This window comes from Bradyrhizobium sp. 26S5 (genome assembly GCF_036923295.1).
GTDB classification, from domain to species: domain Bacteria; phylum Pseudomonadota; class Alphaproteobacteria; order Rhizobiales; family Xanthobacteraceae; genus Bradyrhizobium; species Bradyrhizobium septentrionale.
Genome location: NZ_CP145948.1, coordinates 3,891,235 through 3,947,132 on the forward strand (window position 1 = coordinate 3,891,235; position 55,898 = coordinate 3,947,132).

Annotated in this window: 55 protein-coding genes and 1 pseudogene (2 of these 56 only partly in view); 34 read left to right on the forward strand and 22 right to left on the reverse strand. The window is 65.0% G+C overall.

Going from position 1 to position 55,898, the window contains the following annotated elements:
• A protein-coding gene (gene kynU, locus V5279_RS17795; RefSeq protein WP_338699496.1) for a kynureninase crosses the window boundary here: on the reverse strand, positions 1-188 show its 5' end (the start). Its footprint begins 1,006 nt before the window's first position; only the first 188 of its 1,194 coding nucleotides appear in the window; it begins with the start codon at positions 186-188; the stop codon falls past the left edge of the window.
• Positions 189-365: 177 nt separating this feature from the next.
• Here kynU and V5279_RS17800 point away from each other — a divergent pair, with 177 nt between their 5' ends.
• Positions 366-1,199 (forward strand): alpha/beta hydrolase, encoded by an 834-nt coding sequence (locus V5279_RS17800; protein ID WP_166294635.1) that lies wholly within the window; start codon positions 366-368, stop codon positions 1,197-1,199.
• A 217-nt stretch (positions 1,200-1,416) separates the two neighbouring features.
• On the opposite strand, the gene V5279_RS17805 is transcribed toward V5279_RS17800, so the two are convergent.
• The 5 genes from V5279_RS17805 to V5279_RS17825 form a co-directional block, all read right to left on the reverse strand.
• Positions 1,417-3,018, reverse strand: a complete 1,602-nt coding sequence (locus tag V5279_RS17805) for a TRAP transporter large permease (RefSeq protein WP_166294637.1) — start codon at positions 3,016-3,018, stop codon at positions 1,417-1,419.
• Positions 3,015-3,554, reverse strand: a complete 540-nt coding sequence (locus V5279_RS17810; protein ID WP_338699500.1) for a TRAP transporter small permease subunit — start codon at positions 3,552-3,554, stop codon at positions 3,015-3,017. Before V5279_RS17810 ends, V5279_RS17805 begins: the two co-directional genes overlap by 4 nt.
• Positions 3,555-3,871: 317 nt before the next feature.
• Positions 3,872-4,906, reverse strand: coding sequence for a GTP 3',8-cyclase MoaA (moaA, locus tag V5279_RS17815; protein WP_338699502.1), 1,035 nt, complete (start codon positions 4,904-4,906; stop codon positions 3,872-3,874).
• A 274-nt stretch (positions 4,907-5,180) separates the two neighbouring features.
• Positions 5,181-5,666, reverse strand: a complete 486-nt coding sequence (locus V5279_RS17820) for a hypothetical protein (protein ID WP_338699504.1) — start codon at positions 5,664-5,666, stop codon at positions 5,181-5,183.
• A gap of 160 nt (positions 5,667-5,826) precedes the next feature.
• Positions 5,827-6,507 carry an HAD hydrolase-like protein gene (locus V5279_RS17825; RefSeq protein ID WP_166294642.1) on the reverse strand — a complete coding sequence of 227 codons (681 nt, stop codon included), beginning with the start codon at positions 6,505-6,507 and terminating at the stop codon, positions 5,827-5,829.
• A 139-nt stretch (positions 6,508-6,646) separates the two neighbouring features.
• On the opposite strand from V5279_RS17825, the gene V5279_RS17830 reads away from it, so the two are divergent.
• The 6 genes from V5279_RS17830 to V5279_RS17855 all read left to right on the forward strand — a co-directional run bounded on the left by V5279_RS17830 (position 6,647) and on the right by V5279_RS17855 (position 11,880).
• A complete protein-coding gene (locus V5279_RS17830; protein ID WP_338699507.1) occupies positions 6,647-7,417 on the forward strand; it encodes an SDR family NAD(P)-dependent oxidoreductase in 771 nt (256 codons plus the stop codon).
• A 108-nt stretch (positions 7,418-7,525) separates the two neighbouring features.
• Positions 7,526-8,224 (forward strand): ribose-5-phosphate isomerase RpiA, encoded by a 699-nt coding sequence (gene rpiA / locus V5279_RS17835; RefSeq protein ID WP_338699509.1) that lies wholly within the window; start codon positions 7,526-7,528, stop codon positions 8,222-8,224.
• 23 nt (positions 8,225-8,247) lie between these two features.
• Entirely contained in the window at positions 8,248-8,778 is a 531-nt protein-coding gene (locus tag V5279_RS17840; RefSeq protein ID WP_338699511.1) for a DUF2059 domain-containing protein, read from the forward strand.
• A gap of 173 nt (positions 8,779-8,951) precedes the next feature.
• On the forward strand, positions 8,952-10,337 hold the full coding sequence (gene gor, locus V5279_RS17845) for a glutathione-disulfide reductase (protein ID WP_338699513.1): 1,386 nt from the start codon (positions 8,952-8,954) through the stop codon (positions 10,335-10,337).
• A gap of 43 nt (positions 10,338-10,380) precedes the next feature.
• The gene (locus tag V5279_RS17850; RefSeq protein WP_338699515.1) at positions 10,381-11,469 is read left to right on the forward strand and encodes an alpha/beta hydrolase family protein; all 1,089 of its coding nucleotides are present in this window, start codon (positions 10,381-10,383) and stop codon (positions 11,467-11,469) included.
• Positions 11,470-11,691: 222 nt separating this feature from the next.
• The gene (locus tag V5279_RS17855; RefSeq protein WP_166294654.1) at positions 11,692-11,880 is read left to right on the forward strand and encodes a DUF2934 domain-containing protein; all 189 of its coding nucleotides are present in this window, start codon (positions 11,692-11,694) and stop codon (positions 11,878-11,880) included.
• Here the strand turns inward: V5279_RS17855 and V5279_RS17860 are convergent.
• Positions 11,856-12,347 carry a hypothetical protein gene (locus tag V5279_RS17860; RefSeq protein ID WP_338699518.1) on the reverse strand — a complete coding sequence of 164 codons (492 nt, stop codon included), beginning with the start codon at positions 12,345-12,347 and terminating at the stop codon, positions 11,856-11,858. The genes V5279_RS17855 and V5279_RS17860 overlap by 25 nt on opposite strands.
• A gap of 56 nt (positions 12,348-12,403) precedes the next feature.
• On the opposite strand from V5279_RS17860, the gene V5279_RS17865 reads away from it, so the two are divergent.
• Complete coding sequence (locus V5279_RS17865; protein WP_166294656.1) at positions 12,404-12,757, forward strand: cupin domain-containing protein; 354 nt, start codon at positions 12,404-12,406, stop codon at positions 12,755-12,757.
• Between the two features lie 1,118 nt (positions 12,758-13,875).
• Here the strand turns inward: V5279_RS17865 and V5279_RS17870 are convergent.
• Entirely contained in the window at positions 13,876-14,802 is a 927-nt protein-coding gene (locus tag V5279_RS17870) for an alpha/beta fold hydrolase (protein WP_338699520.1), read from the reverse strand.
• A gap of 146 nt (positions 14,803-14,948) precedes the next feature.
• Between V5279_RS17870 and V5279_RS17875 the strand changes: the two genes are divergently transcribed.
• The 4 genes from V5279_RS17875 (at position 14,949) to V5279_RS17890 (ending at position 19,746) form a co-directional block, all read left to right on the forward strand.
• Positions 14,949-16,337, forward strand: a complete 1,389-nt coding sequence (locus V5279_RS17875; protein WP_338699522.1) for a class II 3-deoxy-7-phosphoheptulonate synthase — start codon at positions 14,949-14,951, stop codon at positions 16,335-16,337.
• A gap of 29 nt (positions 16,338-16,366) precedes the next feature.
• Complete coding sequence (locus V5279_RS17880; RefSeq protein ID WP_165123196.1) at positions 16,367-16,720, forward strand: diacylglycerol kinase; 354 nt, start codon at positions 16,367-16,369, stop codon at positions 16,718-16,720.
• 41 nt (positions 16,721-16,761) lie between these two features.
• Complete coding sequence (locus tag V5279_RS17885; protein WP_338699527.1) at positions 16,762-17,907, forward strand: NAD(P)/FAD-dependent oxidoreductase; 1,146 nt, start codon at positions 16,762-16,764, stop codon at positions 17,905-17,907.
• A gap of 87 nt (positions 17,908-17,994) precedes the next feature.
• Positions 17,995-19,746, forward strand: a complete 1,752-nt coding sequence (locus V5279_RS17890) for an NAD+ synthase (protein ID WP_338699529.1) — start codon at positions 17,995-17,997, stop codon at positions 19,744-19,746.
• Between the two features lie 66 nt (positions 19,747-19,812).
• Here V5279_RS17890 and V5279_RS17895 read toward each other — a convergent pair whose 3' ends face one another.
• Together V5279_RS17895 and V5279_RS17900 are read right to left on the reverse strand one after the other, a co-directional pair.
• The gene (locus V5279_RS17895) at positions 19,813-20,976 is read right to left on the reverse strand and encodes a DUF2865 domain-containing protein (RefSeq protein ID WP_338699531.1); all 1,164 of its coding nucleotides are present in this window, start codon (positions 20,974-20,976) and stop codon (positions 19,813-19,815) included.
• 149 nt (positions 20,977-21,125) lie between these two features.
• Positions 21,126-21,434, reverse strand: a complete 309-nt coding sequence (locus V5279_RS17900; RefSeq protein WP_029078553.1) for a hypothetical protein — start codon at positions 21,432-21,434, stop codon at positions 21,126-21,128.
• A gap of 296 nt (positions 21,435-21,730) precedes the next feature.
• Here V5279_RS17900 and cysS point away from each other — a divergent pair, with 296 nt between their 5' ends.
• The 4 genes from cysS (at position 21,731) to V5279_RS17920 (ending at position 25,778) form a co-directional block, all read left to right on the forward strand.
• Positions 21,731-23,146 carry a cysteine--tRNA ligase gene (gene cysS / locus V5279_RS17905; protein ID WP_338699534.1) on the forward strand — a complete coding sequence of 472 codons (1,416 nt, stop codon included), beginning with the start codon at positions 21,731-21,733 and terminating at the stop codon, positions 23,144-23,146.
• Positions 23,143-23,649, forward strand: coding sequence for a GNAT family N-acetyltransferase (locus V5279_RS17910; RefSeq protein ID WP_338699536.1), 507 nt, complete (start codon positions 23,143-23,145; stop codon positions 23,647-23,649). Before cysS ends, V5279_RS17910 begins: the two co-directional genes overlap by 4 nt.
• Entirely contained in the window at positions 23,646-25,244 is a 1,599-nt protein-coding gene (gene cimA / locus V5279_RS17915; protein ID WP_338699538.1) for a citramalate synthase, read from the forward strand. Before V5279_RS17910 ends, cimA begins: the two co-directional genes overlap by 4 nt.
• Before the next feature lie 156 nt (positions 25,245-25,400).
• On the forward strand, positions 25,401-25,778 hold the full coding sequence (locus tag V5279_RS17920; RefSeq protein ID WP_338699540.1) for a VOC family protein: 378 nt from the start codon (positions 25,401-25,403) through the stop codon (positions 25,776-25,778).
• Positions 25,779-25,994: 216 nt separating this feature from the next.
• Here V5279_RS17920 and V5279_RS17925 read toward each other — a convergent pair whose 3' ends face one another.
• Positions 25,995-26,600 carry a TIGR00730 family Rossman fold protein gene (locus V5279_RS17925; RefSeq protein ID WP_166296821.1) on the reverse strand — a complete coding sequence of 202 codons (606 nt, stop codon included), beginning with the start codon at positions 26,598-26,600 and terminating at the stop codon, positions 25,995-25,997.
• Positions 26,601-26,861: 261 nt separating this feature from the next.
• On the opposite strand from V5279_RS17925, the gene V5279_RS17930 reads away from it, so the two are divergent.
• From V5279_RS17930 to V5279_RS17945, 4 genes are all read left to right on the forward strand, one after another.
• A complete protein-coding gene (locus tag V5279_RS17930; RefSeq protein WP_414645950.1) occupies positions 26,862-28,802 on the forward strand; it encodes an ABCB family ABC transporter ATP-binding protein/permease in 1,941 nt (646 codons plus the stop codon).
• A gap of 140 nt (positions 28,803-28,942) precedes the next feature.
• Positions 28,943-29,641, forward strand: coding sequence for a phosphatidylserine decarboxylase (locus V5279_RS17935; protein WP_338699545.1), 699 nt, complete (start codon positions 28,943-28,945; stop codon positions 29,639-29,641).
• A 78-nt stretch (positions 29,642-29,719) separates the two neighbouring features.
• Positions 29,720-30,598 carry a CDP-diacylglycerol--serine O-phosphatidyltransferase gene (pssA, locus tag V5279_RS17940; protein WP_338701256.1) on the forward strand — a complete coding sequence of 293 codons (879 nt, stop codon included), beginning with the start codon at positions 29,720-29,722 and terminating at the stop codon, positions 30,596-30,598.
• Between the two features lie 268 nt (positions 30,599-30,866).
• Positions 30,867-31,586, forward strand: a complete 720-nt coding sequence (locus V5279_RS17945) for an RraA family protein (RefSeq protein WP_338699548.1) — start codon at positions 30,867-30,869, stop codon at positions 31,584-31,586.
• Positions 31,587-31,649: 63 nt separating this feature from the next.
• Here the strand turns inward: V5279_RS17945 and V5279_RS17950 are convergent, their stop codons facing one another.
• On the reverse strand, positions 31,650-32,270 hold the full coding sequence (locus V5279_RS17950) for a TerC family protein (RefSeq protein ID WP_166296816.1): 621 nt from the start codon (positions 32,268-32,270) through the stop codon (positions 31,650-31,652).
• Between the two features lie 189 nt (positions 32,271-32,459).
• Positions 32,460-32,741, reverse strand: coding sequence for a hypothetical protein (locus tag V5279_RS17955; protein WP_166296814.1), 282 nt, complete (start codon positions 32,739-32,741; stop codon positions 32,460-32,462).
• A 505-nt stretch (positions 32,742-33,246) separates the two neighbouring features.
• Here V5279_RS17955 and V5279_RS17960 point away from each other — a divergent pair.
• Positions 33,247-34,074 (forward strand): SDR family NAD(P)-dependent oxidoreductase, encoded by an 828-nt coding sequence (locus tag V5279_RS17960; protein WP_166296812.1) that lies wholly within the window; start codon positions 33,247-33,249, stop codon positions 34,072-34,074.
• Here the strand turns inward: V5279_RS17960 and V5279_RS17965 are convergent.
• Positions 34,052-35,506 carry a PLP-dependent aminotransferase family protein gene (locus V5279_RS17965; protein ID WP_338699553.1) on the reverse strand — a complete coding sequence of 485 codons (1,455 nt, stop codon included), beginning with the start codon at positions 35,504-35,506 and terminating at the stop codon, positions 34,052-34,054. The genes V5279_RS17960 and V5279_RS17965 overlap by 23 nt on opposite strands.
• Positions 35,507-35,594: 88 nt before the next feature.
• Here V5279_RS17965 and V5279_RS17970 point away from each other — a divergent pair, with 88 nt between their 5' ends.
• Together V5279_RS17970 and V5279_RS17975 are read left to right on the forward strand one after the other, a co-directional pair.
• Complete coding sequence (locus V5279_RS17970; RefSeq protein ID WP_338699555.1) at positions 35,595-36,002, forward strand: cupin domain-containing protein; 408 nt, start codon at positions 35,595-35,597, stop codon at positions 36,000-36,002.
• Entirely contained in the window at positions 35,999-36,466 is a 468-nt protein-coding gene (locus tag V5279_RS17975; protein WP_166296810.1) for a carboxymuconolactone decarboxylase family protein, read from the forward strand. The genes V5279_RS17970 and V5279_RS17975 overlap by 4 nt, the downstream gene beginning before the upstream one ends.
• A gap of 118 nt (positions 36,467-36,584) precedes the next feature.
• Here the strand turns inward: V5279_RS17975 and V5279_RS17980 are convergent, their stop codons facing one another.
• The 3 genes from V5279_RS17980 to V5279_RS17990 form a co-directional block, all read right to left on the reverse strand.
• Positions 36,585-37,181, reverse strand: coding sequence for a DUF2889 domain-containing protein (locus V5279_RS17980; protein ID WP_166296809.1), 597 nt, complete (start codon positions 37,179-37,181; stop codon positions 36,585-36,587).
• Positions 37,182-37,394: 213 nt separating this feature from the next.
• Positions 37,395-38,951: an acyl-CoA synthetase gene (locus V5279_RS17985; protein WP_166296808.1), complete on the reverse strand. Its 1,557-nt coding sequence runs from the start codon at positions 38,949-38,951 to the stop codon at positions 37,395-37,397.
• Positions 38,881-39,681 (reverse strand): TetR/AcrR family transcriptional regulator, encoded by an 801-nt coding sequence (locus tag V5279_RS17990; protein WP_166296807.1) that lies wholly within the window; start codon positions 39,679-39,681, stop codon positions 38,881-38,883. The genes V5279_RS17985 and V5279_RS17990 overlap by 71 nt, the downstream gene beginning before the upstream one ends.
• A gap of 96 nt (positions 39,682-39,777) precedes the next feature.
• On the opposite strand from V5279_RS17990, the gene V5279_RS17995 reads away from it, so the two are divergent.
• The 7 genes from V5279_RS17995 (at position 39,778) to V5279_RS18025 (ending at position 47,324) form a co-directional block, all read left to right on the forward strand.
• The gene (locus V5279_RS17995) at positions 39,778-40,962 is read left to right on the forward strand and encodes a lipid-transfer protein (protein WP_338699561.1); all 1,185 of its coding nucleotides are present in this window, start codon (positions 39,778-39,780) and stop codon (positions 40,960-40,962) included.
• A 7-nt stretch (positions 40,963-40,969) separates the two neighbouring features.
• Positions 40,970-41,425: a MaoC family dehydratase N-terminal domain-containing protein gene (locus tag V5279_RS18000; protein WP_166296805.1), complete on the forward strand. Its 456-nt coding sequence runs from the start codon at positions 40,970-40,972 to the stop codon at positions 41,423-41,425.
• Positions 41,422-41,829, forward strand: coding sequence for a MaoC family dehydratase (locus V5279_RS18005; RefSeq protein WP_338699565.1), 408 nt, complete (start codon positions 41,422-41,424; stop codon positions 41,827-41,829). The genes V5279_RS18000 and V5279_RS18005 overlap by 4 nt, the downstream gene beginning before the upstream one ends.
• Positions 41,830-42,048: 219 nt before the next feature.
• On the forward strand, positions 42,049-42,876 hold the full coding sequence (locus V5279_RS18010) for an SDR family NAD(P)-dependent oxidoreductase (RefSeq protein ID WP_166296803.1): 828 nt from the start codon (positions 42,049-42,051) through the stop codon (positions 42,874-42,876).
• Positions 42,877-42,888: 12 nt separating this feature from the next.
• Entirely contained in the window at positions 42,889-44,034 is a 1,146-nt protein-coding gene (locus V5279_RS18015) for an acyl-CoA dehydrogenase family protein (RefSeq protein ID WP_338699567.1), read from the forward strand.
• A gap of 354 nt (positions 44,035-44,388) precedes the next feature.
• Entirely contained in the window at positions 44,389-46,053 is a 1,665-nt protein-coding gene (locus tag V5279_RS18020; RefSeq protein WP_338699569.1) for a thiamine pyrophosphate-binding protein, read from the forward strand.
• Entirely contained in the window at positions 46,053-47,324 is a 1,272-nt protein-coding gene (locus V5279_RS18025; protein WP_166296799.1) for an NAD(P)/FAD-dependent oxidoreductase, read from the forward strand. The genes V5279_RS18020 and V5279_RS18025 overlap by 1 nt, the downstream gene beginning before the upstream one ends.
• Before the next feature lie 10 nt (positions 47,325-47,334).
• On the opposite strand, the gene V5279_RS18030 is transcribed toward V5279_RS18025, so the two are convergent.
• Both V5279_RS18030 and V5279_RS18035 read right to left on the reverse strand, forming a co-directional pair.
• A complete protein-coding gene (locus V5279_RS18030) occupies positions 47,335-48,603 on the reverse strand; it encodes a lipoprotein-releasing ABC transporter permease subunit (RefSeq protein ID WP_338699570.1) in 1,269 nt (422 codons plus the stop codon).
• 63 nt (positions 48,604-48,666) lie between these two features.
• Positions 48,667-48,900 carry a hypothetical protein gene (locus V5279_RS18035; protein ID WP_166296796.1) on the reverse strand — a complete coding sequence of 78 codons (234 nt, stop codon included), beginning with the start codon at positions 48,898-48,900 and terminating at the stop codon, positions 48,667-48,669.
• Between the two features lie 857 nt (positions 48,901-49,757).
• Between V5279_RS18035 and V5279_RS18040 the strand changes: the two genes are divergently transcribed.
• Together V5279_RS18040 and V5279_RS18045 are read left to right on the forward strand one after the other, a co-directional pair.
• A complete protein-coding gene (locus V5279_RS18040; RefSeq protein ID WP_338699572.1) occupies positions 49,758-51,275 on the forward strand; it encodes a papain-like cysteine protease family protein in 1,518 nt (505 codons plus the stop codon).
• 10 nt (positions 51,276-51,285) lie between these two features.
• The gene (locus tag V5279_RS18045; RefSeq protein ID WP_338699574.1) at positions 51,286-51,861 is read left to right on the forward strand and encodes a hypothetical protein; all 576 of its coding nucleotides are present in this window, start codon (positions 51,286-51,288) and stop codon (positions 51,859-51,861) included.
• Positions 51,862-51,978: 117 nt separating this feature from the next.
• Here the strand turns inward: V5279_RS18045 and V5279_RS18050 are convergent, their stop codons facing one another.
• Positions 51,979-52,389 (reverse strand): ASCH domain-containing protein, encoded by a 411-nt coding sequence (locus tag V5279_RS18050; protein ID WP_338701258.1) that lies wholly within the window; start codon positions 52,387-52,389, stop codon positions 51,979-51,981.
• A 71-nt stretch (positions 52,390-52,460) separates the two neighbouring features.
• Entirely contained in the window at positions 52,461-53,366 is a 906-nt protein-coding gene (locus tag V5279_RS18055; RefSeq protein ID WP_338699577.1) for a hypothetical protein, read from the reverse strand.
• A 561-nt stretch (positions 53,367-53,927) separates the two neighbouring features.
• Here V5279_RS18055 and V5279_RS18060 point away from each other — a divergent pair.
• A pseudogene (locus tag V5279_RS18060) lies at positions 53,928-54,694 on the forward strand (IS5 family transposase).
• Positions 54,645-55,688, forward strand: a complete 1,044-nt coding sequence (locus V5279_RS18065; protein WP_414645951.1) for a M14 family metallopeptidase — start codon at positions 54,645-54,647, stop codon at positions 55,686-55,688. The pseudogene V5279_RS18060 and the gene V5279_RS18065 overlap by 50 nt, the downstream one beginning before the upstream one ends.
• Before the next feature lie 209 nt (positions 55,689-55,897).
• Here V5279_RS18065 and V5279_RS18070 read toward each other — a convergent pair whose 3' ends face one another.
• Position 55,898, reverse strand: partial view of a xanthine dehydrogenase family protein molybdopterin-binding subunit gene (locus V5279_RS18070; RefSeq protein ID WP_338699579.1) — a 1-nt sliver only. It continues 2,198 nt past the right edge of the window; only 1 of the gene's 2,199 nt is visible here; its start codon lies beyond the right edge, outside the window — the gene reads right to left on this strand; the stop codon is cut by the window's right edge — 1 of its three bases falls inside, at position 55,898.

A 55,898-nucleotide genomic window follows, 5' to 3' on the forward strand; every position in this document is an offset into this window, starting at 1 on the left:
CGGCGCGGCTGGACCATCCAGCCGGCGCTGTTCCAGCCTCCGATCAGTTGCTTTCCCCATTCCTCCGATATCATGCGGTGGACGCGTTCCGAGACCGCAACGGGCAACGGGCCGAGCGAATTGCCGTCCAGGTAGATCACGCCATCCGGCAGGCTGAACAGCGATTGCGTTCGTTTGAAATCGGTCATCCGTTTTCCTCACGCGCAACGGCAAATTCTGCCATGCGAGCCATTTACTTCAAGCCTAAAATTTATAGGCATGAAATATATTCCCGCTGTGCCTCGGGCCTCCATGCTATTAGATTCCGTCAACCTGCGTCGTATTTATCGGCGCTGACCCGCAGGTCCCCGAACGGACATCGGTCCATGATTTTCCATCAGGTTTCCGACTGGAATGATGCCTATGCCAACGCCGCCAACATCCCCGGCGGCGAACGCTGGCCGGGGGCGTGGGTGCAGCCGGCCGAGGCCTATCGTGATGAACTCCAGGGCACCGCCCGCGCCAGGCTCGACATCAGCTATGGCGAGAACGCACGGAACCGGTTTGACCTGTTCCTCCCGCAAGGTTCGCCCCAGGGCCTGGTCGTGTTTGTCCATGGTGGCTTCTGGCGCGCGCTCGACAAGAGCTACTGGTCGAACCTGGCGCGCGGCTCCGTCGACAGCGGCTATGCGGTGGCGATGCCGTCCTACACGCTGTGCCCTGCTGTTCGCATCGCGGACATCACGCGTGAGGTCGGCGCCGCGGTCGAGCGGGCCGCCTCGATGGTCGAGGGGCCGCTATTTCTGACAGGCCACTCCGCGGGCGGCCACCTGGTCACGCGCATGATCTCGGCGACGTCGCCGCTGCCGGATCAGGTGCGGGCGCGCATACAACACACGCTCTCGATTTCCGGCCTCCATGACTTGCGGCCGCTCATGAAGACCGCCATGACCGCCGATCTCAGGATTGATGAGGCGGAAGCATGGGCCGAAAGCCCGGCATTGCTGCAGCCATTGCCCGAGGCACGGGTGACCTGCTGGGTCGGCGGAGCGGAGCGTCCGGAGTTCATCCGTCAGAATGCCCTGCTGGCCAACATCTGGACCGGCCTCGGGGCGCGGACCTGCATCATCGAGGAACCCGGCCGGCATCATTTCGACGTCATTGACGGTCTTGCCGATCACCGTCATCCGATGGTCCGGGCGCTGTTGTCTGCCACCTAAGCGTTTTCGAGCGAAGTGGACGCCGGTTCGCGTGAAGAAAACGCGTCAAAACAAAAAGCTAGAGCGTCGGTTCTGATTCAATCAGAACCGAAAGTGCTCTAGCCGATCGGTGGTTGCTCCGAGCGCGTCAAGGCCGACCTGTCTCGCGACCGCCAAAACAAGCGAAAACCCCGGCGCGAAAGCCCCGGGGTTTTTCCTTCTGAAGAAGCGAGGCGCGCTATTGCTTCGGTTGGCCGAAATCGAGCGGCGGCAGCTCGATCTGCGGCACCTCGATCTTGATCTTGCTGAGATCGACGTCGAGCGGCTTGTCGAGCAGGGCGGTCACCACGATCGGGAAAGCGATCACGATCGCCACCATGATCGCCTGCAGGCCGATCCAGGGCAGGGCGCCCCAATAGATGTCGGAGCTCTTGACCTCTTTCGGCGCGACGCCGCGCAAATAGAACAGCGCGAAGCCGAACGGCGGATGCAGGAACGAGGTCTGCATGTTGACGCAAAGCATCACGCCGAACCAGATCAGCGCGGCATCAGGTCCCACGACCGGCCCCAATACCTTCTGCGCGATCGGCGCGATCATCGGCAGGATGATGAAGGCGATCTCGAAGAAGTCGAGGAAGAACGCCAGGAAGAAGATGAAGAGGTTGATGAAGATCAGGAAGCCCCAGACGCCGCCGGGCAGCGAGGTCAGATGGTGCTCAAGCCAGACGCCGCCGGAGACGCCGAGGAACACCACCGAGAAGCAGGTCGAGCCGATCAGGATGAACACCACCATGGTGGAGAGGCGCATGGTCGACTCGTAACCCTGCTTGATCAGGCCGCGCAGGTCGGGGATGCGGACGGCTTCGAGACAGAGCCAGACGACGGCGAGATAGACCACCGCGAAAGTCAGCTTGAACAGTTTTCCATCGCCGATGAGCATTCCGATGATCGTGCCGATGCCCGTGGCGGCGATGCCGATCAGCAGCATCTTGTGGCCCTTGTTGCTCAGATCCTTGTGGTGGATCGCGGCGAGAACGATGGCGCCGATCGCACCCATCGCGCCGGCTTCCGTCGGCGTCGCCAGGCCGAGCATCATGGTGCCCAGCACCACGAAGATCAGCACGGCCGACGGAATGATGCCCATCAGGCATTTGCGCCAGAGCGGCCAGCCCGTCAGCGTCCGCGCTTCCTTTGGAACCGCAGGGACGTGACTTGGCTTGAAGATGCCGAGCAGGAACGTGTAGCCGGCGAACAGGGCGATCTGGAGCACCGACGGTCCCCAGGCGCCGAGATACATGTCGCCGACCGACTTGCCGAGCTGGTCGGCCATCACGATCAGCACCAGCGAGGGCGGCACCAATTGGGTGATGGTGCCGGAGGCGGCCAGCACGCCGGTGATGTAGCGCACATTGTAGCCGTAACGAAGCATCACCGGCATCGAGATCAGCGCCATCGCGATGACTTGCGCCGCCACCGTGCCGGTGATTGCGCCGAGGATGAATCCGACGATGATCACCGAGTAGCCGAGGCCGCCGCGGATCGGGCCGAACAGCTGGCCCATCGAATCCAGCATGTCCTCGGCAAGCCCGCATCGCTCCAATATCGCGCCCATGAAGGTGAAGAAGGGAATCGCCAACAGCAATTCGTTGGAGAGCACGCTGCCGAAAATGCGGCCCGGAATGGCCTGCAGGAAGTTCATGTCGAAGAAGCCGAGATAGATCGACAGGAAGCCGAACGACAGCCCGAGCGCGGCCAGCGTGAAGGCTACCGGGAATCCGATCAACATGGCCAGAATCAAGCCGCCGAACATCAGTGGCGGCATCATTTCCAGCGTGATCATTGGGTCGGCCTCTCATACTTCGCATCGATCACGACGTAACCCTTCAGTGCAGCGATGCGCTTGATCACTTCGGAGACGCCTTGCAGCGCCAGGAAAACGAAGCCCACGGGAACAACGAGCTTGATCGGCCAGCGGACCAGCCCGCCGGCATTGCTCGAAATCTCACCCACTTCGTAGGCTTGATAGAAGAATGGCCAGGACAGATAGCTGAGCAACAGGCAGGACGGGATCAGGAAGAACAGCGTTCCGATCATGTCGAGCCAGAGTTGGCCGCGCTCGGACAGCATGAGATAAAGAATTTCGACGCGAACATGCTCGTTCTTTTTGAAGGTATAGGAGGTGCCGAACATCACGAAGACGGCGAACATGTACCACTGCAATTCGAGCCAGCTGTTGGAGCTGTAGCCGAACGCGTAGCGGATCATCGCGTTGGCGGCGCTCACCACGCAGGCGGCGAGCACGAGCCAATTACAGATGCCGCCCAATTTCTCATTAAGCAGATCGATAACCGTACTTAGTGCCAGCAATGGGCGCATCACGATCTCCACGGTCGCGCCCTCTGCGCGCCGAATACGTTCTCAACCATCATCTGGCCGCCGCGCGCATGCGCACGGAGCCACGGCTCACTTTCAGGAGCAGTTGCAAACGTTCGTCCTCCCCCGAAATCCGCTTCAGCCGTTCTTGGCTGCCGGGGGCAGCGGCCTATCCTGGCCAGACTAGCGTGGAAGCTAAGGCACCAAATCAGCGCCGTGGAACGCCGTCAATCGGAAAATGGGCAAATTGACGCGCGGGCAAATCGTTGTCCCGCCTTGGCAATCAGGGGACAGGACAGGCGTCGGGGAGGGGGCCGAGTCTAGCCGCCGGTCACGCTCATATGGCGGCTGACGCTCGGACGATTGTGGCGGCGGTCGATGATGAAATCGTGCCCCTTCGGCTTCAGCCCGATGGCGCGGTCGATCGTCGCCGACAGCAGCTCGTTGTCGTCGGAGGCGCGCAGCGGCCGGCGCAGGTCGGAGGCGTCCTCGTGGCCGAGGCAGGTGTGCAGCGTGCCGGTGCACGTGATCCGCACCCGGTTGCAGGATTCGCAGAAATTATGGGTCATCGGCGTGATGAAGCCGAGCTTGCCGCCGGTCTCGGCGACCCGGACATAGCGGGCAGGGCCGCCGGTGTCGTCGGCGAGATCGGTCAGCGTGTAGTGCTTCTCGAGCCGCGCGCGCAGCAGCGACAGCGGCACGTACTGATCGATGCGGCCTTCGCCGATGTCGCCCATCGGCATCACCTCGATCAAGGTCAGGCCCATTGCCTTGCCGTGCGCCCATTGCATCAGCGAGGGGATCTCGTCCTCGTTCATGTTCTTCAGCGCGACCGCGTTGATCTTGACCGCGAGCCCCGCCGATCGCGCCGCCTCGATGCCCGACAGCACCTTGTCGATGTCGCCCCAGCGGGTGATGGCCCGGAATTTTACGGGGTCGAGCGTGTCGAGCGAGACGTTGACGCGGCGCACGCCGCAATCGGCCAGCTCCTGGGCGAAGCGGGCGAGCTGCGAGCCGTTGGTGGTCAGCGTCAATTCGTCGAGCGCGCCCGTTGTCAGATGGCGCGACAGCGAGCGCACCAGGCCCATCACGTTGCGGCGGACCAGCGGCTCGCCGCCGGTGAGGCGGATCTTGCGCACTCCCTTGGCGACGAACGCCGAGCAGAGCCGGTCGAGCTCTTCCAGCGTCAGGAGATCGGCCTTCGGCAGGAAGGTCATGTCCTCCGACATGCAGTAGAAGCAGCGCAGGTCGCAGCGGTCGGTGACGGAGACGCGCAGATAGCGGATCGTCCGGCCGAACGGATCGGTCATCGGACGAAACAGCGAGTCAGAATGCGCTTGCGTGGATCCGTTCATTCAACCCAAGCCTTCAACTAGGTCTTGCGACCTGTTCCCTGCGTGCCGCGCCGTGATCGGCTCTGCACTGACAATCTATGCATGTTGGCTCGTTGTCACAATGCGTCCCTAAGGATGATCCGCAACATGTAACGCCGATTGCGCGCGATAGGCGAGCCATATCGCGTGATGCATGATCGCAATCGCCGATGTGTCTCCACAAACACCAAAAACCCGGCTTTGGGCCGGGCTCTTGTGCAGTGCAATCGTTTGCGATGTTCGACGCGCTTGCGCGCTAGCTTTTCGGAGCCGCAGCTGGCGGCGGCGCCGCGGCGGGAGCGGGGAACGCCGCGTCCGGAGCGGCAGCAGGAGCTGCGGCGGCCGGCTTCGGCTTCTTCTTTTTCGGCCGCATCGGCTTGCGTGCCGCGCGCGGCGGCGGGCCGGCGGGTTGCAGCTCGGCGAACACCGGGCTCGGATCGAGCGCGGTGGTGGCCGGGCTCGTGAAGTCGCCCGGTGTGCGGGTCACCGTCACCGGCACCGTCGCCGGCTGGAACTTCGGCATGTTGAAGGTGACCGTGAAGTTCGCCTCCGGCGCCGGGATCGACACGGTGCAGGGCGTCTTGCAGCCCGGACCGAGCGAGGTCACGGCGTCCGCGCCCTGCGGGTTCGAATCCAGCTGCACCGGTACCGGCGGTGGCGCCGACTTGAACGAATCCAATGAGAAGGAGGAGCAGCCGGCCAGGCTCAGCCCGGCGGCCGCAATGACGATGATACGACGCATGATCCACACTCTACTGCGGCAATCAGCCACAATCCCCGGCGCGACCATAGGAGCGTCGGAACAGGGGCGCAACCGGGGGAGGTCTGTTCGTTAAAGGATGGTTAACAGCAATATCGCATGGCAAAATATTGCCAAGTGATATCAATGCGTTGCAGAAGATTTATGCCGCGCCGAGGCTGGCGACGGCGTCCGGCAGGTCGCGCATATGGCTGATCAGCCGGTCGGGCTTCAGCTCGGTCATCGGTACGTCGGTATAGCCGAAATCGACGCCGATCACCGGGACCTGGGCCCGCCGCGCAACCCCGACATCGGGGCCGGCATCGCCGACCATGATGGCGCCGGGCAGCCGGCCGCCGGCGCGGGCCACCGTCTCGCGCAGGAACGCCGGATCGGGCTTGGCGACGCCAAACGTGTCCTGGCCGCAGATCGCGGCAAAGCGCGAGGTCAGGCCGAGCCGGTCGAGCAAGAGCTTCGACAGCCATTCCAGCTTGTTGGTGCAGACCGCGAAGCGATGGCCCTTGGCCGCGAGCCGGTCGAGCGCGGCCTCCAGCCCGTCGAACGGGCGCGAGCCGTCGGCGATGTGCTCGGCGTAATAGTCGACGAAGACCTTGGTCAAACGGTCGAGTTCGCCAACGCTGACCGCGCGTCCGTCCACCTCGAGGCCGCGTTCCAGCAGCTTGCGCGCGCCGGCGCCGATCATGTTGCGGGCGGCAGCCAGCGGCACCGGCGGCAAATCTTCGCGGGCGAGCACATGGTTCAGCGCGCTGATCAGATCAGGCGCGGTGTCGACCAGCGTGCCGTCGAGATCGAACACGATGATGGGGGGAGAGGAGGCGGACATCACGCTTTTCGCTATCGGGCTCGGCGCCGCGATGCAAGAGTAGATGTGCGCGCGTGATGAAATTGGGGAGGCCGCGATGCGGGAACTTGCCGGAAAAGCCGCTTTTGTCACCGGGGCGGCCAGCGGCATAGGATTGGCCATGGCAACCGCCTTCGCCCGCGAGGGCATGAAGGTGATGCTGGCCGATATCGAAACCGGCGCGCTGGACAAGGCGGTCGATGCGCTGCGTGCCACCGGCGCCGACGTTCATGGCGTCGTCTGCGATGTCGCCGATCCCGACAGCGTCCAGGGTGCGGCGCAGGCTTCATTCCTCGCCTTCGGCAACGTTCACGTCCTCTGCAACAATGCCGGCGTCGCGGGCGGCGGCGGCATCGACCCGATCTCGCTCGACGACTGGCGCTGGGTGATCGACGTCAACCTGATGGGCGTCGTGCACGGCTTGAGGAGCTTCCTGCCGCATATCCGCAGGCACGGCGAAGGCGGCCATATCGTCAACACCGCATCGATGGCCGGGATGAATGCCGGGCTCGGTCTCAGCCCCTATTCGGCGACCAAGTTCGCCGTCGTCAGCATGTCGGAGGGGCTCGCGGCGCAACTGAAGCCGCTCGGGATCGGCGTCAGCGTGCTCTGTCCGAGCTATGTGCGGACCCGGATCGGCGAGAGCGGGCGCAACCGCCCCGAGCAGTACGGCCCGTCCCGCCAGTTCGCTCCGGACAGCCCTGCGGCCGCGATCATCGCCGAGATCGCGCGTCGCCTGGAAGCCGGTCTCGATCCGGCGTCGGTTGCGGACCGCGTCGTGAACGCGATTCACGACGATCAGTTCTATGTTTTCACACATCCCGGGATGCGGGCCGAGGTCGAAGAGCGTTTTTCGGTGATTTTAGCCGCGATGGATGCCGTTTCGGCCTGAAGACGGGCCCGGATGCCGCTATTCCTGCCCGTGAATCGAGGCTAGATATGCGCGCGCCGGGCCGCCCATTGGCGTGTCCGGGACGGCGAAACCGGGGGCTAGCGGCACGTGGACATGGACGCACTGAAACGCCAGGCGGCGGCGCGCGCGCTAGAAGAGGTGCGCGACGGCATGAAGCTCGGGCTCGGCACCGGCTCGACCGCCAAGCATTTCGTCGAGCTGCTCGGCGACAAGGTCCGCGCCGGCATGAAGGTGATCGGCGTGCCGACCTCGGAAGCGACCCGCGCGGATGCGATCCGTTGCGGCGTGCCGCTGACCACGCTGGATGAGATCGACCATCTCGACCTCACCATCGACGGCGCCGACGAGATCGACCCCGCGCTCAATCTGATCAAGGGCGGCGGCGGCGCGCTGTTGCGCGAGAAGATCGTGGCGGCCGCCAGTGATCGCATGATCGTGATCGCGGACGACAGCAAATGGGTCGACGTGCTCGGCCGCTTTCCGCTGCCGGTCGAGGTGATCCCGTTCGGACTGGCCGCGACCCAGGCCGCGATGACGCGGGCGTTCGCAGAGGCCGGCGTGTCCGGCCAAATGGTCATCCGCAAGGGCAAGGACGGTCACGCTTTTGTCACCGATGGCGGCCACTGGATCATCGATGCCCATCTCGGCCGGATCGGCGACCCGCCGCGTCTGGCCGGTCTGCTCAGCGTAATTCCGGGCGTGGTCGAACATGGCCTGTTCATCGGGCTTGGCAGCGTCGCCGTTCTGGCCGGCGCACAGGGAATTCGGGTTGTTGAACGGCGATGACGCCGCAAGCAAGGAGACTTGGAATGAAGCGTTTTTCGGGACTTTTGTCGGCTGTGGCCCTGTCGGCCGGCCTCGCGTTCGCGGCCGCGCCGGCAATGGCGCAGCAGCCGCCCGCTGCGCCCAGCGTCAAGCAGTCGACCCCCGCGGCGATTGGGTACGCCAAAGAAATCCTGACGATGAAGAACGTGCAGGTGATGTATGCCGGCGCCGTTCCCGGCATCATCGAGAAGACCAAGACCGGTCTGCTGCAGCAGTACCTGAACTACCAGAAGGATCTCGACGAGGTCGCGGTGATCGTCGCCAAGGCCTACGCCGGCCGCGAGAAGGAGATCGGCGACGGCATGGCGCAGATCTACGCCGCCGAGTTCACCGAGCAGGAGCTGAAGGACCTCGTGACGTTCTACAAGACGCCCCTCGGTCAGAAACTTTTGACCTCGGAGCCCAAGGCAATCAACGACTCCCTCCAATATATGCAGCAGTGGGCGCAGCAGTTCGGCGTGCAGGTCAACGCCCAGTTCAAGGCCGAGATGAAGAAGCGCGGCAAGGATATCTAAGCGCGCTGCTTAGGAGCTTAGCGCTGACGTTTCCGCATCCGTCATGGCCGGGCTTGTCCCGGCCATCCACGTCTTTCTTGCTGCGGAAACCAAGACGTGGATGCCCGGGACAAGCCCGGGCATGACGAGTGATGAGGACAGCGCAGGGCGAGGCGTAGTGAGAGAGGGTTGCCATGGCCGAGTTTGACGTCGACCTGTTTGTCATCGGTGGCGGTTCGGGCGGGGTTCGTGCCGCGCGCATCGCCGCCAATTATGGCGCCAGGGTCATGGTCGCCGAAGAGTACCGGATGGGCGGCACCTGCGTGATCCGCGGCTGCGTGCCCAAGAAGCTATTCGTGATCGGCAGCCACGTCCACGACGAGATCGAGGACGCCGCCGGCTTCGGCTGGCGCATCGGCCAGGTCTCGTTCGACTGGGCCACGCTCGTCGCCAACAAGGACAAGGAGATCGCCCGGCTCGAGGCCGCCTACACCACCAATGTCGAGAAGTCCGGCGCCAAAATTGTGAAGACCCGCGCGGTGCTGGAGGATGCCCACACGCTCCGCCTCGCCACCGGCGAGAAGGTGACCGCGAAATACATCCTGATCGCGACCGGCGGCGCGCCCAATCACGGGCCGGCCGTGCCCGGTATCGAGCACGTGATCTCCTCCAACGAGGCGTTCCACCTCAAAGAGCTGCCGAAGCGGATCGTGATCCAGGGCGGCGGCTACATCGCGCTGGAGTTCGCCGGTATCTTCAATGGCTACGGCTCCGATGTGACCGTGATTTACCGCGGCGACAACATCCTGCGCGGCTTCGACGAGGACGTGCGCAAGCATGTGCGCGCCGAGATGGAGAAGAAGGGCATCACCATCATCACCGGCTGCACGGTGGCGAAGGTCGACAAGCACGGCCGTGACGTCACCACGCATCTGTCAAGTGGTTCGAGCATCGCCTCCGACCAGGTGATGTTCGCGATCGGCCGGCATCCCAATGTCGGGGGTCTCGGGCTCGAGGCCGCCGGCGTCGCCATCAATCCCGCCAATGGCGGCATTCAGGTCGATGCCTGGTCGAAGACCTCGGTCGACAACATCTATGCGGTCGGCGACGTCACCCACCGCACCAATCTGACCCCGGTCGCGATCCGCGAGGGCCATGCCTTCGCCGACACCGTGTTCGGCAAGCGGCAGGTCGCGGTCGACCACGCGACGATCCCGACCGCGGTGTTCTCGCAGCCCGAGGTCGGCACCGTCGGCCTCACGGAAGAAGAGGCGCGGGCGCAGTTTTCCCACGTCGACATCTACAAGACGGATTTCCGCCCGATCAAGGCGACGATGTCCGGCCGCGACACCCGGGTGCTGATGAAGCTCGTGGTCGACGGTGTGAGCGACCGCGTGCTCGGCTGCCACATCGTCGGCGACTGCGCCGCCGAGATCACGCAGGCGGTCGCGATCGCCGTGAAGATGAAGGCGACCAAGGCCGATTTCGACGCCACCGTTGCGCTGCATCCGACCGCGTCCGAAGAGCTGGTGACGATGCGCACCCCAACCGCGCGCCACGTCCGCCAGGCGGCGGAGTAGGGCTGCCGTCGCGAGATTTCTCGCGCATCAGAGGGAAGCCCCGATGAGGTTTCTGGTGCTGTGGCTGATCCTCGTCGCAGCACCGGGCCTCGCGTGGGCCGAGGATGCCGTATTCAAGGTCGGCGTCACCACGCGCGATTTCACTCCGGCCGAGCCTTACGATTGGCGCGGCGCCAGCATGCATGCGCTCCGCGCCACCATCTGGTACCCGGCCGCGGCAGATGCGCGCGAGCAACCGCAATGGATCGGGCCGCGCATCGTCCCGTTCATCAGCACCGGCATCGCCGCGCCTGATGCGGCGCCGGCGGCGGGGCTCCGCCACCCGCTGATCCTGCTGTCCCACGGTTTTGGTGGCTCGGCGTCCAATCTCGCCTGGCTCGGCGCGGGGCTTGCGGCGCACGGATTCATCGCCGTTGCGGTCAACCACCCCGGCAACAACGGATCCGAGCGCACGACGGTCGACGGTTATACGCTGACGTGGCTGCGCGCGGTCGATCTCAGCGCGCTGATCGACGCCATGCGCGCCGACAGCACGTTCGGCGACCGGATCGACCCGGCGCGGATCGGCGCCGCCGGCCATTCGTATGGCGGCTACACCGTGATCGCTATCGCCGGCGGCATCACCGATCCGGAACGGACTCCGGCATTCTGCCGCTCGCCCGCCGCCGATGCGCTGTGCACGTCGCAGTCAGGCGCGACAGAGCTGCGCCAGAAGAGCCAGTTGCGCTTGACGGCGGATCCTGATTTCCGGCAGCGCTATAGTCTGGCCGGCCATTCCTATCGCGACGAGCGCGTTCGCGCCGTGTTTGCGATGGCGCCGGGGCCAGTGCCAGCCTTCACGCCGGAGAGCCTTGCCGCCATATCGATCCCGATCGCGATCGTCGCGGGAAGCGCCGACGAGATCACGCCGACGGCCTCAGGCGCCGAGGCGCTCGGCAAGGCTGTCCCCCATGCGACGCTGAAGCTGTTTCCGCACGCGGGCCACTTTGTCTTCTTCGGGACCTGTACCGCGATAGGGCGCCTGGTCATCGGGGGGGCCGTATGCCGCGATCCCGATGGCACCGATCGCGACGCGGTCCATGCCGAGACCATCAGCCTTGCGCGCGATTTCTTCAGCGCGAACCTGCGCTGAGCGGACTGCGCCAGGCGCCGGAGTAGGGGGCTACCCGCACGCCCCCGGCGCGCGGTGGGTAATGGTGCGCCCGGCGCCCGGCGCCACACAATCTGATTGCTCCGGGCCGCGCCGCGTCGCAGACTGCGGCGGCGCACCATATCGCGCGCGTTTTGGAACATTGCGCCGAACTGGAAGTTCCCCATTCAAACGATTTGATATTCGCGATTCAGGGAGCCGCTCATGACAGGTCCCACCGAGCAGGAGATCAGGACCCGAGCCTACGAACTGTGGAAGGACGCCGGCGAACCGCACGGCAATATGGATCAGCTCTGGTATAAGGCCGAAAAGGAGTTGCTCGCGCGCAAGGCCGCCAACGGCGAGACGCCCTGCGGAATGAACGGCCATCACAAGCCGACGTCAGTCCAGTAGAGCGCCGGATCGAGCTCGACGCAATCAACGGCATGCGATCGCCGCGTCCATCGGGCGCGGCGATCGCGTCTTGCTCCCCGGCGATATGCTTCGAGATCACCTCGAAGCCGGCGACGCAACCCACCGGCGCTTGGAACGTCTCTCTGCCGCGGACATTGACATCGGTGTTCCATACGACGGAGGAAACCAATGATCCGGCCGATTGCTTTAGCTCTTTCAGTTCTCGTCGCCTCGACATCCCTTGCCTTCGCGCAAGCAAGCTCCAGCGGCAGCGCAAGCTCCGGTGGCAGCGCGAGCTCCAGCGGCAGCGCAAGCTCCAGCGGCAGCGCGAGTTCGAGCAAGAATTCGAGCGCTGCTGGCAGCAGCCAGGGTTCGCCCGCCACGACAGGACAAGGGCAGGGACAGAAGCCGCCGAGCGCAACAGACAAGTAATCAAAGAGGCCGCAGGAGTAAGCGGCCTCTTTCATTTGTCGCCTTCAGGCTGCCGTTTATCGCCTTCAATCTGGCGGGCCAGGAGGCATCCATGAGCGACGCGATCGATCTTTCACAAAAGCTGTCGACCTTCACCGATCACTGGTCGCCGCGCACCGTCGCACAATTCAACGCCTGCGACGTCATGGTCGTGAAGGTGCAGGGTGAGTTCGTCTGGCACAAGCACGACGACACCGACGACTTCTTCCTTGTGCTGAAAGGCGTGCTCGACATCGAGCTGCGCGACCGCACCGTGACGCTGAGGGAGGGCCAGATGTACATCGTGCCGAAGGGCGTCGAGCATCGGCCCGTTGCAAGGGAAGAGGTGCATCTGCTGCTGATCGAGCCGACGGGGACACCGAACACGGGCAACGCGGCGACGGCTGCGCCGCGCAAGCTGCTCTGATGCCTTCAGTTCACGGCGACGAAAAAAGGGCTCCAGCACTTGACCGGGACGGACAGCGCTGGAGCCGTCAAGTAAGCGCCCATGTTCGATCCGCCGAGTGACGATAGCTACGTAGCGAGGTGAGTGCGGGTTTCAGTGTTGAGAGAACTTGTTCAACGGGCGTCGCTCTGCGCCAAAGCGCGAAATTCATAAGTCCAATCAACGCGATCGACCCTGTCCAGTCCCTCGGCGGAAAATATTCCGCTTGGCGTTTGACCCAACTCAGATGTTCAATCTGGCCGTCTCACCCGATTGAGGGGCACGTCGCGGTCGTCACGAGTGTTGCGGTGGGATGCGGTGGACGCCGAGCATGCGAGAGACGAAATGCTTGTCAGGCGGACGGCGAAATCGTGTGGTCCTGACGCCCTAGTGGCAGGTGTCTCGTCGCAGGATGCGAAAGCGTTTTGCGACGGCGGTGACAAGCAAGCCCAGTCTCACCGGGGAGAGCACGTATAAGCCGTAACCCATCGCGCAGGGAAAGCCGGGATGTTTCCGGTTACACCTGTGGTCCTACCTCCCGTGCTTTCGCTGCACGGGACCCATGGGTGCGATCGGCACCCGGCTTTCCCTGCGCCCTCTGCTTGAGGAGAGGGTGGAACGAAGAGCAAAGCTCGGACGATTCATGTCGCGAGAACGTGGGTGCGCGCGCAGATCTATCCCCGTCATCCTGAGGTGCGAGCCTCTTCGGCGAGCCTCGAAGGATCGACGGCCACCGGCCGGGCCGTGCATCCTTCGAGGCTCGCTCCGCTCGCACCTCAGGATGACGGGATCGATAGCCGTCATGCGAGCGAAGCAATGACGCCGCGGTCCATCGGTTCAACGACGACTGTCTCTGGAATACTGGATCGCCCGGTCAAGCCGGGCGATGACACCGGAGGTGGGGTGCGCCAATGACGCTGCGAACGACGCTACAAACGATCGCGCGAGAACCATCCGCATCGTCGTCCTGGCGAAGGCCAGGACCCATTACCCCAAGTGCTCGTTGTTGCGCGACGCTGGGGCCGCGATCCCGTTCACAAACAAATGCGGTGGTTATGGGTCCTGGCTTTCGCCAGGACGACGGCCGGGGAAATCTAAGCCTACCCCTCCGCCTCAAGCCACTCCGCGGCGCCGCGCCACAGCGCGTCGCGGTGTTCGCTGCGGAAGAAGCCGAAATGGCCGATCGTCTTCGCGCCGGCATCCGCGGGGCGGATCGAGATGATCTCCGGTGTGGTCGAGGTGAACGCGGAGCACAGCAGCTCGACCGCAGGCCGTGTCGCCCAGGTGTCGTCGGTGATGCTGATGGCGCGGAGCTTGCCCTTGAACTTTGTAAAATTCTCCCGCGCGGCCAGCGTCGTGTCGTCGAGCAGGTAGCGCTTGCGCATCGCCCAGCGCGTCCATTGCTCGAACACGCCCCTCGGCAGGTCCATGCCGAGCCCGGCCCAGCCTGGCAGGTAGCCGAGCGTGCGCGCCAGCGGCAGGCCGACGCCGTTCATGAAGGCGACGACGCGGTAGCGCTCGGGCGAGGCTATCAGCTTCCAGGTGGCGGCCTGCGAGGCGATCAAGAGCGCGCGCGGGATCTCGGCGTTGTTCGGCAACAGGCCGAGCGCCTGGCCGCCGAAGGAGTGGCCGACATAGGCGAAGGGCAGGCCGCGGTAGCGCTCGCGCATCCAGCTCACGGCGGCGGTGGCATCGAGCGCGGCCCAGTCCGCCATCGTGGCCTTGAAGCCGGCGAGCGACTTCGGCTTGTTGAGGCCGGTCGCGGCCATCGGCCTGCTATCGCCGGTGCCGCGGTAGTCGTAGGTCAGCACCGCCGCGCCGCGGCGGGCGAGATAGCCGGCAAAGCCGCGATAGACTTTTCGGGACACGGCGGTCGCCGAATTGATCAGCACGGCGTGGCGCTTGGCGCCGCGCGGCAGGAACAGCGTCGCGGCGAGCAGATAGCCGTCCGCGGCCGGTACGACGATGTCGTCGCTAAAAACGTCGTCCAGCGTGGCGGAGGCCACGGCGATTTCCCTGGCATTCATGGTATGGTCCAGCAAAGGCGAATCCGCATTTTCCTGCAAGAGTTTGACGGGATTGCAGGAATCCTTCTAGCGGGGGACCGGGCGGCTGTGTATAAGCCGGGCTTTCCCGTCGATTAAGTCGCGGTTTTTGCTCAGGAGTTGACCTCATGTCCGAGCGGTGGACACCCGATAGCTGGCGCGCCAAGAAGGTGCTGCAGGTGCCCGATTATCCCGATGCCAAGGCATTGGCCGATGTCGAGGCCCAGCTCGCGACCTTTCCGCCGCTGGTGTTCGCCGGCGAGGCGCGCAGCCTGAAAAAGGCGCTGGGGCGGGTCGCCGCCGGCGAGGCCTTCCTGCTGCAGGGCGGCGATTGCGCCGAGAGCTTTGCCGAGCACGGCGCCAACAACATCCGCGACTTCTTCCGCGTCCTGCTGCAGATGGCGGTCGTGCTGACCTATGCCGGCGCGCTGCCGGTGGTGAAGGTCGGCCGCATCGCCGGCCAGTTCGCAAAGCCGCGCTCGTCGCCGACCGAGAAGCAGGGCGACGTCGAGCTGCCGAGCTATCGCGGCGACATCGTCAACGATATCGCCTTCACGCCGGAAGCGCGGATTCCCGATCCGCAGCGCCAGCTGATGGCCTACCGGCAGTCGGCGGCGACGCTGAACCTGCTGCGCGCCTTCGCCACCGGCGGCTTCGCCAATCTCGGCAGCGTGCATCAATGGATGCTCGGCTTCCTGAAGGATTCGCCGCAGTCCCGCCGCTACAAGGAGCTGGCCGACCGCATCTCGGATGCGCTGAATTTCATGCGCGCCTGCGGCCTCGATCTCGAGAGCCATCCCGAGCTGCGCGCCACCGATTTCTACACCAGCCATGAAGCGCTCTTGCTCGGCTACGAGCAGGCGATGACGCGGGTCGATTCCACCACCGGCGACTGGTACGCGACCTCCGGCCACATGATCTGGATCGGCGACCGCACCCGTCAGCTCGATCACGGCCATGTCGAATATTTCCGCGGCATCAGGAACCCGATCGGCCTGAAATGCGGCCCGTCGCTGAAGCCGGACGAGCTGTTGAAGCTGATCGACATCCTCAACCCCGACAACGAGCCGGGACGGCTGACGCTGATCAACCGCTTCGGCGCCGACAAGGTCGGCGACCATCTGCCGGGCCTGATCCGCGCCGTGCAGCGGGAAGGGCGCGTCGTGGTGTGGTCGTGCGATCCGATGCACGGCAACACCATCACCTCGACCTCGGGCTACAAGACCCGGCCGTTCGACCGCGTGCTGTCGGAGGTGAAGTCGTTCTTCCAGGCCCATGCCGCTGAAGGCACCCATGCCGGCGGCGTGCATCTGGAGATGACCGGGCAGGACGTCACCGAATGCATCGGCGGCGCGCGCGCCATCACCGATGAGGATCTCAACGACCGCTACCACACGGTCTGCGATCCCCGTCTCAACGCCGAACAGTCGATCGATATGGCCTTCCTGATCGCCGAACTGCTGAAGCAGGAGCGTGTCGGCAAGGTCAAACCGATGCCGGCCGCTGCGGGGTTGTGATTTGGGGCAGGTGACTTGGGGACAGTGACTTGCTGAGGTTCTGGCGGGCCACCATCAACTCGCGCAACGGGCTGGCGTTCGCCATTCGCTCGGAGCAGGCGATTCGCGAGGAGGTGGTGGCGCTCGTGCTGTCGCTGCCGCTGGCCTGGCTGGTCGGCGCCACCGTGATGCGCCGGGTCGAGCTGGTCGCGACGGTGGTGCTGGTGCTGGTGATCGAGCTGCTCAACACCGCGATCGAGAAGCTCTCCGACCGCCTGACCATGGATCACGATCCGCAGATCGGCCGGGTCAAGGACATGGGCTCGGCCGCGGTCGGCGTCGCGCTGGTGATGGCCGGGGTGTTCTGGCTGTTCGCTCTCGCCGAGCGCATGGGGGCGTTCTGAGTCTGACCATGATCCGGAACGGCAAGGCGTAGGAGGTCATCGTGAGCGCCAACAAGGCGATCAAGCTTGCGGTGATCGGACGCGGTCTGATCGGATCGGCGGCTGCGCGACATCTGGCCAAAATGGGCCACGACGTTGCACTGATCGGGCCCGATGAGCCGGCCGATTTTTCGCAGCACAGCGGCGTCTTCGGCAGCCACTATGATGAGGGCCGCATCACGCGGACCTACGATCCGGGGGCGTTCTGGCGACAGGCGAACCGCGCTGCGATTTCGCGCTACGGCGAGATCTCGGCGGAAAGCGGTGTGGAATTCTACCGCGAAGCCGGTGCGCTTCACGTCGGCAACAGCGAAACCACCGATGTCGCTTCGGTCGGCACGATCTGCGCCGAAGACGGGATCGCTTGCGAAGAATTTCGTGATGCGGGGCTAGCCGAGCGATTTCCGTATCTCAAATCAACCGCGGGAATGCAGGGCTTTTTCGAGCCGCGCAATGCCGGATACATCTCACCGCGCCGCCTGGTCCGCGCGCAGACGATCGCGGCGGAGCGGGCGGGCGTAGGGATCATCGACGAAGCTGCGCTGGGGATTTCGGAGAACGGCTCCGGCGTGACGATCCGGACGCGATCGGGCAGTGTGGAGGCCGAGCGCGTTCTCGTCGCGACAGGCGGGCATACAGAGTCGCTGCTCGGCCGCTCCCTGGGCTTCACGGTCTATGCGCGCACCGCGGCGCTGTTTCGGCTTGGTGCGGCGGAGGTTCAGCGCCTGGCCGGAATGCCGTCGATGCGCTGTCTGGGGCCCAAGGGCGACAATCCCTATATCCTGCCGCCGATCCGCTATCCGGACGGCCAGACCTGGCTGAAGCTCGGCGGTGATCCGGTCGACATTGCGCTCGACAGCGAGGCTGACATCAAGGACTGGTTCCGATCGGGCGGATCGGTTGACGTTGCTGATCACCTGCAAGGGCAGATCCTTGCCCGTATCAGCGACCTCAGGTTCGAGGAGCGCCGCGTGGTGCCGTGCATGACCACCTTTGGCGACACGGGCTTGCCCTGCATCGGACCACTTTCCGAGCGGGTGACGGTCGCATTCTGCTGCTACGGCAAGAGCGCGAAATGTTCGGACGAATTGGGCCGGTTGGGCGGCATGGCGCTGCTCGGCGAGGTCAGGGCAGAGCTTGCGCCCTGATTGGCCCCCGTCATGGTGCGATTTCTGCAATCGCACCATGACCGGACGACCATTGAAGTTTGCCCTTGTGCGGGACAACATGAGCGTATGAGCGAACAACAGATCAAGATCACCCTGGCGCAACTCAATCCGACGGTCGGTGACGTCACCGGCAACGCCGCGAAGGCGCGCGCCGCGCGCGAGAAGGCGAAGGCAGACGGCGCCGACCTCGTGGTGTTGTCGGAGCTGTTCGTCGCCGGCTATCCGCCGGAGGATCTGGTGCTCAAGCCGGCGTTCCAGTCGGCCTGCCGCGCCGCGATCGAGGAACTGGCGCGCGAGACCAAAGATGGCGGCCCAGCCATGCTGATCGGGACGCCCTGGGTCGAGGATGGCAAGCTCTACAATGCCTGCGCGCTGCTCGACGAGGGCCGCATCGCCGCGCTGCGCTTCAAGGCCAACCTGCCGAATTACGGCGTGTTCGACGAGAAGCGGCTGTTCGCGCGCGGCCCGGCATCGGGCCCGGTGACGGTGCGCGGCGTGCGCATTGGCGTGCCGATCTGCGAGGACATCTGGCTCGAGGAGTCGGAGGAATACGAGAACGTCGTCGAGTGCCTGGCCGAAACCGGCGCCGAGATCCTGATCGTGCCGAACGGCTCGCCCTATGCCCGCGACAAGACTGATCTGCGGCTCTCGATCGTGGTGGCGCGCGTCACCGAGAGCGGGCTGCCGCTGATCTATCTCAACGAGATGGGCGGCCAGGACGAATTGATCTTCGACGGCGCCTCGTTCGCGCTGAATGCCGATCTTTCGGTGGCAGCACAGCTGCCGGCGTTCGAGGAGAACATCACGACGCTGATCTGGCGCAAGACGGCGGACGGCTGGCGCTGCAACGGGCCGATCACGCCGCAGCTCGAGGGCGACAAGGCGGATTATGCGGCCTGCGTGCTCGGGCTGCGCGACTATGTCCGCAAGAACGGCTTTCCTGGCGTGCTGCTCGGCGTCTCCGGCGGCATCGACTCGGCGCTGTGCGCGGCGATCGCGGTCGATGCGCTCGGCGCCGACAAGGTGCGCGGCGTGATGCTGCCGTTCCGCTACACCGCGCAGGTCTCGCTCGACGATGCCGCCAAGCTCGCGACCGCGCTCGGCATCCGCTACGAGGTGCTGCCGATCGCCGATGCCGTGAACGGGTTCGAGGCGATTCTCGCGCCGGTATTCAAGGGGCTGGAGCGCGACATCACCGAGGAGAATCTGCAGGCGCGGGCCCGCGGCACGCTGTTGATGGCGATCTCCAACAAGACCGGCGCCATGGTGGTGACGACAGGCAACAAGTCGGAGATGTCGGTCGGCTACGCCACGCTGTACGGCGACATGAACGGCGGCTTCAACCCGATCAAGGACATCTACAAGACCGAGGTGTTCCGCCTGTCGAGCCTGCGCAATGCCTGGAAGCCGGACGGCGCACTGGGACCGTCGGGCGAGGTGATCCCGGTCAACATCATCATCCGGCCGCCGACCGCTGAATTGCGCGAGAACCAGACCGACCAGGATTCGCTGCCGCCCTACGACGTGCTGGATGCGATCCTCGAGCGGCTGGTGGAGCGCGAGGAGCCGCTTGCGACCATCATCGCCGCCGGCTTCGATCGCGACGTGGTGACCCGCATCGATCGCCTGCTCAACATCGCCGAATACAAGCGGCGGCAGGCCGCGCCTGGAGTGAAGGTAACGCGCAAGAATTTCGGCCGCGACCGCCGCTATCCCATCACCAACCGCTTCCGCGATTTCGGCCAGGCATTGCCGGAGCCCGACGACAAGCTGGTGACCCGCACCTCGCGCGCGTCGGCCGAAGCGTTCGAGGGATAGAGCATGATCCGGAAAAGTGGGGACCGGTTTTCCGCGAGATCATGCTCAAACAAAAAGGGATAAGCGTTACTGCTTCTTCTGCGGAATGAAGGTCGGTCCGACGGTGCGGATCTGGCCGTCGCTTGCGGGCGCGGCCGGCGCCGTGGCGTCAGCGGCGGCGGGTTGCTGCGGCGCTGCCGCGGCCGGCGCGCCCTTCTTGCCGGCGGCGGCCTTGGTCTGAGCCCGCTGCTGCATCTTCCGCGCGCTCTCCTCGGTGACGATGATGTCACCCTGCTGCTCGGCGGATGCCTTGTCGTCGACGGCCTTCAGCGCCTCCGCCCAGCTCTGGCCGGCCGGCTTGCAGGAGCAGGACGGGTTGAACTCGGTGCGGTACTTGAAGGCGTTCGGCAGCGACGAGTAGGACTGGCCGTTGATCGAGACCGCCTGGTTGATGTCCTCGCCGGGATTCCGGTAGGTGAACAGGCTGGCTTCCGCGGCGGGGCACTGCGCCTTGCAGATTTGCTCGTCGGCGGCGAAGCGTGCCTGCGAGGTCGCGAACGAGATCGGGAAATAGGCGCCGTCGCAGGTGCGGACGCAGACGGTGCGGAAGGTGCCGGACTGTGCGCCATATTGCGCGTCGGGCGGGGGCAGCGGATTGGGATTGTTTTGGCCGCCGCCGAACAGGTTCTCGATGAAATTGCCGGGGCCGCGCGCAGCCGCGGCGTATTGCGGGCCGCAATTGTTCTGCGCGAGCGCGGTCAAGACCGAGCGGCGCTGGTTCTCGCGGTCGGCGCCGCCGAGTCCGCCGGAGCGCAGCCGCTCCAGATTCGTAGTGATCTGGTCGAGATTGGCGCGCATCTGCTGGATCTGGGTGTTGACCGGACCGCACTGCGCCGAGTTGTTATTGAACAGCGAAAAGAAGCCGGAACTGTCGCAGCCCATCCGCCGAGCCTGCGCCGTCACCCGATCGAGCTCGCCCTGCTGCCTTGTGGCCGCATCCTGATAGCGGCGGATTTGCTCGTCCTTGGCCGGATCGCCGGTGCCGCCGCCACGATCAATCGCCGCCAGCTGGCCTTCGAGCCGTCCGCACATCGGATTCGCCTGCGGATTTGCCTGCGCGCCCTGAGGGGCCGGGCCGGGCGGGCCCGGGGGCACCTGCGCGAATGCGCCCGTGGCGGGCAGGGCGATGCCGGCCAGCACGGCGCCGGTCAGAAGCCAGCGGGAGAAGCGAGAACAGGGGCTATTGGGCATATCCGGCCATTAAAACGACGCCGCGCGGCGATCAACGCCAAAGCGCGCGGCCAAGCCGCCTGCAATAGCCGTTTCTCGGGGCAGCGTCACGTCGTTTCCGGGGCGCCGGTGTGGCAATAACCCCGCTTGACCAGCGGCTTGCCGCGGCCTCAGCGCTGACAGGTGATGGCGACGTATTCGCCGCAGACGTTGCCCGAGCATTTCTCGTTCGCAGCGTGCGGAACTGCGCCGGTGATCTCGTCCGGATCGACGCGGCGGTAATTGGTGGCCTGCGCAAAATCGCGTGACTGGCAATAGGCGCGGGCGGCGGACGCGCCGCAGCGGTCGCCGCGGGCCAGGCATTGGTCGATGCCGTAGCCGTCGGCCTGGTTGGCGATGATGAAGACGCGGCTGTCGGCCAATGCGGCCGAGGAGACAAGGAAGAACGTGCAGGCAATCAATGCTGAAATGGGCCGCATGGCGCACCAATGAAATGGCGGGAATCCGCTGGCCCTTCCGATACGCCCAAATGCTTAATAATGATTAACCATGAGGGCGTTGGCGTGATTTTGGTCCACCCCCGGCGCTGCAAATCGCCCGAAAACAGCCCCTTGACGCCATGCAGGGGGCATGAGACAGGATGGAACCATGAACGGCCACCTCGCCATCTGCAGCATTTGCCGCGAGATTATTAGCTAGCGATTCGCTGGCTGAGGCCGTCTTTTCTCAATCACCCTGAGATGATCGGACGCCCGGCCGCGAGGACAGGTGATCCATGGAATTGCGCCTTTACGATACGTTGACCCGGGAGAAGCGGCCGTTCGTGCCGCTCGATGCCAATAACGTCCGCATGTATGCCTGCGGACCGACGGTCTATGACTTCGCCCATATCGGCAACGGCCGCGCGGCTGTTGTTTTCGACGTGCTGTTTCGCATGCTGCGCCATCGCTATGGCGCCGGCCACGTGACCTATGTCCGGAACATCACCGACGTCGACGACAAGATCAACGTTCGCGCCGCGCGGGATTATCCCGGCGTGCCGCTGAACGAGGCGATCCGCAAGGTCACCGAGCAGACCTATCAGCAGTACCAGGACGACGTCACGGCGCTGGGCTGCTTGCCGCCGACCGTGCAGCCGCGCGCCACCGAGCACATCCCGGAGATGCGCGCGATCATCGAGAAGCTGGTCGCCGGCGGTTTTGCCTATGTCGCCGAGGATCACGTGCTGTTCTCGCCGCAGGCTATGAACGCGGCCAATTCGGAGCTGCCGCGCTACGGTGCGCTGTCGAAGCGTTCGCTCGACGAGATGATCGCCGGCGCCCGCGTCGACGTTGCGCCCTACAAGCGCGACAACACCGACTTCGTGCTGTGGAAACCGTCGAAGCCGGGCGAGCCGTCATGGCCGTCGCCGGCAGGCATCGCGGTCGAGGGCCGGCCCGGCTGGCACATCGAGTGCTCGGCGATGGCCTGGAAGCATCTCGGCGAGAAGTTCGACATCCATGGCGGCGGCATCGACCTGGTGTTCCCGCACCATGAGAACGAGCTCGCACAGACCTGCTGCGCGTTCAACTCCGACCGCATGGCCAATGTCTGGATGCACAACGGCTTCCTGCAGATCGAAAGCGAGAAGATGTCGAAGTCGCTCGGCAACTTCTTCACGATCCGCGATCTCCTGGCCGATTGGCCGGGCGAAGTGCTGCGGCTCAGCATGCTGAGGACGCATTACCGCTCGCCGCTCGACTGGACGCTCAAAAGCGCGGAAGAGGCCGCGAAGACACTCGACGACTGGTATGCGATTGCGGCCGACGCCGAGCCCGGCGCGCCGTCGCCGGCGATGGTCGAGGCGCTTTACGACGACCTCAACACGGCGCAGGCGATCGCCGTGCTGCACGGCCTGCGCAATGCCGCGTCGGCGAGCGAGCAGAGCCGCAAGGAGTTTGCCGGTTCGCTCCGGCTGCTCGGCTTCCTGTCGGAGAGCGCGGCCGCGTGGGAGGGACGCAAGCAGCAGGCAAGTGGCGTCGATGCTGCCGCCGTCGAGGCGCTGCTCGCCGAGCGCACTGCGGCGCGCGCACGCAAGGACTTCAAGGAGTCCGACCGGATCCGCGATCAACTCGCCGCGATGGGCGTGGTGATCAAGGATGGCAAGGATGCCGACGGCAAACCGGTGACGACCTGGGAGGTTGCGCGATGAGCCGCTCCGCACCCGCATTGCGCCCGTATCTGCCTGATGACGCGCCGCTGCTGGCGGCGATCTTTGCGGCCTCGATCATGGACCTGACCGGCGACGATTACAGCGAGGCGCAGCAGGAAGCCTGGGCGGGGGCCGCCGACGACGAGGAGGCCTTCGGCAAGAAGCTCGCCGGCCAGCTGACGCTGATCGCGACGTTGCAGGGCGCGCCGGTCGGCTTCGCCTCGCTGAAGGGGGCCGATCACATCGACATGCTCTATGTGCATCCGAGCGCGGTGGGGCAGGGTGCAGGCAGCGCGCTGTGCGACGCGCTGGAGAAGATCGCGAGCGCCCGCGGCACCAAGGCCCTGAAGGTCGATGCCAGCGACACCGCGCTGGAGTTCTTCCGCAAGCGCGGCTACATCGCGCTGCAGCGCAATACAGTCACCGTCAACGACGAATGGCTCGCCAACACCACGATGCAGAAGACGCTCGACGGTGTCGCGACCCCGGAAGGCCACGCATGAGCCGCGAACGCCTCTATCTGTTCGACACCACGCTGCGCGACGGCGCGCAGACCAACGGCGTCGATTTCACGCTGCAGGACAAGCAGGTGATCGCGGCGATGCTCGATCAGCTCGGCATCGACTATGTCGAGGGCGGCTATCCCGGCGCCAATCCGACCGATAGCGAGTTCTTCAGCAAGAAGCCCGCTTTCGACCATGCGCGCTTCACCGCCTTCGGCATGACGCGGCGGCCGGGCCGCTCGGCGTCGAACGATCCGGGGCTCGCCGCCATCCTCGCGGCCAGGGCGGATGCGATCTGCTTCGTCGCAAAATCCTCCGCCTACCAGGTCCGCGTCGCGCTCGAGACCACCAATGAGGAGAACCTCGCCTCGATCCGCGACAGCGTCGCCGCGGCCAAGGCACTCGGCCGCGAGGTGATGGTCGACTGCGAGCATTTCTTCGACGGCTACAAGGAGAATCGCGACTACGCGCTCGCCTGCGCCAAAGCGGCCTATGAGGCCGGCGCGCGCTGGGTGGTGCTGTGCGATACCAATGGCGGCACCATGCCGCATGAGGTCGAGACCATCGTCGGCGACGTGATCAAGCATGTGCCGGGCGCGAACCTTGGCATCCATGCGCATAATGATACCGAGCAGGCGGTGGCCAATTCGCTCGCCGCGGTGCGCGCCGGCGCGCGGCAGATCCAGGGCACCCTCAACGGCCTCGGCGAGCGCTGCGGCAACGCCAATCTCTGCTCGCTGATCCCGACCTTGAAGCTGAAGCAGGAGTTTGCCGAGAAGTTCGAGATCGGCGTCACCACGGAGAAGATGGCGACGCTGATGAAGGTGTCGCGCACGCTCGACGACATGCTGAACCGCGCTCCCAATCGCCACGCGGCCTATGTCGGCGAGAGCGCCTTCGTCACCAAGACCGGCATCCATGCCTCCGCGGTCATGAAAGATCCGCAGACTTACGAGCACGTGCTGCCGGACTTGGTTGGCAACCACCGCAAGGTGCTGGTCTCGGATCAGGCCGGCCGCTCCAACGTGATGGCCGAGCTCGACCGAGCCGGCATCGTCTACGACAAGGGCGACCCGCGGCTGACGCGTCTGGTCGAGGAGCTGAAGGAGCGCGAGGCCGCAGGGTTCGCCTATGAATCCGCCAACGCCTCGTTCGAGCTCCTGGCGCGGCGCACGCTCGGCAAGGTGCCGGAATATTTCAAGGTCGAGCAATTCGACGTCAATGTCGAGCAGCGCTACAACGCCAACGGTCAGCGCGTCACGGTGGCGCTCGCGGTGGTGAAGGTCGACGTCGACGGCGAGCGGCTGATCTCGGCCGCCGAAGGCAACGGTCCGGTCAATGCGCTCGACGTGGCGCTGCGCAAGGATCTCGGCAAGTACCAGAAATATATCGACGGGCTGAAGCTGATCGACTACCGCGTGCGTATCCTCAATGGCGGCTCCGAGGCGGTCACGCGCGTGCTGATCGAGAGCGAGGACGAGACCGGTGACACCTGGACCACGGTCGGCGTGTCGCCCAACATCATCGACGCCTCGTTCCAGGCGCTGATGGATTCGTTGGTCTACAAGCTGGTGAAGTCGGGCGCGCCGGTGTGAGTGGCTAGGCCGTTATTCCGGGGCGCGTCGACGACGCGAACTATGGTGCGCAATTGCGCACCTGAGAATCTCGAGATTCTCAGATGTGCAATTGCACATCATAGTTCGATGCCTCGCATCGCCCCGGAATGGCAGCATAACGAGAAGGGCGCTTGCATGATCGACCACGTCTCCGTCGGCGTCCACGATCTCGAACGCGCCGCGCGGTTCTATGAACCGACGCTGGCCGCGCTCGGCCTGACCCGTCTGGTCACGCGGCCGGCAACGATCGGCTTCGGCAAGGCCTATCCCGAATTCTGGATCAATCTGCGCGCCGCCATGGCACCCGTGCCGCATGAGAGCGGCAGCCATATCTGCCTGCGCGCCAAGACCACCGCCGAGGTCGATGCCTTCCATGCCGCCGCGTTGGCCTCCGGCGGCTTATCCGATGGCGCCCCTGGCCTGCGCCCGCACGACCGCTTGCGCTACTACGCCGCCTTCGTCCTCGACCCGGACGGCAATCGCATCGAGGCCGTGACGTTTCCGAGCGAGTAGGGTGCGGCTTTCCGCCAGGTCGCGATGTTGCCAAACGCGTCATCCTGAGGTGCGAGCCCTTGCGAGCCTCGAAGGATGCACGGCCCGGCTGGTGGCCGATTCATCCTTCGAGGCTCGCCGAAGAGGCCTCGCACCTCCAGCGACAAAGGCGAAGCCTTTGCGCGGGGATGACGGTGAGAGGGCTGTGCAAGCCGGCACAGCTCGAAAACTTCTCGCCTACAGCCGCCGCGCCACTTCCGGCGCGAGTTCCTTCGCGGCTTCCGGTGTGCGCGCCACCGCCGAGCGCAGCCGCGGCAGGATGTCGTCGACGCGGTCGGCCATCAGGACGTTGATCGGCAGCGTCGCGCGGATGAATTCGGTCGTGCGCATGTGGCTCAGCAGCGAGAGCAGGGGTTCCCAGAAGCCATCAATATTGGCGAGCAGGATCGGCTTGTGGTGACGGCCGAGTTGCTGCCAGGTCAATTGCTCGACCAGCTCCTCCAGCGTGCCGATGCCGCCGGGCAGCGCCACGAACGCGTCCGAACGTTCGAACATCAGGCGTTTGCGCTCATGCATGTCGGGTGTGACGATCATCTCCTGAACCGAGGTCAGCGCGTTCTCGCGCGCGCGCAGGAATTCGGGAATGATGCCGGTGACGGAGCCGCCATGGTCGAGGGTGGATTTTGCCACCGCGCCCATCAGGCCGATCGAACCGCCGCCATAGACCAGGCGCACGTTGTTTTCGGCAAAGCTCTTGCCGAGCGCGACGGCAGCTTCGATGAAGCGGGGATTGTTACCGGGGCCGGAGCCGCAATAAACACAGACAGTCTTGATTTGGTTCATACATTCCTTGTGGCACTGCAGCGTAAACAGGGTCAAGACTCGCATATGGGGATTGTGGGCCAAAAAACCCCGTAAATTCCCGCGAATCGCGAACAAATTTCGCCATAAGCCTGTACGTGACATTCAAACGATCTATATGACGAGCACAATGGCAAATCGTGGAAAAGCTGTGGCAGCGGACCGCCGCGCCGCGAACGCGCGGGCGGGCTCCTGATGGTGCCGCCGCAACCGAATGTGACCGCTGCTGCGCCGCCCGCGGCCATGGCGCCGGCCGTCGAGAAGGGGACGCTGCTCGGCACCCTCGTACATCTCTGGCCCTATATCTTTCCGGGCGATCGCGCCGATCTGAAGACGCGCGTGGTCTGGTCGGTGGTGCTGCTGCTGTTCGCCAAGCTCGCGACGCTGTCGGTGCCGTTCACCTTCAAATGGGCGATCGATGCGCTGAACGGCACGGGCTCGGCGCCGGTCGCGCCGTCGAACTGGGTGGTGTGGCTGATCGCCTCTCCGGTGCTGATGACGATCAGCTACGGCGCGGTGCGCATCATCATGGCGGTGCTGACGCAGTGGCGCGACGGCATCTTCGCCCGTGTCGCGATGCACGCGGTGCGGCGGCTCGCCTACATCACCTTCGTGCACATGCACGAATTGTCGCTGCGCTTCCATCTCGAGCGCAAGACCGGCGGCCTGACCCGCGTGCTGGAGCGCGGCCGCTCCGGCATCGAGACCATCGTGCGGATGGTGATCCTGCAGCTGATCCCGACCATCGTCGAGGTCGCGCTGCTGGCTGCGGTGCTGCTCTGGCAGTTCGACTGGCGCTACGTGCTCGCCGTGCTGCTCACCGTCGTGGTGTTCATGTACTTCACCTACATCGCGACCGAGTGGCGGATCGAGATCCGCCGCAAGATGAACGACTCGGATACCGAGGCGAACACCAAGGCGATCGACTCGCTCCTCAACTACGAGACGGTGAAGTATTTCGGCGCCGAGGAGCGCGAGGCCAGCCGCTACGACCGCTCGATGGAGCGCTACGAGCAGGCCAGCGTGAAGACCTATACCTCGCTTGCGGTGCTCAACACCGGGCAGGCGATCATCTTCACCGCGGGCCTGACCGCGACCATGCTGATGTGCGCGTTCGGCATCCGCAACGGCACCCACACCGTCGGCGATTTCGTGCTGATCAATTCGATGATGATCCAGCTCTACCAGCCCTTGAATTTCATGGGCATGGTCTATCGCGAGATCAAGCAGGCGATCATCGACATCGAGAAGATGTTCGACGTGCTGGAGCGCAATCCCGAGGTCAAGGACGTGCCGGGCGCGAAGCCGCTCACGGTGTCCTCCGGCAGCGTGCGCTTCGAGGATGTCCGCTTCGCCTACGAGCCCGACCGGGCGATCCTTAAAGGTCTGAGCTTCGAGGTGCCGGCCGGCAAGACGGTCGCAATCGTCGGTCCCTCCGGCGCCGGCAAGTCGACGATCTCGCGGCTGCTGTTCCGGCTCTACGACGTTTCGAGCGGCCGGATCCTGATCGACGGGCAGGACATCAGGAACGTGACGCAGGCCTCGCTGCGATCGGCGATCGGCATGGTGCCGCAGGACACCGTGCTGTTCAACGACACCATCCGCTACAACATCCGCTATGGCCGCTGGGACGCCAGCAATGACGAGGTCGAGGAGGCGGCGCGGCTGGCGCAGATCGACGGCTTCATCCGGATGTCGCCGCAGGGCTATGAGACCCAAGTCGGCGAGCGCGGCCTAAAACTCTCCGGCGGCGAGAAGCAGCGCGTCGCAATCGCGCGCACGGTGCTGAAGGCGCCGCCGATCCTGGTGCTGGACGAGGCGACGTCTGCGCTCGACAGCCACACCGAGCACGAGATCCAGGGCGCGCTGGAGCGGGTCTCGCGCAACCGCACCTCGCTGGTGATCGCGCATCGGCTCTCGACCATCGTCGGCGCCGACGAGATCATCGTGCTGGATCAGGGCCGGATCGCCGAGCGCGGCACCCATGCGCGGCTTTTGGCCGGCGGCGGCCTCTACGCCAGCATGTGGAACCGGCAGCGCGAGGCCGAGGAGGCCCGCGAACGGCTCGCCCAGGTCGACGACGATGGCCCGGCGCCGAATCGCCTGCCGCCGCCGGTGACCGAATCCTCTGACGATTCCACCCCGGTTGCGGGTGAGAAGCCCTTGCCGACCGCCGCGGAATAGTCGATTTAGGGCATGATCCGGAAAAGTGCGAAGCGGTTTTCCGAAAGATCATGCTTAAACAACCAACTAAAGCGCGATGATCCCATCGCGCTTTAGGGCCTCTCCCGCCAAACCGGGCGGGGAAACGCAAGCGAGCTTTGATGTCGATCGCGAATTCCATCCGCGCGCAGATCCCGCCGATCCACCCCGAGGGCTATCCCTTCATCGGCGGCTTCGCGCTGGCGAGCCTGATCCTGTTCTGGATCTGGACCCCGCTCGGCTGGATCGGGACGCTGCTCACGGTCTGGTGCGCGCTGTTCTTCCGCGATCCCGTCCGCGTGACGCCGCTGCGCGACGGCATCGTGGTGTCGCCGGCCGATGGCCGCGTCTCGATGGTGGTGCAGGCGCTGCCGCCGGCCGAACTCGGCCTCGGCGACAAGCCTTTGCCGCGCGTCTCGGTCTTCATGAGCGTGTTCAACTGCCATGTGAACCGCAGCCCGGTGGTCGGCCGCATCGACCGCATCGCCTATCGCCCGGGCGCGTTCATCAATGCCGAGCTCGACAAGGCGAGCGAGGACAATGAGCGCAATTCGCTTGTCATCTCGACCGCCAACGGGCGCATCGGCGTGGTCCAGATCGCGGGTCTGGTTGCGCGCCGCATCGTCTGCTTCGTCAAGGAAGGCCAGTCGATCGGCGCCGGCGAGCGCTTCGGCCTGATCCGCTTCGGCTCGCGGCTCGACATCTATCTGCCCGAGGGCACCAAGGCTTTGGTCTCCGAGGGGCAGACCGCGGTTGCCGGCGAGACGATTTTGGCGGATTTCCGCGGCGCCGATCCGGGCCGCACCTACCGCGCCGATTAACTCTGTTTCGCCCGCCCAATCGGCCGGTTCCGGCCGCGATGGCGGAGCCGGGCCATGCTTGCTATATTACCAAGCATGATGCCATCCGATCCCAATTCCACCGAGTTTCGCCGCCGGCGGTTCCGCCCGATTCCGGTGCGGATGCTGGTGCCGAACATGATCACGCTGCTGGCGATCTGCGCCGGCCTCACCGCGATCCGGCTGTCGACGGAAGGGCGGATGGAGCTTGCGGTCGCCGCCATCGTGTTCGCCGCGATCCTCGACGGCATCGACGGCCGCGTCGCGCGCCTGATCAAGGGCCAGTCGAAATTCGGCGCCGAGCTCGACAGCCTGGCTGACTTCGTCAATTTCGGCGTCGCGCCGGGCCTGATCCTGTATTTCTGGACGCTGCACGAGCTGAACAATGGCGGCTGGATCGCCGCGATGGTGTTTGCGATCTCCGGCGGCCTGCGGCTGGCGCGCTTCAACGCCTCGATCGACGATCCGAACAAGCCGGCCTTCGCCGTCAATTATTTCACCGGCGTACCGGCGCCGGCCGGCGCGATCACCGTGCTGCTGCCGATCTATCTCGCCTTCCTCGGCGTGCCGATGCCGCCGGCGACGCTGACCGCGTTCTACACGCTCTTGATAGCGTTCCTGATGGTATCGCGGCTGCCGGTGTTCTCCGGCAAGACCGTGAAGATGCGCGTGCCGCCGGAGATGGTGCTGCCGGTGTTCGTCGCCGTGGTGTTCTTCGTCGCGCTGCTGATCGGCTATCCCTGGCACATCCTGTCGGCCGGCTCGGTGCTGTATCTGATCAGCCTGCCCTGGGGTTGGAAATCCTATCGCGACCAGGAGCGCAGCCTCGCCGCGCAGACGCAGGCGGCGAGTGCAGCCGCGCCGGCATCGGCTGCCGCGCCCTACGCGGCACCGGCCGCGGAGAGTGACCGGGACGATCGTCCGACGCATTTGCACTGACACATCTGCCTGACCCGTCATCCCCGCGCAAAGGCTTCGCCTTTGTCGCTGGAGGAGCGCGTAGCGCGTCTCGAAGGATGCACGGCCACACTGGGGCCGTCGACCCTTCGAGACGGCCGCTGTGCGGCCTCCTCAGGGTGACGGTGATGAAGTTCGTTCGCGCTCTCCCAAATATCAGCCATGAGCGTGGCTCGGTTGGGTTCGCCGCCGATCTCGGCTATAGGCCTAAGACCGGCCAGCGAACGCCAAAAATCAGGAGAGAAACGCCGTGACGACATCCGCTTCCGCCCCGCTTCCTGCCTCCGTCTTTGAAGCGTTGGCGCGCTACGACACGCCGACGATCTGCAACGCGATGGAGATCGTCGCGCCGGAGCGCCGTCTGATCGGCTACACGGTGAAGCCGCTGGTCTGCCCGTTCCCGACGCTGCCGCCGATCGTCGGCTATGCGCGCACGGTCGCGATCCGCTCGGTGCTGAAGTCCGGCCTGTCGGCCGAGGAGCAGTCGAAGCGCCGCATCGAATACTACGAATATGTCGGCACCGGCTTCGGTCCGCGCATCTCGGTGATCCAGGACATCGACGGGCCCGACGTCGGCTACGGCGCGTTCTGGGGCGAGGTGCAGAGCGCCGTGCACAAGGCGCTCGGCTGCCTCGGCGTCATCACCGACGGCTCGATCCGCGACATCCCGCAATGGGCCCCTGGCTTCCAGGCGCTGGCCGGCTCGATCGGCCCGTCGCACGCCTGGGTGCATGCCGAGAGCTTCGGCGGCGAGGTCCGCGTCGCCGGCATGACGGTTCGCTCCGACGATCTGATCCACGCCGACAGCCACGGCGCGATCGTGATCCCCTACGAGGTCGCGGCCAAGCTGCCGGAAGCCGCCGAGCTCTGCGGCCGCCGCGAGACGCCGATCCTGGACATCGCGCGCTCCAAGGATTTCACGCTGGAGAAGCTGAAGGAAGCGCTGAAGCGCTCGGCGGAAATTCACTGAGGCGGCATGCGCTGTCGATTTGCGGAACGGCGGGCCGTGAGGCCCGCCGTTCTGCTTTCATGGTCACGCCGGCGCGACCTTGGCGATCTCGGACGCGCCGCGCACCGTCATGTCGATGGCGACATAGAGGATCACGGCCAGGCCGACATAGGCGATCCAGCGATGGTTCTGCAGCAGTTTTGCGATGAAGCTGGCGGCCGCGCCCATCATCGCGATCGAGAGCGCCAGCCCGAACACCAGCACGATCGGCTGCTCGCGCGCCGCACCTGCCACGGCCAACACGTTGTCGAGCGACATCGAGACGTCGGCGACGATGATCTGGGTCGTCGCCTGCAGCAGCGTCTTACGTGGCGTCTCGGTCCCGTCGGCGCCATGCACGGCCGTCGCCTCGTGTTCGGTGGCGCGCAGCTCGCGCCACATCTTCCAGCACACCCAGAGCAGCAGGATGCCGCCGGCCAATAGCAGGCCGACGATCTGCATCAGTTGTGTGGTGACAAGGGCGAACAGGATGCGCAGCAGCGTGGCGGCGCCGATGCCGATCAGGATCGCCTTGCCGCGTTGCTTCTGCGGCAGGCCGGCCGCGGCAAGGCCGATCACGACGGCGTTGTCGCCGGCCAGCACGAGGTCGATGACGACGACTTGCAGCAATGCGCTGAGGGCGTCGAGTGAAAACAGGTCGGACATGGATCATGCTCCCCTTGAGGTCGGGGAGTGGACCGGTTCGACGACGCCGGCTGTTGCCGTCATGCGGACGGAAAATCCGCCACGACGCTGGTCACGTCGTGGGTCGAAGCAGGGCCACTCCAACTGAGTTCCAGTCCGACATCGCAGCTTGTGGCTGCCAGAGGGGCCCGGCCTGGGATTACGGTCGCGTTACCGACGCAGCGCGGCCTGTTCCTCGAAGAACAGCGCCGCCTGATCCGGCTCGCCGAGGATCGCCGCCGCGCACCCCATGAAGGTGAACGCGCCGGCAAAATCCCACAGCGTGAGGTTCGCCGCGCTGCTGCGCACGTGGATCACGCACGCGGCCATCGCGGCAATGGCTGCCTCGGCGAACAACAACAGGCTGAGCGCGGGCAGCACGAGTGCGGGCTCAACCAGGCGGACCGTCAGGATGATCGGCAGCGCGGTGAGCACGCCGAACAGCAGGAGCATGCCGTACGGCTCCAGCGAGGGAGCCCTTCGCAAAATCCGGTCTGGAATGGTCGAGGACATTTCGATCCCTGCCGACCTTTGCCGATCCTGGCCTTGTCGTTCATCTCAACGATATCAGAATGCATTCACCTTGACGCGCGGCGCGGCGCCGCGCGTCGGCAGGTCGCGCGACAAGCTGACCATGCAGGCATCGTATTTGCACTGGTCAGCAACGCCCTTGGGACCGTCTTTCTGCGCGGATGAGGCTGTGTTTGGTGATAAAATCCCGAACCATCACGACGAGGAGCGCCGCCTGCGGCGCGTCGGGAACCAGGAGGCCGAGCAGATGCACGACTGCCGAGTGGGCCATGTGGCCGCTCTGGGTGACCAAGGAGCGGGAGGCCTTGGGCCAGCCATGATGGACGCCGTTTTGGCGCCGCCGGCGCCGTGGCATGCCATGGCAATGTCCGCAAGGGGCCTTTATCTTCGGTGGCAGCGCTGGGCGTACGATCGAAAGGCAATTTCGATGAATATGGCAGGCAAGACGGTGCTGATCACCGGTTCCACCGATGGCGTCGGCCGCTACGTCGCGATGAAGCTGGCTTCCGCCGGCGCCCGGGTGCTGATCCACGGCCGCGATACCAAGCGGGCGCAGACCTTGGCCGACGAGATCAAGCGGGTCTCCGGCCGCGAGCCGATGTTCTATCAGGCCGACCTGTCCTCACTGGCCGAGGTCCGCGAGTTCGCCCAGTTGGTGCTCGACGATCAGGAGCGGCTCGACGTGTTCATCAGCAACGCCGGCATCGGCTCGCAGAATGAGGGGCCGGCGCGGCAGACCAGCAAGGACGGCCACGAGCTGCGCTTTGCGGTGAACTATCTCGCCGGCTTCATGCTCGCACATCTATTGCTGCCGCGGCTCAAGGCGAGTGCGCCTGCGCGCATCGTCAATGTCGCCTCGCTCGGCCAGCACCCGATCGATTTCGACGACGTGATGATCACGAAGAACTACAGCGGCGCGCGCGCCTATGCGCAGAGCAAGCTGTCGCAGATCATGTTCACCATCGACCTTGCCGCGGAGCTGGAAGGCTCCGGCGTGACCGTCAATTCGCTGCACCCTGCGACCTACATGAACACCACGATGGTGCGCGCGAGCGGCGCCACGCCGATCTCGACCGTCGAAAAGGGCGGCGATGCCATCCTGCGTCTGGTCCATGACGACGATGTCGCAGGCCAAAGCGGGTTGTTCTTCGACGGCAGGCGCGAGGTGCGCGCCCATGCCCAGGCCTATGATGCCGAGGCGCGCAGGCGGCTGCGGGCGCTGAGTCTCGCGCTTACCGGCTTGCGGGCTTCCTGACACGGCGCGACGCCGGCGCGCCATGGGTGCGGTCTTGCGCGCGGATCGCCTCGAACAGACGCTTGCAGGCGGCCTGAACGCCGCGATCGGGCACCGTTGCAATGCCGAGCAGCAGGCCGGGTTGCGCGCGCTTCGGTGAGAGATACCAGGGCGAGAGCGGGGCGGGCGCCAGCCCATGCGCGAGCGCCTCGCGCGCGATTGAGACATCGTCGGCCTTGTCCGGCAGCGTCAGCATCACCGCGAGGCCGGCGACCCGGACATCGTTGCTCCACGTCCGCAGCGCAGTCGTCAGCGCATCACGGCTGTCGCAATAGGCCCGCTTGGTTCGCCGGAGATGGCGGATGTAATGGCCATCGCGCATGAACTCCGCGGTCGAAAGCTGTACCGCAGTTCCGGGGGCAGGGGCTAGACACGTCGCCACATCGGCGAACTGCGCCGCCAGCGCTTCAGGGGCAACCAGGAAGCCGAGCCGAAGCGTCGGCGAGATCGTCTTGCTGAAAGAGCCGAGATGGATCACGCGGCCCGCAGCATCGAGCGAGGCCAGCGCGGGCGCCGCGCGGCCATCGAGCTGCAACTCGCCGAGATAGTCATCCTCAATGATCCAGGCGCCGGTTTGCGCGGCCCAGTCGAGCAGCTGCGTGCGACGCTTCGGTGACAGCGGCGGACCGAGCGGCGCCTGCTGTCCCGGCGTCACGACCGCGAGCGCCGCGTCGGGCGCGTGCCGCAGGCCGTGCTCGACATCGACGCCATTGGCATCGACCGGGATCGGCACCGGCTCGAGCCGGGCGAGCTCGAGGCCCTTCCGGGTCAGTGGAAATCCCGGGTCTTCCAGCCATGCGCGGCGGCCTTCGAGGCCGAGCACGCGCAGCGCGAGGCCGAGCCCGCCGCTGAAGCCCGACGTGATGACGATCTGCGCTGGCGAGCATTCAAGCCCGCGCGCGATCGCAAGGTGGGCTGCGATCTCGCGCCGGAGTTCGATCTCGCCGCGCGGATCGATGGTGCGCGTCACCGCGCTCAATTCCGCCCGCACGGCACGTGCGCGGATTCGCGCCAAGAGCTTGGCGGGGAGGGTCTCCTGCGCGGGGACACCCATGCGGAAGATGCCCTGACCGCTCAAATCCTGAAACATCTCCACGACCGAGCCGGGAACGACCGGCGCGTCGGGCTTTGCCGCTTTCCTCGGCCGCATCGCGACGGTGGTGCCGTTCGCCTTCGACGACACGATGTGCTGCGCGTCCGCCAGTCTGTCGTAGGCCGCCCGCACCGTGCCGCGCGCGACGCCGAGCTGGGCGGCGAGGTCGAGCCATGACGGCAGCCGGGCGCCAGGCACCAGCACGCCATTGTCGATCGCCGCTGCAATCGCCTTGCGAATCTGCTCGGACAGCGGCGTCCGGGCCGAGCGGTCGAGCGCGATGGGAAGCGGATTTGGCATGGCCCGTGGTACACCAATTCGGTTCATTCTTGGTGCTTCATTTTGGCCGTGTGCGCCCGCATCTATCCGATAGTAACGGAGGCATCAGATGAAAACCTTATGGACGACGCTGCTGGCCTGCGCCGCACTTGCGACCCCTGCGATGGCGCAATCAGTGACGCCGAAATTCGAGCACGCCATCACCAACATTCCCGGCAAATCGCTGATCGCGGTCGAGGTCAACTTCCCGCCGGGCGAGCCGTCGGCGCCGCACCATCACGCCAAATCGGCTTTCCTCTATGTCTACGTCCTGCAGGGCGCGATCGAGAGCCAGCTGGAGGGCGAGGCGGCGCACATCTATCGGGCCGGCGACAGCTTCTTCGAGCCGCCGGGCGCGCATCACGTGCTCGGCCGAAATGCCAGCGCGACCGAACCGGCGAAGCTGCTTGCGGTGTTCGTTGTCGACAGCAACGACAAGGCGCTGACCGTCTTCGACAAGGAGGGACACAAGCAGTGAGCATGCGGATCGATTACAACAAGGCCGCGCCCGCCGGCATCAAGGCGCTCGGCGGCGTCTACGGTTACATCACGCAGTCTGGGCTCTCCGCGGCGCTGGTCGAACTGGTCTATCTGCGCATCTCGCAGATTAACGGCTGCGCCTACTGCCTCGACATGCACACGCGCAGCCTGCAGAAAATGGGCGTCAAGATCGAGAAGCTGGCGCTGCTGCAGGTCTGGCGCGAGGCGGAGACGCTGTTCGACGCCGAGGAGCGTGCCGCGCTGGCCTGGGCCGAAACCGTCACGCGCGTCGCCGAGACCGCGATCCCGGACGCGGATTATCAGGCGGCTCGCGCGGTGTTCAACGAGAAGCAGCTGGTCGACCTGACCATCGCGATCGGTCTGATGAACACCTACAACCGGATCGCGATCGGCTTCCGCAATCCGCCGCAAGCGGTGGTCGAGCATTCGGCTGCGGCGTGATTTTGTAGGGTGGGTTAGCCGCCCACGAGCGCGGTCGTTCGGCAAGCGATGGTGCAAGGCGTAAGCCACCATCTTTGTTGCGCGTAAGGTGGTGGGTTACGCCTTCGGCTAACCCACCCTACGAATCCTGCTTTGCCTCGACCGGCTTCGTCGCGAATTGCGGAAAGGTCTCGGCGACGACAGGCCCATCCAGCCGCCACGAATAGCAGCCGCCGACGAAGAACGGCGGCTCTTTTACGTCGCGCTGGTGATCGAGTGCGCCGCGGCCCTGCGGGTCCTTGCCCGCGGTCGCGGTCTGGAACAACGTGGTCACCGCAGGACCCAGCAGCTCGGCGAGATGGGTGCAGGTCTCGAGCTTGCCGATCTTGCGCCTGATAATCTCGCGCCAGCCCTTGCCGATGCGCTCGCCGACCAGGCGCTGCAAGATGCCCTCGACATCGAGGCAGGACGGGTAGGGCGTCGAGGCCATCGTGGTGCCGGTCTCGCGGATGGTAAAGCTGTCGTCGACCGCGAGCCGCAGCCGGATGTCGTGCACGGGATCGTCGGGCTGCTGCTCGCCGCGATATTTGTCGTGCCGCGCATACGGCTTGGTGTCGACCAGCCGCGCCTCGACCTCCCACAGCCCGTCGTCGCGGAGATAGCCCAGACATTCGACGGAGCGGCGGTGCATCAGGCGGCGGGGCTTGCCGTCGGCATTGGTATCGGGTGCGGACATCGGAACTCGCTGGATTGAAGCTGAACCGATCCAATCGGCGGGATGCTCCGATGTCAACGCCTGCTGCCGCGCGGCGCTATGCGACGTCCAAGGGGACACCGTCATTCCGGGGCGATGCGGAGCATCGAACCCGGAATCTCGAGATTCCGGGTTCATCGCTGCGCGATGCCCCGGAATGACGTGATCGAAAGCCTTGATTGCCAGAAGCCCGCCTCAACTCACCCGCCGCTCCCTGTTTTCCCAATACGGCTTGCGCAGCTCGCGCTTCAAAATCTTGCCGGCGCCGGAGAGCGGTAAGGGCGTCGAGGTGATGTCGACGCTGCGCGGGCATTTGTAGCCGGCGATCAGCGTCTTGCAGTGCTCCATCAGCTCGTCCGGCGTGGCGCTGGCGCCGCTCTTCAGCACCACGACGGCATGCACCTGCTCGCCCCAGCGCTCGCTCGGGATGCCGATCACGGCGCATTGCGCCACCGCGGGGTGCTGGGCGAGGGCGTTCTCGACCTCGGCCGAATAGACGTTCTCGCCGCCGGAGATGATCATGTCCTTGACGCGGTCGACGACGTAGACAAAACCGTCCTCGTCCATGTAGCCGCCGTCGCCGGTGTGCATCCAGCCGTCGATCACCGCGCGCGCGGTTTCCTCGGGCCGCTCCCAATAGCCCATCATCACCATATCGCCGCGCACCGCGATCTCGCCGACGGTGCCCAGTGGCACGACCTTGTCTTCCGCATCGACGATCTTCACTTCAGCGCCGAGCGTGGCGCGGCCGGCGCCGCGGTGCCGGCCCTTGGCGCGACCGTCGCCGACATGCTCCTTCCAGTGCAACAGCGTCGCGATCGGCGACAGTTCGGTCATGCCATAGGCCTGGGTGAATTCGACATGCGGCAGCGCCTTCATGGCGCGCATCAGCACGGCGTCGCTGATGACAGAAGCGCCGTAGGAGATGCCCTTCAGCGACGACAGGTCATAAGTGCCGAGCGTCGGATGATCGACGAACATCTGGATCATGGTCGGCACCAGCAGCACGTCGGTGATGCGCTCCTTCTGGATCGCAGTGGCGACGCCATCGGGCGTAAAGCCCTGGATCACGACGTTGGATCCGCCGGACAGCAGCACCGAATACATCGCAGCGCCATTGGCGAGGTGGAACATCGGCGCGGCGTGCAGATAGATCGTGCTGCTCGGCCACAGGCCTTCGCCGAGCGCGTTGAGCGCATTGGCCATCAGATTGCCGTGGCTCAGCATCACGCCCTTGGAGCGGCCGGTGGTGCCGCCGGTGTAGAAGATGCCGGCGAGATCGTCGCGCGAGCGCATCGCGTCCGCCATCGGCTCGCTGCGCGCGATCAGCGTCTCGTAGTTCTCCATGCCCGCGGGCGTCTCGCCTTCGTCGGCATAGACCAGCCTGAGGCCAGGGATGGTGGTTGCGAGCGTCGCGCCGACCGGTGCAAACGCCTTGTCGACGAACAGGATTTTGGCACGGCAGTCGCGCAGCGCGTCCTCGTTTTCGAGGGGGCTCCAGCGGATGTTGAGCGGCACGATCACGGCGCCGGCCCAGCCGACCGCAAGGTACAGCTCGAGATAACGATCGGAGTTCAGCGACAGGATCGCGACGCGGTCGCCGTTGTCAGCGCCAAGGCCGCGGATCGCCGCGGCGAGGCGGGCGACGCGGGTGCCGACCTCGCGCCAGTTGCGTCGCCGCTCACCGCAGACGACTGCGAGCCCGTTTGGATTGACCTGCAGCGCGCGCCGCAGCCCGTGTGTGATGTTCACTTCCGTCCTCCCTTGGTGCGTTTCCATTGCGAGGCGGTTTGTCCGCCTTCTCTGCAGCCGGAACGGCTGCTTTGTGCGCCGTTGTTTTGCGCGTTGATGTCGTGGCGATCCCCTCGGTGAGGCGGATCGCGAATTCCTCGGCGACGGCGCGTCCAGTCAACTCACCGCCGGGCTGGAACCAGTGGCCGATCCAGTTCAGCGAACCCGCGATCGCAAACGCCGCGAGCTTCGGGTCACACGGTTTTACCGAACCGTCCTCGACACCCTGTACGATGTAGTCGCGGAAGGCGCGGTCGATCCGGCGCTTCGCGGTCTGCACGATCTTGCGGTTGTCCTCGCTGAGGTCGCGGATGTCGAAGCGGACCAGGCTCTTGCCGTAGTCCTCGGTCATCAGCTCGGCATAGCGGACCACCAGCTTGCGCAGCTTGGCAAGGCCGCTGCCGGCGCCGGCTGAGGTTTCGGCGATGCATTCGTCGACCAGCTCGTTGCCGATCGACCAGCACTCGAACAGGATCTCGTCCTTGCCGCGGAAGTAATTGTAGAGCGCCGGCTTGGTGATGTTGAGCCGCTTGGCGACATCGTTCAGCGTGGCGCGGTGATAGCCCTGTTCGAGGAACAGTTGCACCGCGGCGCGCAGCACCGCCTCGCGCTTCTCGTCGCGGGCGCGGCGTCGGCTCTCGAAGGGCAGCCAGGGGGACTGGCCGGAGGAGGGGATGTGTCCGTCGTCCATGGGGTGAAGCCGGTGCCGCATTGACTCTGTGTGAGGTGCCGTATATTACCCATGGGTAATAAATAGTCCAGCGGGTAATTTTCTGGAGGACACGCGATGACGTCACGCACCTATGTTGCCGGGGTTGGCATGATCCCGTTCGTCAAGCCCGGCGCCAACGCGCCGTATCACGTGATGGGCGCCGAGGCCGCCAGGCTCGCGCTTGCCGACGCCGGCCTCGACTACGACCGCGTGCAGCAGGCCTATGTCGGCTATGTCTATGGCGACTCCACCTGCGGCCAGCGCGCGCTGTATCCGGTCGGCATGACCGGCATCCCGATCGTCAACGTCAACAACAACTGCTCGACCGGCTCGACCGCGCTGTTCCTGGCGCGGCAGGCGATCGAGTCGGGCGCGGCCGATTGCGTGATGGCGCTCGGCTTCGAGCAGATGAAGCCCGGCGCGTTAGGGGCCGTGTTCACCGACCGCCCCAGTGCGTTCGACGATTTCGATGCCGCGGCCGACAAGCTGGTCGATGCGCCCGGCGTGCCGCTGGCGCTGCGCTATTTCGGCGGCGCCGGCCTTAGCCACATGAAGAAATACGGCACGCCGCTCTCCGCGTTTGCAAAAGTGCGCGCCAAGGCGAGCCGCCACGCCAAGAACAATCCGCTGGCATTGTTCCGCAAGGAGGTCACTGCCGACGACGTCATGAACGACCAGGTGATCTGGCCCGGCGTGATGACCCGGTTGATGGCGTGCCCGCCGACCTGTGGCGGCGCCGCCGCAATCCTGGTCCCGGAGAAGTTCGCCGACCAGCACGGGCTCAACAAGCAGGTCCGCATCGCGGCGCAGGCGATGACGACCGATACGCCGTCGACCTTCGGTGCCGACGACATGATGCAGGTGGTCGGCTACGACATGACGCGCGATGCCGCCAAAAAGGTCTATGAGGCCGCCGGCATCGGGCCTGCGGATCTCGACGTTGTCGAGCTGCACGACTGCTTCGCCCATAACGAGCTGATCACCTATGAAGGGCTCGGCCTGTGCGCTCAAGGTGAGGCCGCGAAGTTCATCGACGACGGCGACAATACTTATGGCGGCAAGTTCGTCACCAATCCCTCAGGCGGCCTGTTGTCGAAGGGCCATCCGCTCGGTGCCACCGGCCTTGCGCAGTGCTACGAGCTGACGCGGCAGCTGCGCGGCACCGCGGCGGCGACGCAAGTGGAGGGTGCGCGGCTCGGCCTGCAGCACAATCTCGGCCTCGGCGGCGCCTGCGTCGTGACGCTCTACCAACGCGCCTGAGGTCGTCATGGTCGATCAATCCGCTGTCGGGCGTGCGTTCACGCCGGTGACCGCACGCGTCGAGCTGGGTCGCCTGCGCTTCTTCCTCGACACGCTCGGCGAGAGCAATCCGGTCTATCGCGACGAGGCGGCCGCGCAGGCGGCGGGTTTTGCGGCGGCACCGGTGCCGCCGACCTATCTGTTCTGCCTGGAGATGATGGACGCAACGGTGCCGTTCGAGTTCCTGACCGCGCTCGGCATCGATCTCGCCCGCGTGCTGCATGGCGAGCAGCGCTTCGACTATCACGCCCCCGTTGTGGTCGGCGACACCCTGACGTTCCACCCGCGCGTCACCAGCGTGACCGACAAGAAGGGCGGGGCGATGACGCTGATCGTGGTCGACACCCCGGTCACCAACCAGAGCGGCGATCATGTCGCCGATGTCTCGCGCACCATCGTGGTGCGCAATGCGAGGCCGTCATGAGCGCTGCACATCCGTCGGTCGGCGACCGCATCGTCCACAAGGAATTCCCGCCGATCACCCGCCATCGCCTCGCGCTGTATTGCGGCGCCTCCGGCGATCACAATCCGATCCATGTCGATATCGACTTCGCGAAAGCGGCCGGCTTTCCCGACGTGTTCGCGCACGGAATGCTCGTCATGGGCTATCTTGGCCAGGCGCTGACCGACGCGGTCGCGCTGTCGCGCATCCACTCGTTCTCGACCCGCTTTGCCGCCATCACCCAGCTCGGCGCCCAGCTGACCTGCGAGGGTACGGTGACGGAGCTGATCGAGCAGGGCGGCGAGAAGCGGGCGAAGCTTGCGCTGACGACGAAAGATCAGAACGGCGAGATCAAGCTCGCGGGGGAAGCGGTTATTGCGCTGTAGGGGATGAGGTCTCGCCGCGCGCGATTGTATGCTCCCTCGCCCCGCTCTTGCGGGGAGAGGGTTGGGGTGAGGGGCTGTCTCCGCACACACGGTGACAGCAGGACTCGCGGAGGCTCCCCCTCACCCGGAACGCATCTGGCGATGCGTTCCGGCCTCTCCCCGCAAGCGGGGCGAGGCAAGGTGGAGCTCGCGGAGATGATGTTGTTCTAGGGAGAGATCATGTCGAAACTGCAAGGCAAAGTCGCGCTCATCTCAGGCTCGGGCCGCGGCATCGGGCGGGCGATTGCGCTGAAGCTTGCGAGCGAGGGCGCGCGCGTCGTGGTCAACGACCTCGATGCCGAGCCGGGCAATGCCGTCGTCGCCGAGATCAAGGCAATGGGCGGCGAGGCGATCGCGGTCAATGGCAGCGTGACCGAGGCAGGCTTTGCCGATCGTTTCGTAGGGCACGCGATCGAGCAATTCGGTGGCCTCGACATCATCGTCAACAATGCCGGCTACACCTGGGACTCGACGATCCAGAAGATGACCGACGAGCAGTTCCAGGCGATGCTCGACGTCCATCTGGTTGCCCCGTTCCGGATCATGCGTGCCGCGTCCGAGCCGATCCGGCTGATGGCGAAGCGGGAGGCCGAGGCCGGCCGCGAGGTGTTCCGCAAGGTCGTCAACATCTCCTCGATCGCGGGCCTCTACGGCAACGCCGGGCAGGCGAGCTATTCTTCCGCAAAAGCCTCGCTGGTCGGGCTGACGCGCACGATGTGCAAGGAGTGGGGGCGCTACAAGGTCAACGTCAATTGCGTGGCGTTCGGCCTGATCAACACCCGCCTGACCCAGCCGATCGAGACCCAGCAGAAGACCATCGACGTCGCCGGCCGCGACATCAAGGTCGGCGTCCAGCCGCAGATGCTGGAGGCGATGGGCCGGATGATCCCGCTCGGCCGCGGCGGCACGCCGGAAGAGGCGGCGGACGCGGTCTATCTGTTCTGCGCTCCGGAATCGAACTACATCAGTGGTCAGGTGATCGTCGCGGGCGGCGGTCTTCTGATTTAGCACGAGGAAAACATGCACTACCGATCGTCCTGGATGACCGAGGAGCTGGACACGTTCCGTGACCAGTTCCGCAAATTCCTCGCCAAGGACCTTTTGCCGCACGCCGAAAAATGGCGCGAGCAGAAGCTGGTCGACCGCTCCGCCTGGCGCGCGCTTGGCGAGGTGGGCGCGTTGCTGCCGAGCGTGCCGGAGGCCTATGGCGGCTTAGGGGCCAGCTTCGCCTATGATGCCGCGGTGCTCGATGACCTCGAGAGCACGGTGCCGGAGCTGACCACCGGCGTCTCCGTGCACAGCGCGATCGTCGCGCATTACATCGTCAATTACGGCTCGGAGGAGCAGAAGCTGCGCTGGCTGCCGAAGATGGCGTCCGGCGAGATGGTCGGCGCCATCGCGATGACCGAGCCCGGCACCGGCTCCGACCTGCAGGCCGTCAAGACCACGGCCAGGAAACAGGGCAATGCCTACGTCATCAACGGCCAGAAGACGTTTATCACCAACGGCCAGGCCGCTGATCTCGTCATCGTGGTGGCGCGCACCGGGGCTGCGGGCTCGAAGGGCATCTCGCTGATCGTGGTGGAGACCGCGGGCGCGGAGGGCTATCGGCGCGGGCGCAATCTCGACAAGATCGGCCTGCACGCCTCGGATACCTCGGAGCTGTTCTTCGACAATGTCACGGTGCCGCCGGAAAACCTGCTCGGGGCCGAGGAGGGCAACGGCTTCGTGCAGCTGATGCAGCAATTGCCGCAGGAACGGCTGGCGCTCGCCGTCGGCGCCGTCGCCTCGATGGAGCGCGCGGTCCGGATCACCGCGGAGTACACCAAGGAACGCACCGCGTTCGGCAAGCCGCTGCTCGAATTCCAGAACACCGCCTTCAAGCTCGCCGAGCGCAAGACCGAGGCGATGATCGCCCGCGTGTTCGTCGACTGGTGCATCGAGCGCCTGGTTGCCGGGGACCTCGACACCGTGACCGCCTCGATGGCGAAATGGTGGTGCTCGCAGAAGCAGGTCGAGACCGCCGACGAATGCCTGCAGCTGCACGGCGGTTACGGCTACATGCAGGAATATCCGATCTCGCGCATGTTCATCGATGCCCGCATCCAGAAGATCTATGGTGGCACCAACGAGATCATGAAGCTCCTGATCGCGCGCTCGCTATAGCGCTTCGCTCCGACCTCAAGCACTGTCATGGCCGGGCATAGCCGTTCGAAGAACGGCGTCGCTTCCGCTCGCCAATGTCCCGGCCATCCACGTCTTCCTTCACGCAAAAACCAAGACGTGGATGCCCGGGACAAGCCCGGGCATGACGGGTGAGTGCAAACGTTCCAGCCGGCCGCCGCCCGCTCTGCGGAAATCGGCGGGCGCGGCGCGCTGCCCTTTCCCTGCCGCATGGCTCGATGCCGCCGCCGCATCCCGCGGCGAGTTCGGCCTTGCGCCATATTGCCGTCTATCATACCCCCGTCGGACCATTTTCCGCGCGAGCCGCGCGCGCGCCAATGCCTGCAGGGAGCCCTCATGACCAAAAGCAATGCCCGCACCGGAGGCCAGATCCTGATCGACCAGCTGGTCGCGCAGGGGGTAGAGCGCGTCACCTGCGTGCCGGGCGAGAGCTATCTGGCGGCGCTCGACGCCCTGCATGACAGTCCGATCGACGTCGTGATCTGCCGCGCCGAGGGCGGGGCGGCGATGATGGCGGAGGCCTATGGCAAGCTCACCGGGCGGCCCGGCATCTGCTTCGTGACCCGCGGTCCCGGCTCGACCAATGCCGCGCACGGCGTGCACATCGCGATGCAGGATTCCACCCCGATGATCCTGTTCGTCGGCCAGGTCGACACCGGCATGCGCGAGCGCGAGGCGTTCCAGGAACTCGACTACAAGGCGGTGTTCGGCACCATGGCGAAATGGGCGGTCGAGATCGATCGTCCGGACCGCATTCCGGAGCTGGTCGCGCGCGCCTTCCGCGTCGCGCTCCAGGGCCGCCCGGGACCGGTGGTGATCTCGCTGCCGGAGAACATGCTCACCGAGACCGCGGCGGTCGCCGACGCGCCGAAGGTCGAGCCTGCGGTGACCTGGCCTGCGCCTTCGGATCTCGAACGCCTCGGCACGATGCTCGCCGGCGCCAAGGCGCCGATCGTGGTGCTCGGCGGCTCGGCCTGGACCCCAGAGGCCGCAAAAGGCATCGCGCGCTTTGCCGAGCGTTTCGACCTGCCGGTCGCGACCTCGTTCCGCCGCGCCTCGCTGTTCGACGCTGACCATTCGCACTATGCCGGCGATCTCGGCATCGGCCCGAGCCCGAAGCTCAGGGATCGCTTCACCGGCGCCGACGTCATTCTCCTGATCGGCAGCCGCATGTCGGAGATGCCGTCATCGTCCTACACGCTGCTCGACATTCCCGTACCGAGCCAGAAGCTGATCCATGTCCATCCCGGCTCCGAGGAGCTCGGCCGGGTCTATCAACCGGCGCTGGCGATCCAGGCGACGCCAGCCGCCTTCGCCGCGGCGGTCGAGACCATGAAGCCGTCGGCCGCGCCCGCCTGGAAGGGCGAGGCGGCGAAGGCGCACGCGGATTATCTCGCCTGGACCGACAAGCCGCGCGAGCTGCCCGGCCATTTCCAGTACGGCGAGGTCGTCACCTGGCTGCGCGATCGTCTGCCGAAGGATGCGATCGTCTGCAACGGCGCCGGCAATTACGCCGGCTGGATTCACCGCCACCATCGCTTCCACACCTTCGCAGCGCAGCTCGCGCCGACCTCGGGCTCGATGGGTTACGGCGTGCCGGCGGCTGTGATGGCCAAGCGGCAGCATCCGGATCGCGTCGTCGTCGCGTTCGCCGGCGACGGCTGCTTCCTGATGAACGGGCAGGAATTCGCCACCGCCGTGCAGTACGACGCGCCGCTGATCGTCGTCGTCATCGACAACGCGCAATACGGCACCATCCGCATGCATCAGGAGCGCGACTATCCCGGCCGCGTCGTCGGCACCCAGCTCAAGAACCCGGACTTTGCGCTTTATGCCAAGGCGTTCGGCGGCCATGGCGAGCGGGTCGAGCGCACCGAGGATTTCGCACCCGCCTTCGAGCGCGCGCTGGCCTCCGGCAAGCCTGCGATCCTGCACTGCCTGGTCGATCAGCGCGCGCTGTCGGTCGGCAAGGACTTTGCGCCGCAGCAGGCTGCGCGCTGATGGCGGAGCCGGCCGGCCGTCACGTCGCGATCATCGGCGCCGGCGCGGTCGGCGTGATCAGCGCCATCGAGGCGCTGCGCTGTGGTCACCGAGTCACGCTGATCGATCCGGGCGATCCCGGCGGTGAGCAGGCGGCGAGCTATGGCAATGCCGGCTGGCTGTCGTCGCATTCGGTGATCCCGCCGGCCGAACCCGGCACCTGGAAGAAGGTGCCTGGCTATCTGATGGATCCGCTCGGGCCGTTGTCGATCCGCTGGTCGTATCTGCCGAAGGCGCTGCCGTGGCTGATCAAGTACCTGCTGGCGAGTCGCACCGAGGCGCAGGTCGAGGCCACTGCGCGGGCGATGCGCGATCTCCTGAGGGACGCGCCGCTGCTGCACCGGCAACTCGCCGAGGAAGCCGGCGTGCCCGAGCTGATCGAGCGGCGCGGGGTTATGCATGTGTTTCCCTCGCGCGAACCGTTCGACCGCGACCTCGGCTGGCGCATCCGCAAGCGTGTCGGCATCGAATGGCTCGAGCTCAACGAAGACGAGATGCGCCAGCACGAGCCCGATCTGCATCCGCGCTACAAGTTCGGCGTCGTGGTCGAGGAGGCCGGCCGCTGCCGCGATCCCGGCGCCTACGTCGCAGCGCTCGCCGCCCACGCCATTGCGAACGGCGCCGAGCGTGTCGCCGCCAAGGCGGTCGGTCTCAGACTTGCGGGCAACCGGCTCGCCGCCGTGGTTACCACGACCGGCGAGATTGCCTGCGACGCCGCGGTGGTCGCGGCCGGCGCGCGCTCCAGGCAACTGACCGCGTCGATCGGCGATCCGTTGCCGCTGGAAACCGAGCGCGGCTACCACGTCATGATCGAGAATCCGGAATCCGGACCGCGCAATTCCATGATGGCCTCGGACGCCAAGATGGTCGTCAACTGGACCGACAAGGGCCTGCGCGCCGCAGGTACGGTGGAGATCGCGGGGCTCGACGCCGCGCCGAACTGGAAGCGCGCCGAGATCCTGCGCGAGCATCTCTTCAGCATGTTCCCGAAACTGCCGAGGGATATTCCGGCGTCGCGGATCAAGACCTGGTTCGGTCATCGCCCGAGCATGCCCGACGGACGCCCCTGCATCGGCCATAGCAGCGCCACCCGCGACGTCGTCTATGCTTTCGGCCACGGCCATGTCGGCCTGGTCGGCTCGGCCCGCACCGGCCGGCTGGTCGCGCAATTGCTCAGCGGCAAGGCGCCGGAAATCCCGCTCGGGCCGTTTGCGCCGTCACGCTTTCTGTAACGAAGCCAGATCATCGGAAGGCCTCGACCGGATCGAGCCGCGCCGCGCGCCAAGACGGATAGAGCGTGGCAAGCAACGACAGCGTCAGCGCCATGATCACGACCGCTGCGGTCTGCGCGATGTCGACCTCCGCCGGCAGCTCGGACAGGAAATAGAGCTCGGGCGGGAACAGTTGGATGCCGGTCAGCCATGACAGGAATTGGCGGATCGCTTCGACATGGCGGCATACGAAAAGACCGACCGCGAAGCCGACCAGCGTTCCCACCACGCCGATCGAGGCTCCGGTGATCAGGAAGATCCGCATGATCGCGCCTTGCGAGACGCCCATCGTCCGCAGGATCGCGATGTCGCTGCCCTTGTCCTTCACCAGCATGATCAGCCCGGACACGATGTTCAGCGCCGCCACCAGCACGATCATGGTCAGGATCACGAACATCACGTTGCGCTGGACCTGAAGCAGGCCAAAGAAGGTCGTGTTGCGCTGACGCCAATCCACCAGGAAGACCGGCCGCTCGGCCGCTTCCGTCACCGTCCTGCGAAACTGGTCGACCCGATCGGGATCAATGGTGAAGACCTCGATCCCGGTGACGTTCTTGCCGCGGTTGAAATAGGCTTGTGCTTCGATGATCGGCATGAAGATCAGACCGGCGTCATATTCGGACATGCCGATCTCGAATACGGCCGATATCGGGTACTTCTTGATCCGCGGCATGATGCCCATCGGCGTGGTCGCGCCGCGCTGCGCGACCAGCGTGATGCCGTCGCCGACATGCGCCGAGAGTTGATCGGCGAGCCGGCGGCCGATGACGATCCCCTGGCCCTCGTCAAAATGCTCGATCGATCCCTTGATGGTATTGCTGACCGAGGGCAGGCGGGAGAGGTCGGCGGCGCGAATACCGCGCACGAGAACACCGGAGGCGTTGGACGACGATGCCAGTGCCATGCCGTCGACCACGGGGACGACGAGGCGGATGCCCTGCAGCTGGCTGATGCGCTCGGAAACGTCCTGCCAGTCGGTCAGGGGCCTTTCCACCGGCTGAATCAGAATATCGCCGTTGAGGCCGAGGATCTTGCCCAGCAGCTCCTTGCGAAAACCGTTCATGACGGCCATGACGATGATCAACGTGGCGACGCCGAGCATGATGCCCAGAAACGAGAACCCGGCGATCACGGAGATAAAGCCTTCCCTGCGCCGTGCCCGCAGATAGCGCGCGGATAGCATCCATTCGAACGGTGCGAAGGGCGCTGTTTGCGATGGCTCTGCCACGGTCCTGCTCATTGGCCGGAGGGACCGGCATTCTGTCTGCTTGCCGTGGGATTCGCCAGCGCCCCTGCCGCCGCCTCAGCTCTCGCCGGCCCAGGCGGTGATCGCCGCCGGTGCGATCACGCGCCTCGGGGTGTGCGGGTTGATCGTTCCGGCGCTGACGTCTTGCGCCTGATCGAGCAGGGTGCGCGCGAATGCCTTGGCGTCCAGCTCGCTCGCGAAGGTGCGGGTCTGGCGTGGGAAGCGGTGGTGTCCGGCATCGGAATTTCTCACCGCGAACGAGACGTACCAGATGGCCTTGTCCGTCTTCATCGCGCGTCTCTAACGGCGGTGATCCGCCCGCGCGATCGGGACGTCGTGCTCGGTGCCTGATATGCAAAAAGTGCCAAAGTGAAGGATCCTGAAATTCAACAGATGACGACTAAATGACTCCCCGGCGGATAGGCAATGCGACAGAATCGGCACTCATGCCGATACTGGCGCGATCTGACCGCTCAACCGATGGATGAAATGACAATGCTCCGCAGCTAGGTTGGTTCCAGCGAGCCGAATGCCGCGACTTTCCAGCGCTTTCGAACTGTACGAGCGCGCATGCCGTGCCGACAAGCAGCGGCGCCGGCCTGCGCCGCGATGGCGGTGTGATGATCCGGTTCGGCTCTGCGTCGACAAAATCTCCAACCGTCCACCGACGGTTGGAATTCTGTCGTGCAAGTGGAAACGGAAATTCGCGGAAGCAGAGCTGTTCAGTGCGGACGCGTGCTGCTGAGAGGAGCTGTGCCCATCGCGGTCGTTAAACTCTGAAATTCATTCTTCGCATTTTGACTCTCGGTGCGCTCGCGCCGCAAACATCGAATAAATCCCAAGTTGTGGCGTAGCTCACATGCACTGATCTGCGCAGCGTGTAGATTGCTGGCCATTGAAACGAACCGCTCAGCGATGCTGTCTGCTCCAGAAGGAGCCTCCGGCCAAAGCCCGGAGAAAGCCACGAGCGGGGTACGTGACGCCATCACTTGCGAGCAGCGATTCGACCAGGGTGAGCATGCAGGCGCGCGCGCCTCCGTGTGTAACCGCGGTGCAGTTGGCACGCGCTTGTTCGCCGCGATGACGGTCGAAATTTTTCGGTCTGACGAACGAAACAGCAGCGTCATTCATTTTGAGAGGAGTGCACTATGGGTTGGGCTCCGAATTGGGTCGGCGTCAGCGGCGGCGTTGCCGCGCCCGGAACGTCAATCACCTCGATTGCCAGGTACCCGCAGCATCTCGATGTCTTCTGCGTCGGCAGCGACAACGGGATCTACAGCGCGTGGTGGGATATCGCCACGGGATGGTCGAACTGGTTCAGGGTCGCCGGCGGTGTCGCTGCCCCGGGGACCACCATCACGGTGGTCGCCCGCAACCCCAACCATCTCGATCTGTTCGCCGTGGGGTCGGACCACGGCATCTACAGCATCTGGTGGGACGCCAACGGCGGATGGGCCGGGAGCTGGTTCAGGGTCGCCGGCGGCACGGCTGCCCCCGGCACCTCGGTCGCGGCGATCGCCCGCAACCCCAATCATCTCGACCTGTTCGTCGTCGGAACGGACATGAGGATCTACAGCATCTGGTGGGATGCCAACGGCGGATGGGCGGGAAGCTGGTTCAATGTGAGCGGCGGGGTGGCTGCCCCGGGCACGTCGATCACGGCACTGACACGCAACCCCAACCATATCGACCTGTTTGCCGTCGGATCGGACCACGGCATCTACAGCACGTGGTGGGACGTCAACGGCGGATGGGCGCACTGGTTCAGGGTCGCGGGCGGTGCCGCGGCGCCGAACACCTCCATTGCGGCCGTCGCAAGATACCCGACGCATATCGATCTGTTCGCTGTCGGTACCGACCACAGGATCTACAGCATCTGGTGGGACGCCAACGGCGGATGGGCGGCGAACTGGTTCAACGTGAGCGGCGGGGTCGCGGCTCCCAATACGTCGATCAACGTCGTGTCCCGCTATCCCAACCACCTCGACGTCTTTGCCGTCGGCACGGATCATGGCGTCTACAGTGTTTGGTGGGACGCCAGCAGCGGATGGAGCAACTGGTTCAAGATCGCCGGCGGAGTTGCCGCCCCGAACACGTCCATCAACGCGCTGAGCCGCTATCCGGACATCCTGGACGTCTTCGTCGTCGGGACCGATCAGCACATCTATACGATCTGGTGGCTCGACGAGATGTACTTCTCGATGCAGCATCAGCAGCAGACCAACTGGTGCTGGGCGGCGACCGCGACCAGCGTCGCGCTGTTTTACAAGCCGGGAAGCGGGTGGACGCAGTGCGGGGTTGCCAACCAGGAGCTCGGCCGCAATGATTGCTGCGGCGCGGGCGCGTCCGGGGCCTGCAACGTGCCTGGCTATCTCGATCAGGCGCTCTCGATCGTCGGCCATCTCGACCATTGGGTGGGTGGCATTGCCAGCGTCGCCCAGGTCGAGACCGAGGTGACGTTCGCCCGCCCGCTCGGGATCAGAGTGGCCTGGTCTGGCGGCGGCGCCCACTTCCTATGCATAATGGGGCACTATAACGCCGGGGGGATCGATTGGATCACGGTCGACGACCCGATCTATGGTCGCTCGAACGTCAACTACACGACGTTGCAGACCAAGTATCAGGGCACTGGTTCGTGGACCCACACCTACTACACCAAATACTGAGGAGCGTTCGATGGCTGTTCTCACCCCGTCACCCCCACAACAGGCGACCGAGGCTGTGCAATCGATCTTCCGCGACGCCCACCACAGGGCGCTCAGGTCCCCGGCATTGAGCAAGGCTGCCGGGCCGCTCCAGGCTGTCGAGCCCCTTCAAGTGTTCACGCTGGGTCTCGACGATCTCCTGGCCAAGAAAGACCTGCAGGCGGCCAAGTCGACCGGATGGCTCTTTCTCGTACACGACGGCAACCAAGCGCTTGCGTCCGCGGAAGCGGTCCCCACCGGGACCGGTGATGAACAAGTGCTCTCCGCCCTCAATGAAGGGCGCGCCGTCGGGTCCACGGCGGAGGCGATCCGGACGGTTCGTGGCTTGCCCGAGGTGAGCAAGGACGATTTCGAGCTCCGGCTTCTGCGCGTTCCCGCTCTCTATGTCACCGCGCTCTGGCTTCACAAGACCGCGGGGACCGGCGATCTGGTCGTGCCGCTTGCACCATCGCCGGTGGACGCTCAGATCGGCCAGGCGGCGCCTGCCTCCCAGCTGATCGATGAGCTCAGGTACAAGGCCGGGCAAGCGAACCGGGCCGCGCCTTAAAGCGTTCTCGAGCGAAGTGGATACTGGTTCGCGTGAAGAAAACGCGTCAAACGAGAATCTAGCGCCCCGTTCCGATTCAATCGGAACGGGGCGCTAAACCAGGCCGCAGCGCCCTGGCTAAGCGTCCGGGAGATCGCCGAAAACCTCGACCAGGCGAAAGCGTTCGCACATCAGCATCATGCCTTCGCTGAATCGTCCAAGGCGGCCGAAATAGGCGCGATGCGCATCACGCCAATAAGCCAGGCTTCGGTCGCCTTCACCCTCGTCACGTGCGAAGCTGGCATCTACCTCGCTGAAGCGCCGATACGTCACCTCGGTGGTTTCGATGACGCAGCGGGGCTCGCCGCGACCATCGAGCACGATCCAGCGCTCCCCGGGCGCCGAGGTGTTCGGCTCGTCTTCCGTGCTGCAGGTCGCGGTCTTGACGCCGTCGGTCACGAGTTCGACGAGTTGATCGGCGAGGGCGGGATTGTCGCCGAAAGCGAACGCGCGGAGGTGCTGGTACCGTTCGGGGATCGGCTTTGGCATGGGGACAGCGTAGCCGGCCCGGGCCGGCACGCAAGCGCTGCGCAGGACGAACGTCTCTGACCTCGGCGCGGTCAGCTTCGCAACGCAAGAACACGCAGAAGAATGGCGCGGCCGCCACGCGACAGGCGATCGTGAAACAATTCGGAGAGCCGGTCTCCTCGCTTTCGCAGCGAGAGCCGCCTCCGCAGCTCATGGGCGCGAGGCAGCGAGCAAAAGAGAAAATCCCGGCGGAGCTGGCGAAGGCGCTTGCCATAGCCTCTCACATCGGTGCTCGCATAGGCTTCCATTAAGGTGCGGATCAAATAGTCATCGCTCGGATCTGGATTGGATTCGTAGGCAACGCTCGATGATCGCATGGACACGGGTTCATCGGTCGTCGACAGAAATATGTTCATGCGGATCAGCCCGTCTGATACGCCGGTCGCCTCTTTGCTGAAACTTCCGTAGTTCACAGAGGGCAAGGCAGCGAGTTGCCGGCGCAAATTTTCGAGCGTCGCCGACGGAATCCTGACGCCGTTGCCCGCGCTGGTGTCGAGCCTGTTGGTGCGCACTGTGGCGTACATGTCGCCCCAGAACTTGTCCCAGGCGGCTGTGCCGGTGCGGTTAGCCGATGGATTCTTGCGCACGCTATAGGTCGTTTGGGTGAGATAGGCCGCCAATTCGCCCATGTGGCGCGTAACGGTGCCATCAGGATCATAGACGTCGATCATGGCGTGGACGCATTCATGCAGCAGCAGCGCCCGATCACCGTCATTTGCGGGCGGTGACTTCTTCTGTGTCAGCAGAATATCCGCCGTTTGATCGTAGAAGGCGAGATCCTCGGTGCCGCCCTTGACCAGGATATTGCCGGCGCGAATGTGATCGCGAACTGTCGTCAAGTATTCGCCTTTAATGTGAATCTTATCCACGTAGAACTCGATGCCAAGCGCTACCGGGTCGCTCAATGTATCCAGGACGTCGCCTTCGGTCAGTGGCATGACCTGCCTCCCTTACGAGATTGAGCAATGATGGTCCGGCCAATCTCTGGTAAAAGAAACCCTTCCTCTCAGGAGGAAGATCATCGAACTGCGCCTCTCCGATACCGCTTTTGGGCAGGCTTGGCGGCGTGCGGGGCGTGCCATTTTGATGCGGCAACCTCACCTGAGATTGCGTTTAAATGTGTCTGGCCAGGCGCACCAGGGTTCAAAGGGTATGCTGTGCCGTCGTACGAACGTTACCTTTCACAATCACTGAGGACACCATCATGCCGGAGAAGTCTGCAAAAGGCATCGATCGCCGCGATCTGATAATGGCATCCATTGCCACGGTCGGCTCCGCGGCCGCCGTCGCCGTCAACGCTGGTGCTGCGAATGCCCAGGGCGCAGCGACACCTCTTGGCAATCCGGCATCAGGAACGGTCTATACCGGCGATGTTATCGAAGGCAAAAAGGTCGTCAGTGCGCTCGACGTCAACGACCTAGGTGGTGTGGACTCTAAGGATTCCCTTTTAGGAGCAAATCAGATTCAAGGCTGCTTTTGGGGAGGCCGCCTTGGGTGTGATGGACCGTTTGGTATTGAGCGACGCGGCGTGGGAGCGGATAGCGCCGCTGATCATAGGGCGCCCCGATCAGAAGGGCTCCACCGGGCGCGACAACCGGATGTTCGTGGAAGGTGTGCTGTGGATCGTGCGTACGGGGTCTCCCTGGCGCGATCTTCCGGAGGTGTTTGGGGACTGGAACAGCGTGTTCCGGCGCTTCAGTCGATGGAGCATCAAGGGTGTTTGGTGGCGGATCTTCGAGGCGATGTCCGATGATCCGGACTTCGAATATCTGATCGTCGATTCCACCATCGTTCGGGCGCATCAGCACGCCGCCGGCGCCAAAAAGGGGGGTCTGAAGATCAAGCGGAAGATCAAGCGATCGGCCGCTCGCGCGGCGGCCTGAGCACCAAGATACATATGGCCGTTCGAGGCTTGGGATGTCCGGTGCGGTTCAAGCTCACCGCAGGTCAGAAGGGCGATGCACCGCAAGCCGCCGCATTGATCGAAGGCTTATCCGCCGAGGTCGTCATGGCCGATACGGCCTATGACGCCGATCACTTGCGCCAAGCCATCGCCGCCAAAGGCGCGCTCGCCGTGATCCCCAACAACCCGTCACGTGCGCTCAAATATCCACTCGACAAGCATTTCTATGCCCAGCGTCATCTCGTCGAATGCTGCTTCTCAAAGCTCAAGCAGTTCCGCCGCGTTGCAACCCGCTTCGAAAAGACCGCCCGAAATTACCTGGCCGTCGTCACTCTCGCAGCCATCGTCTTATGGATGCGATAAGTGTCCACACCACCTAGAGCCCGGGAAGAAACACCGTTTGTATTTTCAGGGCGTTGAGATGCCAACCGGACAGCACTGGTATGTGTCTGTAACGGTCGCCAAGGGAGCAAAGCCAGGCAAGCGCGGTGTCCTGACCAGTGGCGTGCATGGCGACGAGATGAGTTCTGTGCATACGGTCCAGACTGTGATGAACCAACTCGACCCGGCGCAGATGTCGGGCACGGTGATGGCGGTCACGGACGTGTCCCGCCCAGCCCTGGAAAGCATGCAGCGCAGATGGCCCAACCAGGGCAGAGGCATCGATCTGATCGATATGAATCGGGAGTGGCCCGGGAACGAGAACGGCGCCACCGCACCCAGCCGACACGCCGGGGTTCTGTTCAAGCGGCTGCTGCGGCCGAACGCCGACTTCGCGATCGACTTCCACACAGGGACAACCGGATTCGAAGTCACCGCATTTAATATCGGCGGCATGGATGTGCCCGAGGTCAAGGCGATGGTTGAGCTCTATCCCGTCGGCCAGATCTTCGACAATCATGTGTATCCCGGTGTCCTGCACAACGCGTTCATGGACGCCGGCATCCCGTCCTTCACGCCGGAAATCGGCGCTGCGCGCGTCCTGGACCCTGAGATGATCTCGCTCTTTGTGGAAGGCACAATGAACGTCCTCAAGCATCACGGCATCGTTGCCGGGCCAATGGGACGTACCGGCAAGGACGTGACTGTCTTTGTCGGTAACAGCGCGTACCCGATCCTGGCCACCGCGGGCGGTCTCGTTGAGCATCTGGTCAAACTCAACGACAAGGTCGAAGCCGGACAGAAAGTTGCCATCCAGCGCAATAGCTTCGGCGAGGTGATTGCGGAGTATACAAGCGGCGTGGCCGGAGAGATCACGGGCCAGCGCAGCGATGCAATGTCCGAGCCCGGCAACCCCCTGGTATTTATCCTTTTCAACAAGCCGGGGCCAAAGGACGTTCAGGTCTATCCCGAGTAGTTGCGTCACGCGCGAAGCCGGCATCGACCTCGCTGAAGCGCCGACGTGTCACCTCGGTGGTTTCGATCACGCAGCGGGGCTCGCCGCGCCCACGAGCACGATCCAGCGCTCCCCGGGCGCCGAGGTGCTCGTCTCGTCTTCCGTGTTGCAAGTCGCGGTCTTGACGCCGTCGATCACGAGTTCGAGGAGTTGATCGGCGAGTGTTGCGCT

What these genes read in the sequence shown, in the direction of transcription:
- V5279_RS17800 (WP_166294635.1), top strand. Translation starts at nt 366, where the DNA reads ATGATTTTCCATCAGGTTTCCGACTGGAATGATGCCTATGCCAACGCC.
- V5279_RS17805 (WP_166294637.1), bottom strand. Translation starts at nt 3,018, where the DNA reads ATGATCACGCTGGAAATGATGCCGCCACTGATGTTCGGCGGCTTGATT.
- V5279_RS17810 (WP_338699500.1), bottom strand. Translation starts at nt 3,554, where the DNA reads ATGCGCCCATTGCTGGCACTAAGTACGGTTATCGATCTGCTTAATGAG.
- moaA (WP_338699502.1), bottom strand. Translation starts at nt 4,906, where the DNA reads ATGAACGGATCCACGCAAGCGCATTCTGACTCGCTGTTTCGTCCGATG.
- V5279_RS17820 (WP_338699504.1), bottom strand. Translation starts at nt 5,666, where the DNA reads ATGCGTCGTATCATCGTCATTGCGGCCGCCGGGCTGAGCCTGGCCGGC.
- V5279_RS17825 (WP_166294642.1), bottom strand. Translation starts at nt 6,507, where the DNA reads ATGTCCGCCTCCTCTCCCCCCATCATCGTGTTCGATCTCGACGGCACG.
- V5279_RS17830 (WP_338699507.1), top strand. Translation starts at nt 6,647, where the DNA reads ATGGCAACCGCCTTCGCCCGCGAGGGCATGAAGGTGATGCTGGCCGAT.
- V5279_RS17840 (WP_338699511.1), top strand. Translation starts at nt 8,248, where the DNA reads ATGAAGCGTTTTTCGGGACTTTTGTCGGCTGTGGCCCTGTCGGCCGGC.
- gor (WP_338699513.1), top strand. Translation starts at nt 8,952, where the DNA reads ATGGCCGAGTTTGACGTCGACCTGTTTGTCATCGGTGGCGGTTCGGGC.
- V5279_RS17850 (WP_338699515.1), top strand. Translation starts at nt 10,381, where the DNA reads ATGAGGTTTCTGGTGCTGTGGCTGATCCTCGTCGCAGCACCGGGCCTC.
- V5279_RS17855 (WP_166294654.1), top strand. Translation starts at nt 11,692, where the DNA reads ATGACAGGTCCCACCGAGCAGGAGATCAGGACCCGAGCCTACGAACTG.
- V5279_RS17860 (WP_338699518.1), bottom strand. Translation starts at nt 12,347, where the DNA reads ATGAAAGAGGCCGCTTACTCCTGCGGCCTCTTTGATTACTTGTCTGTT.
- V5279_RS17865 (WP_166294656.1), top strand. Translation starts at nt 12,404, where the DNA reads ATGAGCGACGCGATCGATCTTTCACAAAAGCTGTCGACCTTCACCGAT.
- V5279_RS17870 (WP_338699520.1), bottom strand. Translation starts at nt 14,802, where the DNA reads ATGAATGCCAGGGAAATCGCCGTGGCCTCCGCCACGCTGGACGACGTT.
- V5279_RS17875 (WP_338699522.1), top strand. Translation starts at nt 14,949, where the DNA reads ATGTCCGAGCGGTGGACACCCGATAGCTGGCGCGCCAAGAAGGTGCTG.
- V5279_RS17890 (WP_338699529.1), top strand. Translation starts at nt 17,995, where the DNA reads ATGAGCGAACAACAGATCAAGATCACCCTGGCGCAACTCAATCCGACG.
- V5279_RS17895 (WP_338699531.1), bottom strand. Translation starts at nt 20,976, where the DNA reads ATGCCCAATAGCCCCTGTTCTCGCTTCTCCCGCTGGCTTCTGACCGGC.
- V5279_RS17900 (WP_029078553.1), bottom strand. Translation starts at nt 21,434, where the DNA reads ATGCGGCCCATTTCAGCATTGATTGCCTGCACGTTCTTCCTTGTCTCC.
- cysS (WP_338699534.1), top strand. Translation starts at nt 21,731, where the DNA reads ATGGAATTGCGCCTTTACGATACGTTGACCCGGGAGAAGCGGCCGTTC.
- V5279_RS17910 (WP_338699536.1), top strand. Translation starts at nt 23,143, where the DNA reads ATGAGCCGCTCCGCACCCGCATTGCGCCCGTATCTGCCTGATGACGCG.
- cimA (WP_338699538.1), top strand. Translation starts at nt 23,646, where the DNA reads ATGAGCCGCGAACGCCTCTATCTGTTCGACACCACGCTGCGCGACGGC.
- V5279_RS17920 (WP_338699540.1), top strand. Translation starts at nt 25,401, where the DNA reads ATGATCGACCACGTCTCCGTCGGCGTCCACGATCTCGAACGCGCCGCG.
- V5279_RS17925 (WP_166296821.1), bottom strand. Translation starts at nt 26,600, where the DNA reads ATGAACCAAATCAAGACTGTCTGTGTTTATTGCGGCTCCGGCCCCGGT.
- V5279_RS17930 (WP_414645950.1), top strand. Translation starts at nt 26,862, where the DNA reads ATGGCGCCGGCCGTCGAGAAGGGGACGCTGCTCGGCACCCTCGTACAT.
- V5279_RS17935 (WP_338699545.1), top strand. Translation starts at nt 28,943, where the DNA reads ATGTCGATCGCGAATTCCATCCGCGCGCAGATCCCGCCGATCCACCCC.
- pssA (WP_338701256.1), top strand. Translation starts at nt 29,720, where the DNA reads ATGCCATCCGATCCCAATTCCACCGAGTTTCGCCGCCGGCGGTTCCGC.
- V5279_RS17950 (WP_166296816.1), bottom strand. Translation starts at nt 32,270, where the DNA reads ATGTCCGACCTGTTTTCACTCGACGCCCTCAGCGCATTGCTGCAAGTC.
- V5279_RS17955 (WP_166296814.1), bottom strand. Translation starts at nt 32,741, where the DNA reads ATGCTCCTGCTGTTCGGCGTGCTCACCGCGCTGCCGATCATCCTGACG.
- V5279_RS17960 (WP_166296812.1), top strand. Translation starts at nt 33,247, where the DNA reads ATGAATATGGCAGGCAAGACGGTGCTGATCACCGGTTCCACCGATGGC.
- V5279_RS17965 (WP_338699553.1), bottom strand. Translation starts at nt 35,506, where the DNA reads ATGCCAAATCCGCTTCCCATCGCGCTCGACCGCTCGGCCCGGACGCCG.
- V5279_RS17970 (WP_338699555.1), top strand. Translation starts at nt 35,595, where the DNA reads ATGAAAACCTTATGGACGACGCTGCTGGCCTGCGCCGCACTTGCGACC.
- V5279_RS17980 (WP_166296809.1), bottom strand. Translation starts at nt 37,181, where the DNA reads ATGTCCGCACCCGATACCAATGCCGACGGCAAGCCCCGCCGCCTGATG.
- V5279_RS17990 (WP_166296807.1), bottom strand. Translation starts at nt 39,681, where the DNA reads ATGGACGACGGACACATCCCCTCCTCCGGCCAGTCCCCCTGGCTGCCC.
- V5279_RS17995 (WP_338699561.1), top strand. Translation starts at nt 39,778, where the DNA reads ATGACGTCACGCACCTATGTTGCCGGGGTTGGCATGATCCCGTTCGTC.
- V5279_RS18000 (WP_166296805.1), top strand. Translation starts at nt 40,970, where the DNA reads ATGGTCGATCAATCCGCTGTCGGGCGTGCGTTCACGCCGGTGACCGCA.
- V5279_RS18005 (WP_338699565.1), top strand. Translation starts at nt 41,422, where the DNA reads ATGAGCGCTGCACATCCGTCGGTCGGCGACCGCATCGTCCACAAGGAA.
- V5279_RS18010 (WP_166296803.1), top strand. Translation starts at nt 42,049, where the DNA reads ATGTCGAAACTGCAAGGCAAAGTCGCGCTCATCTCAGGCTCGGGCCGC.
- V5279_RS18015 (WP_338699567.1), top strand. Translation starts at nt 42,889, where the DNA reads ATGCACTACCGATCGTCCTGGATGACCGAGGAGCTGGACACGTTCCGT.
- V5279_RS18020 (WP_338699569.1), top strand. Translation starts at nt 44,389, where the DNA reads ATGACCAAAAGCAATGCCCGCACCGGAGGCCAGATCCTGATCGACCAG.
- V5279_RS18025 (WP_166296799.1), top strand. Translation starts at nt 46,053, where the DNA reads ATGGCGGAGCCGGCCGGCCGTCACGTCGCGATCATCGGCGCCGGCGCG.
- V5279_RS18030 (WP_338699570.1), bottom strand. Translation starts at nt 48,603, where the DNA reads ATGAGCAGGACCGTGGCAGAGCCATCGCAAACAGCGCCCTTCGCACCG.
- V5279_RS18035 (WP_166296796.1), bottom strand. Translation starts at nt 48,900, where the DNA reads ATGAAGACGGACAAGGCCATCTGGTACGTCTCGTTCGCGGTGAGAAAT.
- V5279_RS18040 (WP_338699572.1), top strand. Translation starts at nt 49,758, where the DNA reads ATGGGTTGGGCTCCGAATTGGGTCGGCGTCAGCGGCGGCGTTGCCGCG.
- V5279_RS18045 (WP_338699574.1), top strand. Translation starts at nt 51,286, where the DNA reads ATGGCTGTTCTCACCCCGTCACCCCCACAACAGGCGACCGAGGCTGTG.
- V5279_RS18050 (WP_338701258.1), bottom strand. Translation starts at nt 52,389, where the DNA reads ATGCCAAAGCCGATCCCCGAACGGTACCAGCACCTCCGCGCGTTCGCT.
- V5279_RS18055 (WP_338699577.1), bottom strand. Translation starts at nt 53,366, where the DNA reads ATGCCACTGACCGAAGGCGACGTCCTGGATACATTGAGCGACCCGGTA.